Origin of the sequence: Lutispora thermophila DSM 19022, assembly GCF_900142105.1 — a bacterium.
Classification (GTDB): Bacteria; Bacillota; Clostridia; order Lutisporales; family Lutisporaceae; genus Lutispora; species Lutispora thermophila.
Genome location: NZ_FQZS01000013.1, coordinates 57672 through 115342, shown reverse-complemented (window position 1 = coordinate 115342; position 57671 = coordinate 57672). Strand labels below are relative to the sequence as shown.

At 35.3% G+C, this 57671-nt stretch carries 59 protein-coding genes, 1 tRNA gene, 2 pseudogenes and 3 riboswitches (2 of these 65 cut by a window edge); of the genes and pseudogenes, 19 read left to right on the top strand and 43 right to left on the bottom strand.

Annotation, left to right across the window (positions count from 1 at the left end):
- The 5 genes from BUB48_RS10590 to BUB48_RS10570 form a co-directional block, all read right to left on the bottom strand.
- A protein-coding gene (locus BUB48_RS10590; protein WP_073026200.1) for a DUF58 domain-containing protein crosses the window boundary here: on the bottom strand, window positions 1-1074 show its 5' portion. The gene continues 114 nt to the left of window position 1, outside the view; only the first 1074 of its 1188 coding nucleotides appear in the window; the start codon lies at window positions 1072-1074; the stop codon falls past the left edge of the window.
- A complete protein-coding gene (locus BUB48_RS10585; protein WP_408631047.1) occupies window positions 1067-2020 on the bottom strand; it encodes an AAA family ATPase in 954 nt (317 codons plus the stop codon). The genes BUB48_RS10590 and BUB48_RS10585 overlap by 8 nt, the downstream gene beginning before the upstream one ends.
- A 71-nt stretch (window positions 2021-2091) precedes the next feature.
- Entirely contained in the window at window positions 2092-2769 is a 678-nt protein-coding gene (locus tag BUB48_RS10580) for a DUF2225 domain-containing protein (protein WP_073026216.1), read from the bottom strand.
- 31 nt (window positions 2770-2800) lie between these two features.
- The gene (locus tag BUB48_RS10575; protein WP_073026198.1) at window positions 2801-4177 is read right to left on the bottom strand and encodes a VanW family protein; all 1377 of its coding nucleotides are present in this window, start codon (window positions 4175-4177) and stop codon (window positions 2801-2803) included.
- Between the two features lie 70 nt (window positions 4178-4247).
- A complete protein-coding gene (locus BUB48_RS10570) occupies window positions 4248-5987 on the bottom strand; it encodes a cell division protein FtsA (protein ID WP_073026197.1) in 1740 nt (579 codons plus the stop codon).
- Between the two features lie 316 nt (window positions 5988-6303).
- On the opposite strand from BUB48_RS10570, the gene BUB48_RS17790 reads away from it, so the two are divergent.
- Window positions 6304-6477 (top strand): YtxH domain-containing protein, encoded by a 174-nt coding sequence (locus BUB48_RS17790; RefSeq protein ID WP_139249967.1) that lies wholly within the window; start codon window positions 6304-6306, stop codon window positions 6475-6477.
- Between the two features lie 38 nt (window positions 6478-6515).
- On the opposite strand, the gene BUB48_RS17565 is transcribed toward BUB48_RS17790, so the two are convergent.
- The 17 genes and pseudogenes from BUB48_RS17565 to BUB48_RS10485 all read right to left on the bottom strand — a co-directional run bounded on the left by BUB48_RS17565 (window position 6516) and on the right by BUB48_RS10485 (window position 20517).
- Window positions 6516-7436, bottom strand: a complete 921-nt coding sequence (locus BUB48_RS17565; protein ID WP_084524506.1) for a GNAT family N-acetyltransferase — start codon at window positions 7434-7436, stop codon at window positions 6516-6518.
- A 70-nt stretch (window positions 7437-7506) separates the two neighbouring features.
- Window positions 7507-8259, bottom strand: a complete 753-nt coding sequence (locus BUB48_RS10560) for a fumarylacetoacetate hydrolase family protein (RefSeq protein WP_073026196.1) — start codon at window positions 8257-8259, stop codon at window positions 7507-7509.
- Window positions 8260-8273: 14 nt separating this feature from the next.
- Window positions 8274-9047, bottom strand: coding sequence for a phosphorylase family protein (locus BUB48_RS10555; protein WP_073026195.1), 774 nt, complete (start codon window positions 9045-9047; stop codon window positions 8274-8276).
- A gap of 72 nt (window positions 9048-9119) precedes the next feature.
- Window positions 9120-10358: an MFS transporter gene (locus BUB48_RS10550; RefSeq protein WP_073026194.1), complete on the bottom strand. Its 1239-nt coding sequence runs from the start codon at window positions 10356-10358 to the stop codon at window positions 9120-9122.
- Window positions 10359-10375: 17 nt separating this feature from the next.
- Entirely contained in the window at window positions 10376-10909 is a 534-nt protein-coding gene (locus BUB48_RS10545; RefSeq protein WP_073026193.1) for a winged helix-turn-helix domain-containing protein, read from the bottom strand.
- Between the two features lie 178 nt (window positions 10910-11087).
- Window positions 11088-11756 carry a TlpA disulfide reductase family protein gene (locus BUB48_RS10540; RefSeq protein WP_073026192.1) on the bottom strand — a complete coding sequence of 223 codons (669 nt, stop codon included), beginning with the start codon at window positions 11754-11756 and terminating at the stop codon, window positions 11088-11090.
- Window positions 11710-12600 carry a 4Fe-4S binding protein gene (locus tag BUB48_RS10535; protein WP_207648335.1) on the bottom strand — a complete coding sequence of 297 codons (891 nt, stop codon included), beginning with the start codon at window positions 12598-12600 and terminating at the stop codon, window positions 11710-11712. Before BUB48_RS10535 ends, BUB48_RS10540 begins: the two co-directional genes overlap by 47 nt.
- Window positions 12593-12727 (bottom strand): CD1871A family CXXC motif-containing protein, encoded by a 135-nt coding sequence (locus tag BUB48_RS18865; RefSeq protein WP_278308955.1) that lies wholly within the window; start codon window positions 12725-12727, stop codon window positions 12593-12595. The genes BUB48_RS10535 and BUB48_RS18865 overlap by 8 nt, the downstream gene beginning before the upstream one ends.
- Before the next feature lie 162 nt (window positions 12728-12889).
- Window positions 12890-13528 (bottom strand): energy-coupled thiamine transporter ThiT, encoded by a 639-nt coding sequence (thiT, locus tag BUB48_RS10530; RefSeq protein WP_073026191.1) that lies wholly within the window; start codon window positions 13526-13528, stop codon window positions 12890-12892.
- An 83-nt stretch (window positions 13529-13611) separates the two neighbouring features.
- Window positions 13612-13712, bottom strand: a riboswitch (TPP riboswitch).
- Between the two features lie 63 nt (window positions 13713-13775).
- On the bottom strand, window positions 13776-14264 hold the full coding sequence (locus BUB48_RS10525) for a methylated-DNA--[protein]-cysteine S-methyltransferase (RefSeq protein WP_073026190.1): 489 nt from the start codon (window positions 14262-14264) through the stop codon (window positions 13776-13778).
- Between the two features lie 234 nt (window positions 14265-14498).
- The gene (locus tag BUB48_RS10520) at window positions 14499-15719 is read right to left on the bottom strand and encodes an MFS transporter (protein ID WP_084524502.1); all 1221 of its coding nucleotides are present in this window, start codon (window positions 15717-15719) and stop codon (window positions 14499-14501) included.
- Between the two features lie 284 nt (window positions 15720-16003).
- A complete protein-coding gene (locus BUB48_RS10510; RefSeq protein ID WP_073026187.1) occupies window positions 16004-16783 on the bottom strand; it encodes an NAD-dependent epimerase/dehydratase family protein in 780 nt (259 codons plus the stop codon).
- Window positions 16780-17544: a hypothetical protein gene (locus tag BUB48_RS10505; RefSeq protein ID WP_139249966.1), complete on the bottom strand. Its 765-nt coding sequence runs from the start codon at window positions 17542-17544 to the stop codon at window positions 16780-16782. Before BUB48_RS10505 ends, BUB48_RS10510 begins: the two co-directional genes overlap by 4 nt.
- An 81-nt stretch (window positions 17545-17625) precedes the next feature.
- Complete coding sequence (locus BUB48_RS10500) at window positions 17626-17937, bottom strand: hypothetical protein (protein WP_073026185.1); 312 nt, start codon at window positions 17935-17937, stop codon at window positions 17626-17628.
- 206 nt (window positions 17938-18143) lie between these two features.
- Window positions 18144-18356 (bottom strand): radical SAM protein, encoded by a 213-nt coding sequence (locus tag BUB48_RS19135; protein ID WP_073026184.1) that lies wholly within the window; start codon window positions 18354-18356, stop codon window positions 18144-18146.
- 284 nt (window positions 18357-18640) lie between these two features.
- Entirely contained in the window at window positions 18641-19270 is a 630-nt protein-coding gene (locus tag BUB48_RS10490; RefSeq protein WP_073026183.1) for a B12-binding domain-containing radical SAM protein, read from the bottom strand.
- A 103-nt stretch (window positions 19271-19373) separates the two neighbouring features.
- Window positions 19374-20517: pseudogene (locus BUB48_RS10485) on the bottom strand (IS3 family transposase).
- A 461-nt stretch (window positions 20518-20978) separates the two neighbouring features.
- On the opposite strand from BUB48_RS10485, the gene BUB48_RS17555 reads away from it, so the two are divergent.
- On the top strand, window positions 20979-21272 hold the full coding sequence (locus BUB48_RS17555) for an IS3 family transposase (protein ID WP_333782591.1): 294 nt from the start codon (window positions 20979-20981) through the stop codon (window positions 21270-21272).
- A gap of 67 nt (window positions 21273-21339) precedes the next feature.
- Here BUB48_RS17555 and BUB48_RS10470 read toward each other — a convergent pair.
- Window positions 21340-21744, bottom strand: a pseudogene (locus BUB48_RS10470) (IS982 family transposase); the annotation flags it as partial.
- A 53-nt stretch (window positions 21745-21797) separates the two neighbouring features.
- The gene (locus BUB48_RS10465; RefSeq protein WP_073026182.1) at window positions 21798-22112 is read right to left on the bottom strand and encodes a radical SAM protein; all 315 of its coding nucleotides are present in this window, start codon (window positions 22110-22112) and stop codon (window positions 21798-21800) included.
- A 573-nt stretch (window positions 22113-22685) separates the two neighbouring features.
- Here BUB48_RS10465 and BUB48_RS10460 point away from each other — a divergent pair.
- The gene (locus tag BUB48_RS10460; protein ID WP_073026181.1) at window positions 22686-23258 is read left to right on the top strand and encodes a phosphotransferase-like protein; all 573 of its coding nucleotides are present in this window, start codon (window positions 22686-22688) and stop codon (window positions 23256-23258) included.
- 148 nt (window positions 23259-23406) lie between these two features.
- Here the strand turns inward: BUB48_RS10460 and BUB48_RS10455 are convergent, their stop codons facing one another.
- From BUB48_RS10455 to BUB48_RS10440, 4 genes are all read right to left on the bottom strand, one after another.
- Window positions 23407-26637 carry an NAD(P)-binding protein gene (locus BUB48_RS10455; RefSeq protein WP_073026180.1) on the bottom strand — a complete coding sequence of 1077 codons (3231 nt, stop codon included), beginning with the start codon at window positions 26635-26637 and terminating at the stop codon, window positions 23407-23409.
- Between the two features lie 26 nt (window positions 26638-26663).
- The gene (gene nuoF / locus BUB48_RS10450) at window positions 26664-28445 is read right to left on the bottom strand and encodes an NADH-quinone oxidoreductase subunit NuoF (RefSeq protein ID WP_073026179.1); all 1782 of its coding nucleotides are present in this window, start codon (window positions 28443-28445) and stop codon (window positions 26664-26666) included.
- A gap of 1 nt (window position 28446) precedes the next feature.
- Complete coding sequence (nuoE, locus tag BUB48_RS10445) at window positions 28447-28947, bottom strand: NADH-quinone oxidoreductase subunit NuoE (protein ID WP_073026213.1); 501 nt, start codon at window positions 28945-28947, stop codon at window positions 28447-28449.
- Between the two features lie 294 nt (window positions 28948-29241).
- Entirely contained in the window at window positions 29242-29883 is a 642-nt protein-coding gene (locus tag BUB48_RS10440; protein ID WP_084524494.1) for a hypothetical protein, read from the bottom strand.
- 176 nt (window positions 29884-30059) lie between these two features.
- Here BUB48_RS10440 and BUB48_RS10435 point away from each other — a divergent pair, with 176 nt between their 5' ends.
- Window positions 30060-30239, top strand: a complete 180-nt coding sequence (locus BUB48_RS10435) for a hypothetical protein (RefSeq protein ID WP_073026177.1) — start codon at window positions 30060-30062, stop codon at window positions 30237-30239.
- A 14-nt stretch (window positions 30240-30253) separates the two neighbouring features.
- On the top strand, window positions 30254-31405 hold the full coding sequence (locus tag BUB48_RS10430; protein WP_073026176.1) for a THUMP domain-containing class I SAM-dependent RNA methyltransferase: 1152 nt from the start codon (window positions 30254-30256) through the stop codon (window positions 31403-31405).
- A 4-nt stretch (window positions 31406-31409) separates the two neighbouring features.
- Here BUB48_RS10430 and BUB48_RS10425 read toward each other — a convergent pair whose 3' ends face one another.
- Together BUB48_RS10425 and BUB48_RS10420 are read right to left on the bottom strand one after the other, a co-directional pair.
- A complete protein-coding gene (locus BUB48_RS10425) occupies window positions 31410-31622 on the bottom strand; it encodes a DUF3006 domain-containing protein (RefSeq protein ID WP_073026175.1) in 213 nt (70 codons plus the stop codon).
- Window positions 31623-31654: 32 nt separating this feature from the next.
- The gene (locus BUB48_RS10420) at window positions 31655-32611 is read right to left on the bottom strand and encodes a ComEC/Rec2 family competence protein (RefSeq protein ID WP_073026174.1); all 957 of its coding nucleotides are present in this window, start codon (window positions 32609-32611) and stop codon (window positions 31655-31657) included.
- 361 nt (window positions 32612-32972) lie between these two features.
- Here BUB48_RS10420 and BUB48_RS10415 point away from each other — a divergent pair.
- Window positions 32973-33048: transfer RNA gene (locus BUB48_RS10415), tRNA-Thr, on the top strand.
- 87 nt (window positions 33049-33135) lie between these two features.
- Here BUB48_RS10415 and BUB48_RS10410 read toward each other — a convergent pair.
- The 5 genes from BUB48_RS10410 to BUB48_RS10390 all read right to left on the bottom strand — a co-directional run bounded on the left by BUB48_RS10410 (window position 33136) and on the right by BUB48_RS10390 (window position 37882).
- Window positions 33136-33849 (bottom strand): alpha/beta fold hydrolase, encoded by a 714-nt coding sequence (locus tag BUB48_RS10410; protein WP_073026173.1) that lies wholly within the window; start codon window positions 33847-33849, stop codon window positions 33136-33138.
- Window positions 33850-33861: 12 nt separating this feature from the next.
- Window positions 33862-34200 (bottom strand): hypothetical protein, encoded by a 339-nt coding sequence (locus BUB48_RS10405; protein ID WP_073026172.1) that lies wholly within the window; start codon window positions 34198-34200, stop codon window positions 33862-33864.
- 145 nt (window positions 34201-34345) lie between these two features.
- On the bottom strand, window positions 34346-35938 hold the full coding sequence (locus BUB48_RS10400; RefSeq protein ID WP_242944200.1) for a sigma-54 interaction domain-containing protein: 1593 nt from the start codon (window positions 35936-35938) through the stop codon (window positions 34346-34348).
- A 142-nt stretch (window positions 35939-36080) separates the two neighbouring features.
- Window positions 36081-36563 (bottom strand): NUDIX domain-containing protein, encoded by a 483-nt coding sequence (locus tag BUB48_RS10395; RefSeq protein WP_073026171.1) that lies wholly within the window; start codon window positions 36561-36563, stop codon window positions 36081-36083.
- 188 nt (window positions 36564-36751) lie between these two features.
- Window positions 36752-37882 carry a zinc-dependent alcohol dehydrogenase gene (locus BUB48_RS10390; RefSeq protein WP_073026170.1) on the bottom strand — a complete coding sequence of 377 codons (1131 nt, stop codon included), beginning with the start codon at window positions 37880-37882 and terminating at the stop codon, window positions 36752-36754.
- A gap of 194 nt (window positions 37883-38076) precedes the next feature.
- On the opposite strand from BUB48_RS10390, the gene BUB48_RS10385 reads away from it, so the two are divergent.
- Window positions 38077-38766: a manganese catalase family protein gene (locus BUB48_RS10385; RefSeq protein ID WP_073026169.1), complete on the top strand. Its 690-nt coding sequence runs from the start codon at window positions 38077-38079 to the stop codon at window positions 38764-38766.
- A 45-nt stretch (window positions 38767-38811) separates the two neighbouring features.
- Here BUB48_RS10385 and BUB48_RS10380 read toward each other — a convergent pair whose 3' ends face one another.
- Window positions 38812-40107 carry a serpin family protein gene (locus BUB48_RS10380; protein ID WP_175548408.1) on the bottom strand — a complete coding sequence of 432 codons (1296 nt, stop codon included), beginning with the start codon at window positions 40105-40107 and terminating at the stop codon, window positions 38812-38814.
- A gap of 154 nt (window positions 40108-40261) precedes the next feature.
- On the opposite strand from BUB48_RS10380, the gene BUB48_RS10375 reads away from it, so the two are divergent.
- From BUB48_RS10375 to BUB48_RS10360, 4 genes are all read left to right on the top strand, one after another.
- Window positions 40262-41572 carry a putative DNA modification/repair radical SAM protein gene (locus BUB48_RS10375; protein WP_073026168.1) on the top strand — a complete coding sequence of 437 codons (1311 nt, stop codon included), beginning with the start codon at window positions 40262-40264 and terminating at the stop codon, window positions 41570-41572.
- Window positions 41572-42312, top strand: coding sequence for a TIGR03915 family putative DNA repair protein (locus BUB48_RS10370; RefSeq protein ID WP_242944199.1), 741 nt, complete (start codon window positions 41572-41574; stop codon window positions 42310-42312). The genes BUB48_RS10375 and BUB48_RS10370 overlap by 1 nt, the downstream gene beginning before the upstream one ends.
- A 123-nt stretch (window positions 42313-42435) precedes the next feature.
- Entirely contained in the window at window positions 42436-42927 is a 492-nt protein-coding gene (locus tag BUB48_RS10365) for a C-GCAxxG-C-C family protein (protein WP_073026167.1), read from the top strand.
- A 3-nt stretch (window positions 42928-42930) separates the two neighbouring features.
- Window positions 42931-43875 (top strand): TDT family transporter, encoded by a 945-nt coding sequence (locus tag BUB48_RS10360; protein ID WP_073026166.1) that lies wholly within the window; start codon window positions 42931-42933, stop codon window positions 43873-43875.
- Between the two features lie 175 nt (window positions 43876-44050).
- Here the strand turns inward: BUB48_RS10360 and BUB48_RS10355 are convergent, their stop codons facing one another.
- The gene (locus BUB48_RS10355; RefSeq protein ID WP_073026165.1) at window positions 44051-44569 is read right to left on the bottom strand and encodes a GNAT family N-acetyltransferase; all 519 of its coding nucleotides are present in this window, start codon (window positions 44567-44569) and stop codon (window positions 44051-44053) included.
- 459 nt (window positions 44570-45028) lie between these two features.
- Window positions 45029-45130, top strand: a riboswitch (purine riboswitch).
- A 107-nt stretch (window positions 45131-45237) separates the two neighbouring features.
- Here BUB48_RS10355 and BUB48_RS10350 point away from each other — a divergent pair.
- The 4 genes from BUB48_RS10350 (at window position 45238) to BUB48_RS10335 (ending at window position 48477) form a co-directional block, all read left to right on the top strand.
- Window positions 45238-46656 carry an NCS2 family permease gene (locus tag BUB48_RS10350; protein WP_073026164.1) on the top strand — a complete coding sequence of 473 codons (1419 nt, stop codon included), beginning with the start codon at window positions 45238-45240 and terminating at the stop codon, window positions 46654-46656.
- A gap of 153 nt (window positions 46657-46809) precedes the next feature.
- Window positions 46810-47571: a threonine/serine exporter family protein gene (locus BUB48_RS10345; RefSeq protein ID WP_073026163.1), complete on the top strand. Its 762-nt coding sequence runs from the start codon at window positions 46810-46812 to the stop codon at window positions 47569-47571.
- A gap of 4 nt (window positions 47572-47575) precedes the next feature.
- Window positions 47576-48010 (top strand): threonine/serine exporter family protein, encoded by a 435-nt coding sequence (locus tag BUB48_RS10340; protein WP_073026162.1) that lies wholly within the window; start codon window positions 47576-47578, stop codon window positions 48008-48010.
- Window positions 48007-48477 (top strand): GNAT family N-acetyltransferase, encoded by a 471-nt coding sequence (locus BUB48_RS10335; protein WP_073026161.1) that lies wholly within the window; start codon window positions 48007-48009, stop codon window positions 48475-48477. The genes BUB48_RS10340 and BUB48_RS10335 overlap by 4 nt, the downstream gene beginning before the upstream one ends.
- Here the strand turns inward: BUB48_RS10335 and BUB48_RS10330 are convergent.
- Both BUB48_RS10330 and BUB48_RS10325 read right to left on the bottom strand, forming a co-directional pair.
- Window positions 48472-49341 carry a radical SAM protein gene (locus BUB48_RS10330; RefSeq protein ID WP_073026160.1) on the bottom strand — a complete coding sequence of 290 codons (870 nt, stop codon included), beginning with the start codon at window positions 49339-49341 and terminating at the stop codon, window positions 48472-48474. The two genes, BUB48_RS10335 and BUB48_RS10330, sit on opposite strands and share 6 nt — an antisense overlap.
- A gap of 262 nt (window positions 49342-49603) precedes the next feature.
- Window positions 49604-50026, bottom strand: a complete 423-nt coding sequence (locus BUB48_RS10325) for a carboxymuconolactone decarboxylase family protein (RefSeq protein ID WP_073026159.1) — start codon at window positions 50024-50026, stop codon at window positions 49604-49606.
- A gap of 140 nt (window positions 50027-50166) precedes the next feature.
- Between BUB48_RS10325 and BUB48_RS10320 the strand changes: the two genes are divergently transcribed.
- Complete coding sequence (locus BUB48_RS10320) at window positions 50167-50601, top strand: Lrp/AsnC family transcriptional regulator (protein WP_073026158.1); 435 nt, start codon at window positions 50167-50169, stop codon at window positions 50599-50601.
- 86 nt (window positions 50602-50687) lie between these two features.
- Here the strand turns inward: BUB48_RS10320 and BUB48_RS10315 are convergent, their stop codons facing one another.
- Window positions 50688-51284, bottom strand: a complete 597-nt coding sequence (locus tag BUB48_RS10315) for a hypothetical protein (protein ID WP_073026157.1) — start codon at window positions 51282-51284, stop codon at window positions 50688-50690.
- A 102-nt stretch (window positions 51285-51386) separates the two neighbouring features.
- Between BUB48_RS10315 and ltaE the strand changes: the two genes are divergently transcribed.
- Window positions 51387-52412, top strand: coding sequence for a low-specificity L-threonine aldolase (gene ltaE / locus BUB48_RS10310; protein WP_073026156.1), 1026 nt, complete (start codon window positions 51387-51389; stop codon window positions 52410-52412).
- 46 nt (window positions 52413-52458) lie between these two features.
- On the opposite strand, the gene BUB48_RS10305 is transcribed toward ltaE, so the two are convergent.
- The 3 genes from BUB48_RS10305 to BUB48_RS10295 are packed head-to-tail and all read right to left on the bottom strand — an operon-like array spanning window position 52459 to window position 55670.
- The gene (locus tag BUB48_RS10305; RefSeq protein ID WP_175548407.1) at window positions 52459-53463 is read right to left on the bottom strand and encodes a FecCD family ABC transporter permease; all 1005 of its coding nucleotides are present in this window, start codon (window positions 53461-53463) and stop codon (window positions 52459-52461) included.
- A complete protein-coding gene (locus BUB48_RS10300; RefSeq protein WP_073026155.1) occupies window positions 53453-54721 on the bottom strand; it encodes an ABC transporter ATP-binding protein in 1269 nt (422 codons plus the stop codon). Before BUB48_RS10300 ends, BUB48_RS10305 begins: the two co-directional genes overlap by 11 nt.
- Window positions 54722-54740: 19 nt before the next feature.
- A complete protein-coding gene (locus BUB48_RS10295; protein WP_084524482.1) occupies window positions 54741-55670 on the bottom strand; it encodes an ABC transporter substrate-binding protein in 930 nt (309 codons plus the stop codon).
- A gap of 97 nt (window positions 55671-55767) precedes the next feature.
- A riboswitch (cobalamin riboswitch) is annotated at window positions 55768-55941 on the bottom strand.
- A gap of 194 nt (window positions 55942-56135) precedes the next feature.
- Here BUB48_RS10295 and BUB48_RS10290 point away from each other — a divergent pair.
- Together BUB48_RS10290 and fba are read left to right on the top strand one after the other, a co-directional pair.
- Entirely contained in the window at window positions 56136-57173 is a 1038-nt protein-coding gene (locus BUB48_RS10290) for an HD-GYP domain-containing protein (RefSeq protein ID WP_073026154.1), read from the top strand.
- Between the two features lie 83 nt (window positions 57174-57256).
- Window positions 57257-57671, top strand: partial view of a class II fructose-1,6-bisphosphate aldolase gene (gene fba, locus BUB48_RS10285; RefSeq protein WP_073026153.1) — the 5' end (the start) only. 515 nt of this gene lie beyond the right edge of the window; 415 of the gene's 930 nt are visible here — the first part of the coding sequence; the start codon lies at window positions 57257-57259; the stop codon falls past the right edge of the window.

Genomic DNA, 57671 nt, shown 5'->3' with positions numbered 1-57671 from the left:
TTTTATTTCAAATATTACAAACTTGAATCCCTTTAACTTCATTTGGGAGGCCGTACTTATCAAATCTGTATCTACCTTTGGTGTAATAATTATTATTGTGACACCTGAATTCAACTTCTGAGATTCTTTATATATAATTTGTGATATATTTATGGTTCCTTCCGAATTAAGATTTGCCAATACATCCAAGTAGGTTTCCAATGTACCTGCTTCTTTATGAGATAGATTTATATATTCCTTTGCAGCAGCATAGAGATTTACACCAATAGCTTTTGACATGGCAAAGTTTATAAGAGAAGCAGCACATTCAGATGCTCTTTCCTCAATATCTTCCCTTCGGTCGCATAAATATTTGTCCTCATAGAGATCTAAAAAAAGATGCATATGAGTAGAAGCATTCATATCCAGGTTCTTAACATATAAATCTCCCTTATGTGCTGAAACCTTCCAGTGAATTTTCTTAAAGCTGTCTCCCTTTTGATATTTTCTGATGTCCTTTATGCTAGTAAAATCTTCAAAAGCGTTGTTTTTTTGCGATATGGTTCCAAAAATCTGATTGGCAGGTATGAACACATTTTCTATGGGATAGATTTTTGGATGTACTATCAAGGATATATCATATTTAATCTGCTTTCTCCAACTGAATATAAAGAATGGATCCCCATATATTACATCAATGGAACCTAAATCATATATGCCCTTATGCTTGCACGTAAAGCTTTTTGACAGCTTTATCTTTCCACCGGGAGATAAAGATATTACATTAAACTTTTCTTGCTCCCCTGTGAGCCTTTCAGGTATATTTGCATAAACCTCCATATATGGTATGGGAAACATGGAAGAATTATAAATTTCTATACTGTAATCTATATAATCCCCTGAAGTTACACTATCGCTCACTTTCCAGACAAGGCATTCCATAGACTTATATACCTTTTTCCCCATATAACTGCATAGCAACAATAGAAATAATATGAAGAAGAATATGCCGTAGAAAAAGGTACCTCCTATGAAAAGAGCAGAAAAAAATACCGATCCGAGAATTATGAATGCTCCCTTGTTTACCTTAAACATTTCTGCTCACCAGAGGTACTCGTATCGAGCTGATTATGGAGTAAATCACATCTTCAACGGTTCTCCCCTTCATTTTGGCTTCTGGCTTTAATATAATTCTGTGATTCAATATAACATCGGCCAGTTCCTTTACATCATCCGGCAACACATAGTTTCTATCTCTTATATAAGCCAAACCACGACATGCATTTAGCAAGGCAAGGCTTCCCCTGGGACTGCATCCCAGATAAACATCTTGATGTTTTCTTGTAGCTTGAACTATAGAAATGATATAATCCTTAACCGAATCTTCAACATATATTTTTTTTATTTCTTCCCTGATTTTTAACACGTCTTTATCTGTGATAATGCTTTCTATTTCATCTATTGGTTTGCCCTGAAGTTTAAGTATGCTTTTTTCTTCATTAAAATCCGGATATCCTATTTTGATGCGCATTGCAAAACGATCTAACTGGGCTTCAGGTAATGGAAATGTTCCTTCATATTCGATGGGGTTTTGAGTTGCCAGCACAACAAAGGGCTTCGGAAGATCGTAGGTGACTCCGTCAACAGTTATTTGGCCCTCTTGCATAGCTTCCAAAAGACTGGACTGGGTTTTTGGTGAACTTCGGTTTATTTCATCAGCTAGAATAATATTGGCCATTATGGGACCTTCTTTGAATTCAAATTCTCCCGTTCTGTTATTATAGACAGTTATGCCTGTTATATCAGAAGGGAGGAGGTCAGGAGTAAATTGGATCCTTTTGAAGCTGCAACCCAGAGACTTGGCCACAGCTTGAACTAAGGTCGTCTTTCCAACTCCTGGAACATCTTCTATAAGCACATGTCCTCCACTTAATACAGCTATGATTATTTTTTCAATAACTGTCTTTTTTCCGATAAAAGCTTTTTTTATATTTTCAACTAATTCTAAAGGAATGTTTTTGCAATAGTCCAAAAATTTCACCTCCAGTTTTATATAGCTACATAATAACTGGAATTTTCATAATATTCAATGAAATTTTTGTGAAATTCTGTTTAATTTTTCTTCACTAATTCCCTAACAGCATGCCATTGTTCCCTAGCTAGACCTTGTATTCTCATGTTTGAGTTTCGATCAGGATGACTCGTAACTCTGCTGAACCAATATACTGCTTCTTCATAGTTTCCCAATCTCCTTGATAGTTCTCCTATGAGATAAATCACAGTAAGCTCGTCCATGTTATTTGCAGGAAATCTTTCCTTATTGAAAGCTTCTATATAATTATCCAAAGCCATATTAAGAAAAGCCTTTTCGTTTTCCTCATTATTTATGTATCTGTACATCCAAGCAGTCTTTAAGGCCAAACCTGCAATATAACTGTTTTTAGCCTTAATCAAATTGGCAGTATATATGGCAATTTTATAACTGTCCAAAGCATCCTTGTGAGTCCTTATACCGCAAAAATTCCTCCCTATTTGCCTACCTACAAATGCTTCAGCCAATACTAACTTCTCTTTATTGTTTAGATTATCGAAGGCATTCTCTGTAGAAGCATAACCACAACTAGGACAAACAATTACTTCATAATAAATTGGGTTATAATTCTCATAATGCACACAAAAATCTTCATCTCTGTGTTCTACCCTTAAAGCACTTGTTTTAATTTTCGTTGTATTGAAGTTTATCATGCATATAGGGCAGGTGACTTCTTTTGTATAGTAAGCATTATTCATCTTATCATACTCCTTATCTTTCTCCATTATGTCAATTTTCTACTGTCTTAGCTTCCTCTTCGACACTTCTTGAAACAGGTTTTGTACCTACTCTGGTTACTCCATCCGAAGCTCGATATGTGTCTGTATAAAGAGGTTCAACTAAAACCTCCTTACCATTTTCCACAATTACTCTGTAGCTGCGCACAACATAACCAGGTATGGCTTTCTTTTCAACTATTCTTGTACCTACAGGAAGGCTGCTGTCTTCTATAATTTTAATCTTAGGCTCAATTTTCTTTAATATTTCTGTCTTTATCTTGATTTGCCTTCCTTTATTCTCATTCTTACCATAAATGCTGAATCTTACCTGGTTGCCCTTTACCTCACCATATATATATATAGGATACGGGGTGTTATTCATAAATTTAAAATCTATGTAATCACCAGATATGGTGGCATCCCTACCCATAGCTATATAACTGGAAGGCAAAGAATGGTTCTTCCTCTCCACAATCTTAAGATTAGCCAACAAAGCAGCATTATATAGGGTTGAGGATACCTGACATACACCTCCCCCTATGCCGTCTACATATTCATTGTTTATTATAACTTTTGCTGTTCTGTATCCATATTTGGCCAGCCTTGGACCTATAGTTTTGTTCAAAGAAAAAGTCTCTCCCGGACGAACCAAGACATCAGTGACACTTTTGGTTGCAAGCTTTATGTTATAGGTTCTTGACTCATTGGCCGAATTGAAACTGGTTGCATATTCTCCAAGCTTATCTGTTATGTTTGATAAATCTTCCCTTGTTATTTCTGCATTTATCACTTCCACTGGCAGTTCAATATCAGCTATGCTTTTCTTTTCAATGGCCTCAGAAACCATTTCAACAGCCTTTTCTTGATTCAGTTTGCTTCCAAGTTTTTCATCGGTGATTTGAAACTTCCCGGAAATAAGCCTTATTGTGGCATCAATGGGTTCCGAATCTATTTCTTTTGATATATCGCTTATGAGTTTAGCTATTTTTTGCTCATTATAGCTGAATCCAATGGGTATGTCTACTTTATTCATTCTTACCAATATTGAGTCAACATATCTTTTAAATATATTCCCTTGCCTAGTTATGCTGTATGCTTTAGCCAAAGCCTTTTCATAGTCATAGCTATAATCTATATCCTTATAATTTAATTGCCATGTTTTTTCACCATATTTTAATATCATATAGGCTTCGCTGAGATTATCATCAAAGGCATTTTTCAGCTCTATCGCTGCTTCTTCCATCGTTATTCTTCCCACATCATAACCATCTATGAAAACATTGGGGGCAATTTTATCTCCTGATAAGAATAGAACTGCAGAACCGACTATAAGTGCTATGACAAAAGAAATTAATCCGATTATGATTCCTTTGTAACCTTTAGCCATATACAAGCACCCCTTAAAACATTTCAAACTCTGCAATATATATATTCTATTCTCAATAAAAAAATTATACCTACTTAACTTTCATTTCTATCTTGTCCCCATTTTCAATTTTCTCATTTATTGAGGCAGCTCTGCCGTTAACAGTTATGTAAAATGAATCTTTTGATACTCTAAGATCTTCAAGTATTTCGCCTATAGTGTCAGAATAAGTTATGCTTATACTGTCCCCATCCATTATTTCATATCCATCCTGAATAGCTTCTCCGTTTACTTTTATATGCATTTTTAATTCATATTCCTTCCCATTTATGGTTACAACCTTTTTGGATATCCCTGCCATTGCCTCTTTTAAGGATATTTTAGGCATTTCTCCTCCATCTGCGCTTATTATCCTTATGATATCCCCATTTGACAATACTGAATTTATATTGCTCTGCACATCGTTAATAAATATTACGGCAGGTTCTCCCCCTTTTCCTTTCACTACTTGCTGCTTTCCATTTATGGTGAAATGCAGATCCTTCCCTTTAGAACCTATTAACAACCTTGGATTAAATCCAATGAATACAAGCACATCAGCAACGGTAATCCTACCTGTATTTAAAAGCTTTACAGGTCTATCATTGATAACTACATGTATAAAGTCGTTCTTCTTTATTTTATTGGCAGATACTCCAATACCAATGGGTGTTATAAATTCAGGGCCCCATATCTTTTTGGAATCAAAAATAACTCCCTTTATTATATCGGTTTTTCTTACACCCACCCTGTCCTTTTGAAGTCCTAAATTTTCTGCAATATAATCTGCCAGCTTTGGGGTACAACTCCCTCCTCCGATAAGGAAAACAGCGCTAGGTGCCTTGCCATTATATTCAATTATTTTACTGCATATTTGCTCTGACAAATCTCTTACAGCAGGTTCTATAGCTTTAATTATCTCTTCCGCCTCAACTTGATGCTTAATGCCCATTATATCCTTAAACTTTATACTTTTCTTTTTTGATAAGCTAAGCTTTACCTTCTCTGCGGTATTGAAATCCAGCAAAAAGCTTTCAGCTATTTTCTCTGTAATCTCATCTCCCGCAATAGGAACCATTGCAAATGCAAATATGGTTCCATCCTTCGTCAAGGCAATATCCGATGTTCCGGCTCCTATATCTACCAAAGCTATGTTAAGAAGCCTGATATTATCCTGTATGGCAACATCCATAGCAGCTATAGGCTCCAGAGTCATATTATATACAGTCAGACCAGCCTGCTTTATAACTGTCTGGAGACTGTCTACTACAGTTTTGGGCAAGAAGGTGGCTATAACTTCCACACCCATACTCTTCCCTCGTTGTCCTTCCAGATTTCCTATAACAGAGTGATTTAGAAAATAATTTGTGACAGCATAACCTACGCAATAATATTCTTCATTTTCAACGCTATCCAACTCTTTCATCTCTTTTTGAGCCTTTTGAATTGCTTCGATTTCAAGACTTGCTATCATATCCCCATCGATGTATGCAAGGGAATCAATATCTCGTTCAACCCCTACTTTACATGTTCTAAGGCTTCTTCCTGCAGCGGCTATAGAAACCTTCTCCAGCTTAGCACCCAATCTTGCTTCCAGCTTTTTCTTGACATTTTTCACTGCTTCAGTTACAAGACTGATATCATGCACTTGTCCATCTAACATAGCCCTTTTTTTATGTTCTTCAACCTCAAAATCAAGTATTTCAAATACATCACCGTGAAAAACTCCAACTATTGCTACCACTGTCCTTGTACCAATATCCAGAGAAAAAAACAATTCTTCTTTTCCCATACAATCACCTTAATTATATTAAAATTGATGCTGTCTTTTTTTAACGTCAGTGGAAGTCCCCCCTGCATGTTCATTGTGTAAAAAAACATGCTCTATTATATAATAAATCATAATTAAACTATATTTCTATAAAAAATTTCATAATCCTTCTATTTTCGACTAATGCTATTGAAATCAATACATATCTCTATCAACCAAATAAATGGCATTTCAAAGCTTAAAATAAATTCTACAATTTGCATGTTTTAATTACATAAAAAAAACGCAAGCTAAATATTGAACAAATCAGATTTAAATCTGAAAGGAAGTGATTTTTATGCTCCAAAAAAGACGCAACACAATGCGAATGGGTGCCATGGGAGCCATCGGCGGCTTAGTATTGCTGCCCATGTTTAATGGAAGAATAAGAAAAAAACTATCCAGAACCGGTAGAAATGCCTTCTTTAGAATCAAAGATACAATACAAGACATGATAGACATGAGAAAGTAATATACAAAACTCAGGCGCCCAATAGGCCTGAGTTTTCTTCAGTCTTTATCAAATTGGCTTATAAATTCGCTTTTTAATGCTCCCATAAGGATCTCATCATAGAATTTTCCATCAATATACGCTGATTTTCTAGTCCTTCCTTCATATTTAAATCCGCATTTCAAATAACATCTTGAAGCTCTCTCATTATACTCATAAAGCTTCAATGATACTCTGAATATGTCCAGCTCATAAAATGCATACCTCAGCAAGGCTTTTATTGCATCCTCACCATAGCCCTTTCCCCAATAATCCCTGTCTCCTATTCGTATGCCAAGTTTACAGCTTTGGTCTGTTTCATTGAAATCATATAACTGTATAGTGCCTATAGGTTTCCCTCCATCTATTGTTTCAATAATGAGGTTCATAGGATCATATCCAAAACCTTTCAAAAGATTCATCCTCAATTGAGCTGTTCCAATCTTCCCTTCTGTCCATCCTGCCAATTTATTAAGTTCTTTATCATTGTACCAATTATGAAGATAAAATAAATCCTTCTCACAGCCTTGCCTTAGTATTACTTTGTTTCCCCTTAGATACTTCTCCACCGAACGCTTCTTAACTATCTGAACAGAAGATAAAAGGGCAGGCACAAACTTGAGAAGCTTATATGGTTTAGATGCATATAGGCTTTTATTATTCATTACATCATCAAAGATAGATTTTTGCACTTTAAATCTCACGCTTACCTTGTTGTCTAAGCCTTCTTTTACTATGTTTCCCTCATTGGTATTATAAATGGTATAGTTTCCTATAATTACATCGTTTTCAACAATGGACAGCCCGAAGTTACCAGAAGAATGAAACAGTATATTGGAAATGAACAGCTTAAAAACCGGATAGCGTTTAAAAAAAATATAGTATAGATGAGAAATTTCATCTGCAAAGGTTTTAATATAATTTGACCTCAAGGCACTCATTATAATACGCTCCCTTAAAAATACGATTAATTAAGCATAATTATATCACATTTTAAATTTTTTTACATTACTAGCGTACATAATTCTTCAGTGTCCCTACTTTCTCTATTCTCACCTCTACTATATCACCACTATTGAGTCGACCTACGCCTGAAGGAGTGCCTGTAGCAATTACATCTCCAGGATATAGTGTCATTATTTTGCTTATAAAGCTTACCATCTCACCTACATTGAATATGAAATCCGATGTGTTGGATTTTTGCCTGGCTTCTCCGTTCAACAACAGCTCTATATCCAGATTATCATAATTCAAATCAGTAACAATGCTTGGACCAAAGGGTGCAAAGGTATCAAAGGATTTTGCCCTAGTCCATTGTCCATCTTTTTTTTGCAGATCTCTGGCAGTCACATCATTGAAACATGTTGCACCTAATATATAATTATATGCTTCTTCAGGTTTAATGTTCTTACCCGTTTTTCCTATTACCAGGCCTAACTCAGCCTCAAATTCAACTTGTTTTGACATTTCAGGCCTAATTATTTCTCCTCCATGGGCCAATGCAGACGTAGGTGGTTTTAGGAACAATACAGGTTCTTCAGGGAGCGGCATGTTCATTTCCTTGGCATGGGATCTGTAGTTTAAACCTACACATATTATTTTGGAAGGCATGCAAGGGGTCAGAAAATCTATCTCAGAAACATCATAGAAAGAATCTGTCACCTCAAAACTCTCGAATATATCACCATGTATGACATTTACTGTGTTCCCCTCCAATGAACCATATGACACAAAATCATCTTTCATGAATCTTATAAAGTTCATAATGCATTTCCTCCCTATATACTTGTTGCTGTCTCCAACAATATTTCCGGCAACATCAGTGCAGTATCCTTATATTGCTTATGATCATCTTCTCCTATTCCTTCAAAAAGGCTTCTCTGCCTCAATGGCAAATCGCTTATGGTAATAAGTGCAGCAGCGTTGCGCCCAATGGCTTGAGATGCTGTAAATACTGCCGATACTTCCATTTCAACGGCATCGCAGCCTCTTTTTATCATAAAATCAAAGCTTCTCTTATTTTCTCCCAGTATGGAGTCGATTGAAAAAACTCTGCCTCTATGTGCTGATACTCCCAAAGAATGAGCTGCTATTACAGCTTTTTGGAATATAACATTGGCCAAATCACTGCTCCCTGATACTACATTGCCAAAACAATCTCTGCATATGTCATCAGAATGATATCTGGAAAAGCCTTCGCCTATGACCGCATCATTGCATACTAAAATATCGCCAAAGTTCAACTTATCGTTTATCGCTCCTGCAGAGCCTGAGAAAAGTATATTCTGGCACTCTGAATATCCTAATGCCATTACACAATCTCCGGTCATGGGAGCACCTATACCGCTGCTAATAGCAGTTACTGATTTTCCCTTATATAACATAGTTACTCCCTTGTACCATCCTTTGAACTCTTTGATTATTCTTTCTGCCCTCTCCATAAAACCGGATAAAGGCCATATGGGACTAATGATTACACTCTTTGCGATATCATTTATAGAACATCCAAAGTGCTTTTCTATCATTACTTCTTTTTTTATGCTCTCATACATGAGCATCCCCCCCCCGCTTCTAATTATAGCAGAGATTCGCATAATACACTATAAATGATTAATCCCTGGCAATTAGTCCTTCCTAAACTCTCTTATAAACAGCGGAGGAATTGCTACAAGAACAATTAAAATACCAACAAACTTAAAAGTGGTAAGCACATTTATACCGTATGACATTATACCTGATACGGCATAACCTAAGGGCAGTCCTAGTAATGATAAAGTTGAGGCTGTGGAAGATACTCTTCCCATTTTATCTAAAGGTGTTGATTCCTGCATAAGAGTCATTGCACTGCCACTTATGACAGGTATAAAAGCTCCTGCAACAACTGCTGCAACACAAGCCAACTGCAAATTGTCAATAAATCCAAATAACATCATTCCTGCACCTAGTCCTATAAAACCAGTTATCACTAACGTACTCTTTTTAAACTTATGTCCGATTTGTCCTATAATAAGGGAACCTGCTACCATTCCAATGGTAAATGACATCAGTATTAAGCTCATGCCCCTCTCTCCTGCCATGAGTATTTTATCTGAATATTCGGGCATAAGCACATTAAAGGGAGCCAACACCAGATTAACCAGACATACCATTGTCAAAGATACCAATAACACCACATTGCTCTTTATGACAGTTAATCCCTCAGTAAATTCACAATAAAATTGCTTAACATTTAAAGGAGTATTCCTATTGCTTGATACTTCTAATTTGGCAATTATTGCTGTAAATGAGGATATGAAAAATGTTACAGAATCTATCAATATTGCTACTCCTATGCCTAAATAGCCCATAACAATAGCTGCAACGGCGGTACCAGCTATTTCTGCCACCGATGATGAAGCTTGCCTCAAGGAGTTAGCAGTAAGATAATGTTTTTTATCAACCAAAATCTGCATAGCTGATGCTTTGGCAGGACTTGAGAAAATCTCACAACATGAATTTACAAATGTGAATACATACAAATGCCATAGCCTAATCATGCCACTTATATAGAGGAATGCCATCATAGCTGTGCTAATACCTCTCAGTAAGTCAGTTATAATCATAACTTTTTTCTTATCCATCCTGTCAACTAAAACTCCTGCCATCATGCCAAAAATCACTGCAGGTGTTGCATTAACCGCCATAACGGTGCCCATCATTAAAGTAGAACCAGTCATCTCATAAACCATCCAAAGAAATGCTATACTGTCTATAGCATCACCAAATCTGGATATTGTATTGCCCACCCATATTTTAATAAAATCTTTGTACTTCAGCAGCGCTTTATATCCCTTTTCTTCTGCCTTAACCACATTCAATTCCATAATATAACCTCCATATCTCAATCATATTTCTTATACAATCCGATTATGTAGGTATAAGCTTCTGTATTCTTTCTCTTACAGCTCCTTTCTATTAGCTCTTCTAATTTTTTCTTCAGTTCATCAACCTCTTCAGAAGTCAGATAAAGTATTCCATAATTTAATATCTCTTTGTCGTCATCACGCCTTTTGCTAATATACTTTTTAAAATCCTCTGATGCATTTGTAAACATAGTTTCCTTTAAGTTTTCTATATGATCCTTCCAACCATCTTCTTTGGCAACTATCTTCTCCACCCTGAATCTTTCTGCAGTGGGATAATAGTATTTTTCAACTATGCCTGCTTTTTCTTTTCTGTCTACTATTTCCAAAACACCTATTCTCTCTAACTCCTTAACGTGATAATGCACCTTAGAAGGAACTTCTCCAAGTCTATCTGCAAGCTGTTTAACGGTTAAAGGCTCTTCGTCCAATGCAAAAAGTATTTTCATCCTAAAAGGATCTGTAAATACCTTTATGTCTTCCAATGAAGTAAGTACTTTTTCCTTTTCCATAGCTTCCTCCAAACTAAATTTAATGTTTCATGCATTTTTATCATTAAAATTTATTTTATCGTTAAATCTAATTATATTATATATCAAGGGATAATTTTGTCAATAAGAAAGGCTTATGCGGAAAATGTAAATTAAAAATTTATACATTCCTAGCATTATAAGAAAAGGCTTGTAACAATTACAAGCCTTTCAATGCATCATCTATCAGTTTTGAAAATTCTTCTGTTGAGCGAGCCCCTGCTATAACTTCCCCTATCAACTCCCCTTTGCTGTTGACTAACAATGTAGTAGGTACATACATAATCTGCTCCAGGAAACCTTCTATTAAACTCTCTGTAGTTATTATGTTCCTATATTTACCTCCCTTTAACTCCAGTATTTTCTTAGCAGCATCAACTTCATTATCTGCCAGAATAGCTAAAACTCTGACGCCTTTATCTTTATACTTTTCTTCTATTTCCTGCAACACAGGAATTTCTTCTATACACGAGGGACATGTTGTAGTCCATACATTAACAACTGTTAACATATTATCAGCAAAAAACTTGTTTGTTATTTCATTGCCGTCAAAATCCATGGATTGAAAATCAGGTATCCTGTATGCAGCATCTTTCGAAGAAGTGCTTTCATCAATACTTCCTTTGTTATCATTGTTAGAGTCTTCTTGAGATTCCGGCTTTGAAGTTTCCACACCTTCTTCAGCCGTTTCATTACTTTCTTGGAGATTTTCTTCCGGCTTTTGTGTTTCTTGCGTTTGCTTTGGCTCCTCTAGTTGTGCTTTACTTCCACATGCTGAGATACTAATGGCAATTATCAGCACCAGAGCCAGCATCCAAAACTTTTTCATGATTAAATCTTCCTTTCTTATGAGTTATAAAACATGACTTGACAGCATTTGTAGGACACTTTCCTATACATTTGCCGCATCTTATACACTCAGGGCTGTTAGCATTCTCATAAACTTTGATGCCAACTGGACAGTTTTTGTTGCACTCATTGCATTTTGTACACTTAGTTTTATCAACATTCATCCTATAAAAGCTTACAGAGTTAAATAGTGAGTACATGGCACCTAAAGGACATACAGCCCGACAAAATGGTCTGGACATCAGCATTGAAAATATTATGGTCGCTATTAAAAGTCCAAGCTTCCAGTAAAACAATATGCCTATAGCCTCTCGCAAAGCAGCATTTTTAATTACAAGAGGTATGCCTGCCTCCAATGTACCTGCAGGACATATATATTTGCAAAAATAGGGCAGCCCTACTCCTACTTCATTTGTTAAAAATGCTGGAAGCAACAACACAAACACCAAAAGGAAAAAGTATTTAAATTTACTTAGGAGTTTTGGCAACTTAAACTTCTTAGAAGGAATCTTATATAAAATCTCCTGAAAGAATCCAAAGGGGCATAACCATCCACATACAAGCCTTCCCCCTAGTGTGCCTATAAGCATTAAGAATCCTATTACATAAAGAGAAACCTGATGCTTAAATCCTGCTGCCACAGACTGGAGCGAACCTATTGGACAAGAAGTATAGGCACCTGGACAGGAATAGCAATTAAGGCCGGGAAAACAAACAGATTTCAACTTTCCTCTATATATAGTTCCTTTTGCAAAACCTTCTATGTACCCATTGCCAATAATGGTGGATGCTAATTGAACAACTCTTCTATTTATACTAGCCAATTCCCATGCACTCCAAACAGATATTTATTGCCTTCTGCAGGACTTCTGCCACTTCTCCCCTGTAAACCCCCATTGCGATTAATGCAAATGACATGAGCAATAACAAGTACTTAACCTTTTCATTCATAATGTTAACCTCCGAAATAAAGGATACTAAATATTATTAACATTATACCAAATATATACGGAATGCCAATGATTTTTAAGATGTATAAACAAAGGCTGAAGCTTATAAAATACAGACTTCAGCCTTTCAGATCACTATGAATAAATTTTGTCTCTTATTCTTCTATGCAACAGCACTGCTTTTTAGTTTATCAATGGCAACCTTAAACTGAGGAATAAGTGATATAACTAAGCAAATTGCTGTTTCCACACCAATGAGCAAAAAGTTTACGGTAAATGAATACCATATGGGGTTCATACCCTCCGGTGCATATACTCCAAAGAATATGAAACCGGATATAAAATGTGCCAGAAATCTCCCAAAGCCACCTAAAACAACACTGATGGGAAAGTGCTTTCTGTCCAAGCCGGCCAATCCCATAGCTGCAAAGGCTATAGGATAATCAAGAAGCACTTGCGCCCAATGAACCACATAAGGATCTTGAATAAACTGAAGAAATCCATAGGCTATGCCTGCAATAATACCTGCCTTAACTCCAAATATATAGGCAAATATAAACATAGGCAACATGCTTCCAGGGGTTATAGACCCACCTTGAGGCCAACGATAAAGCCTGATATAGGATAGTACAAAGGACATGGCTATACATAACCCACCGTACACAAGAATTTTAGTGTTGGTTTTTTTCTTTTTTGACGTATAAGCTAAAAAAAGTGAGATTACAACAATAGCCATTAAAATGAGAATTGTAGTTTCTTTCAACTCTTTAAGCTTACCAAACATTTGGGTAAAATAATCCATTATAATACCTCCTTAATTAGTATGCCCTAGGAGGAGACGATTAAATATAAAAACCGCAACAAGCGTTGCGGTCATGATAAATCACTTAACCGAAACCGCTTCCCTTCGTTAGGATTAACTACACAGGTTCCAAGGGTCTGTGGCTTAAACCACACTCTCAGCAAAAGCTCCCCTAGCGGACATAGTCTATTAAATTTCAAATATAATATACTATTTATTTATATAAGTGTCAAGGTTATTTCGAATATTACCTCAAGTACTTTATATCCCTATACTCTATTCCCTCTATCTCAAACAATTTTCTCTGAACATCAAGTCCTCCTGAATAGTTGGATATCATTCTTCCCGTCCTGATTACCCTGTGACATGGAACAATTATTGGAACTGGATTAGCTTTGTTTGCTGTTCCTACAGCACGGCTGTATTTCTTTCCTCCTAAAGATTCTGCAATCTCAGCATAGGTGCGAAGCTCACCATAAGGTATTTTCAAAAGCTCATTCCATACCTTTTTCTGAAACTCGGTACCCTGCAAATCCAATTTAACAGTAAATGTCTTCAGCCTGCCTTCAAAATACTCTTCAAGTTCCTTTTTGGCCTGGATTATATATTCATCTTCTTTTTCTTCACATTCACATGGAGACTCTTCATCTTTATTAAAATTCATTGCCATTAAACCTTTTCCCGATGATTTCAAACATATTCTTCCTATAGGAGAATCCATGCAGGATGTATACATAAACAAAACCTCCCTATACGTAAGTGCCGACATCCTCATGATGTCGGCACTTATTCGATTGATACTATAAAGATTTTATCACATAAAATCTTGTTTTGCCAGTATGCCGGTTTTAAAGCTTAAATTGCTGCTTTATTCAATATATAAATTATAGAAAAACCCTTTTTATTAACCTCACTTACGCCTAATTATAACCAAATAATCACAATCTATCATATATCTTCTCCTCTTTACCTAAACACTATCATCACTGGCTATGTTTTTATGTAAATTCTTCCTTAAAAGAACAACGAAATTAAGGATAACGGATATGACAGAGACTATAGTAAATGACATTCCTGGGCCAAAATATTCATAAAAAATAGGTGAAATAGCTATTCCTAATAATGCACCAAATACAATTAATATTTTATAAAACGAAAATATCCTACCTAACAACTCCTTTGGTATATTTTCCTGTATAACAGTATTTGAGTAAACACCTTGAATACTTTGCAAAAGTCCGTATAAAACTAAAATTACCAGTGTAATTATAGGTGAACCGGAAAATCCGAAAACAATATATGAAATGCTGATTAGTGTTGATGAAATAATAAATATGTTTACTTTTTCATATTTTTTTAAAACTTTAAGAGAGATAGGAACGGCTAAGCTCCCTATTGCCAAAGCATAATCAAAATATATAATCCCTTCCGGTCCAAGCTTAAGCAAGTTATCTGAAACAGCTACTTTAAACACTTCGTAAAATCTTCCCAGCATGCCGTAGAAGAACATTATAATAAAAATTATTTTAACATTTGAACACTCGGACAATAATTTAAATCCTTCTATACCGGACTTTATTAGTCCTGTTCTCTTCTCCGTACTGTTATATGATTTTTCATAGTTTATAAGTAAAAACAATATGCTTGCAATTAGAAAACTTACAGCGTTTATTATAAATAGGACATTTGCTCCATAATATGTATATATTATTCCGGATAATGCCGGAGATAAGAATAATATGATAGTCTGCAAAACTGAAAAAATTGAATTAGCATTAGCTAAATCATCTTTTTCTACAATTTCCGGTAACATTGCATTTTCAGCGCATTGATCTACATCATTAAGTGATTGCAATAAGAAGGCCAAAAAATAGCTTAACCAAAGATTATCTTTATTTGTTAATACAAACAAAAATGCAATGGGAATACTCAATGCATTTGTAAACACAATAATTTTCTTTCTATCATACTTATCCGTAATTATTCCGCCTAAATATTGCATTGGTATTCTTAAAATACCTCTAAATAACCACATAATGGCCACAGAACCTACTGAGTTTGTTTGGCTATAAAGATAAATGGTTATAGCTATGTTATATAAATAATCACCAATTCCCGAAATAAACCCCCCCATACATAGCAAGGATAGATTTCTGTTTCTTATCAAGTCTCTATACATTTTTACCTCCATATAATATTAAATAATTTCAAATCTGTTAACTTTTATATAAGCTTGGTTTAGAATAGCCTTATATTTTTGAACAAAATTTTTCTCCGAATCACTGATAAGAATATTAGTGTTATTTATCGAAAGACCTGCTTTACATACTTTCAATATCCAATTATCAATAGATGTACTTCGATAGCTATAATCATTTTCAATATTATTAATATCTAAGATAATATTATCAGGTATAGGAATTTTATATTTATACTTATTATTTGCATTTGATAATAACTGTTTAGGAACAATCATTAAATCCAATTTTTACCAAGTATTTCACTTATTTTAACAAGAAAACTAGTGAAAGTTAATATTTCAGATTGTGCAACATTATATGTCTTATTAAATGCTTTTTCGTTTAGTAAAATCTGAGAACATAAATCTGCAATATCATCATTATATACGCATCTTACAAGAAAATTTTCCATTATATGCTCATCAGATATTACTATAGAAAATCCATTTTTAATTCTGCTAATATACCAATTAAAATGACCATGTTTATCATTTTCTGAATATACTTTTGAAGGTCTAATTATTGTATAATAAAATGCATTTTCTTGATACAATTCTGTCATAATCATATATTCACATTTCATTTTTTCTATAGCATATATTTCATTCTTACTTGCTGAAAGTAAATCAAATTCCTTTATCTTATTTTCTATGTATTTCTTATCAACAAAATCTTCCTTTAGCAATAATCCTTTTTGAAAAAAGCTATATACCTGAAAACTACTAAAAAATACGTATTGTTTTATTTTCCCCTTAAAACATCTTTTAATTGATTTAATATCCTCAATTGTAAATGCTACTAAATCAATAACTACGTCATAATTTTTATCTTTAAACGTATCATAAAATTTAATATGATCATGTCTATCTATTTTAATATGTTTAATTTTGTTGCTACTGGTCATAACTTTTGATATTCCTCTACTAGCAATGTCTATATCCCACCCATTAGATAATAATTTATTCGCAATTACTGATCCAATTGTGCCTGTTCCTCCCAAAATTAAAGCCTTCACATAACCACTTCTATACTCTTTTCTATATCACTAATATTAAATAAACATCCTAGAACAATAACCCATAATCTAAAAATACTTAAATCATAATTTGATGTATCTAAATATTCTGATGCTGTATGAGTTCTTCCACCTATACCTATTCCAATTGCAATTGCATCAATATTACAGCTTAATAAGTAATCAAGCTCAGAATTAACTACTACACTTTTGCAAGTTAAGCCAAGTCCATTGTTAACTTTATGTACTAACTTTAGTAAAGTAATTGATTCTGATAATAAATACTTTTTCCTTTCATCTATAATCTTAAAAAAAATAATATAATTTAAATCTATGCTAAAATAATTATTAATTTTTTCAATTTCTTCCTTTATAATCTTTAAACTATTGTTAGTTCTAATTTCAAATTGAGTATATGAAAATTCAGGTATAACATTTATCGGTGAATTAACATATAATCTATTTACATTCAATGAAATATTCTTTTCTAATTCTAATAATTTACTTTTTAGCAATACAATATATTGGCAAAGATGCACACTTACATCTCTTTCTATTATATTGTTTTTACTATGACCACTTTCATCTGATACTAATAGACAACACCTGAGTAAATTTAAATTTTCATAACATATATATGGATACTCTCCATCTACTACTATTGCTATGTCTGGGTGAATTTGCTTTACAACATTTTTTATACCCTTCAAACATCCTAAGCCTTCCTCTTTAGTTGTAATTGCAAAATATACTTCTCCCACAAAACTTACTTGTAAGTTTATCATTAAGTTACTAATATAAATTAATGCTATTATTCCAGAACAGTTATCAAAAATACCAGTTCAAAATATAAAATTAAATCCTCTTCTTATATTTTTATTAATGCATATTTCATCCGCATGTGCAGAAAGTAGAACTTTCACACCATTTTCTCTACCTTCAATTTTCCATAATAAGTTTCCCTCTCCATCTATATATGCATTTTTAATTCCAATTTCATTTATTATTCTTTTAATATACATACATCTTTTATTCTCTAAAAACGTTAGTGCAGGAATCTTACATACTTCAATTAAATCATTTATCATGTTATCCTTATTATTCTTTAAAAAAAGAAGTGAATTTTTTAATATATCAATTATATTTGAACTCATATTACATAATCCTCATTAAAAAATCTATTATATATAAGAAACTGTTCAAGCATCTTCTTATAGTTAACTAATATTTCCTTATTATGCTCAAAAGTATAATAAGGTGTATCCTTATAATTTATCCAGTAATCATCGCTTATTAGTCCATCATTCAACAATTTCTCATACATATCTGTTTTAGGATATATCTTTGCTATGTTTACACTTCAAGCATGTGGTCTTATAATTGATAATAATTCAATTGTCTCCTTAATTGATAACTCATTTTCACCTGGATTCCCGACCATAAGTGATACTCTAGTTTTAATTCCACATTTCTTTGTAATTTCAAATGTTTTTATGATTTGATCATAATCTATATTTTTATTTATATTCTTAAGAATAGTTTTACTTCCAGATTCTACTCCATAACTTATCAATACGCATCATGCAGCACTCATAAATCGCAATAATTCTTTATCTACCAGATCTACTCTTGTTATGCATCCCTACTTTATATCAACCTTATTATTTATTAATAAAGTACAAAACTTAATTATTCTTTGTCTATTTATAGTAAAAATATCATCCCAGATAAAAATAAAGTTTCTTTTTTTTCATTTTTGAAAAATATTATTTCATTAACTACATCATTGATGTTTCTACTTCTATATCTCCTATTCCAAAATTTTTGTATTGAACAATAGCTACAGGAAAATGAACATCATCTAGAAGTAATAATACTTGCACCTCTAATTTCTTCATCAGCTTCGATAGGGTATATACCAAATGAGTTAAAATATTTTTTATAAAAGTCATATTGATCAAAATCAACCACATTCCATTCTGGCCAAGGAATACTATCTAAATCAGAAATGAGTTCTCTCGAAGCTGTCTTAATAATATTACTGCAATGCTTAAATACAATACCGTTTACCTTATTCAAATCTTCATTATCCTTTAATGCTTTAACAACTTCACAAATAGTTATCTCACCTTCACCATCAATGATTATATCAACTTTATAGTTTTTTAATATTTGAGTAGCCATAAATGAAACATGAACTCCTCCTAAAATTATCTTTGATTCTGGAATTAACTCTTTTATTTTATCCACTATTCCTATAGTTGAATTTCGCTGCTCTGTAAAACAGCTTATACCAAAAATATTAGCTTCTTTTTTTATTAAAATATCATTAAATCTCTCATAACAGCTATTAATATTTAAGTCTAAAAACTCAACATCTATCTTCTTACTCTTTAAAGCAGATACTAAATATAGTAATCCTAATGGTGGCAAAATTCCTAAGTTATTATTCTCCTCATTTGGTGGATTAATTAAAACTATGTCCATATTTATATCTCCTTATAAAATTATTAAATTACCTTACCCCGATAAAATAGACACAAAGAATGGCTAGATTTCTCTTTTTTCTTTGTATCTATTCAATTTTCAATTAAACTATAACAAACGACCTTTCAAAATCTGCTGGAGATTTGTATCCAAGTCTTGAGTGAAGTCGTATGCGGTTATAAAAAACTTATATATAATCAAATACTGCTAAACGAGCTTCTGCTCTTGTTTTAAACCTTGTTAAGTAAATAAGTTCAGTCTTTAATGTGCCAAAGAAGGATTCCATACAAGCGTTGTCATAACAGTTTACTTTGCGGCTCATGCTCGATATAAAACCATGCTTCTTTAGAAGTTCTTGATATTCATAGCTTGCATACTGAGTACCTCGATCAGAATGATGGATTATTCCTACAGGAGGATTATATCTTCCAATAGCCTGTTTTAAAGCATTTATAACAAGTTCTTTAGTCATTGTGCTATCCATAGCCCAGCCAACAACCTTACGATTAAATAGGTCAACAACTGCAGCAAGATAAAGCCAGCCTTCATCTGTTGGTATATATGTTATATCTGCTACCCAAGCCTGGTTAGGTGATGTCGGATTAAAGTTTCTATTTAGAATGTTATCATCAACTGGATAATTATGCTTTGAGTTAGTAGTAGCCTTGAACTTTCTCTTTGTCTTTGGACTTATATTATTTTCTTTCATCAAACGGGCTACGCGGTTTTTGATGCATGAGATACCTTGACTCTTAAGAGCATAAGTAATCCTTGGGCTTCCATAAGTTTGGCGAGATTGGTTGAATACTTTCTTGATTCTCTCTACCAACTCCTCGTTTAATTGCTTACGGTTGCTCTTTGGACGTTTAAGCCATGCATAATAGCCGCTCCTTGAAACTTCAAGCACTTGGCACATCTTCTCCACCCGAAACATGGAGCGGTATTTGTAGATAAAGGAATAGGCTACTTCTGGTGTTTTGCGAAGATGGCCGTGGCTTTTTTTAGTATGGCATTTTCCTCCTCAAGGTCAGCAATGCGTTTTTTAAGTTGTCTTATTTCCTCATCTTGAGGTTTTAAGTTACCACTGCCAGGGAAGGCATCGTCACTATGTATTTTGTATTCTTTTATCCATTTGCGAACTGTATTCTCATGAATATCAAGTTCTTTTGCTACACTTGAAGCACTCCGTCTTGTTCTAAAACTAGACGAACAGCTTCAATCTTAAAATTTTTATCAAAGCGTTTCATTGATGGACACCTCCATATATTATGGTTTTATTATACCAACCATTCTCTGTGTCCATCAAATCGGGGTAACTTCAAAGCTTACTATTGCACTAAAAAAGTACAAGAACCTCATCATAAACAAAAAAAAGGTATATCGTCTCTGTAAAGAACTCGACATATTAAGGTCACAACGAATAATAAAACCAAAGCATCCTAAAAAGACAGCAAGAAACAAAACAGTAACAGGTTCTAATCAGTTATGGCAGCTAAATATTAAATATGGATGCATTGTTGGAGAGGATAGATTTTTCTTCGTATTATCGTATATAGATGTATTTGATCGCAGTATAGTATATTACCATATGGGTTTTCCTGTACTGCTGATGATGCCGTTAACACATTGAAAAGATCTCTATGTCACAGGAATTTATATGATAAGGACAAAAATCTAGTAATACGTTCAAGACAATGGTTCTCAGTTTATCAGTAATATATTCCATGATGCTTGTATAGAGTATAAAGTAGAACATAAGAAGATACCATTTAAGAGTCCTAATATGACAGCTTATATAGAATCGTATGAAAGCATCCTTGAAAGAGAATGTTTCTATGTTTATGAATTTCGCACATATGCTGAAACATATGAGGAGGTAGCTAGGTTTTTAAAATTCTATAACAGCAAAAGGATCAATGGAAGTATTCATTGGTTATCACCAGAGGAATATCATCAAAGAGTTTTAAATAGAACAATTAAAGGTATAGAGATAACTGCATAATGTTTGGCGAAGCGTACCATTTACATGGAGGGGCGGCCATGATAGAATACTCCACTGGTCAGGCCAATGTTTTATGAAAATGTGCTCTTCCAAATTTGCATACTGATATAGGAATACTGTCACTAATCCTGCATGGCTGGTTTACATGTTCTGTAAGAACAGAAATCTTCTTTCGTATTTCTTCTATTACAGCATGAAGATTTCTTCTGATTTTATTAAACCTAGACCTGCTACAGAGTCTTGGAAACAAGTCTGTAATATTCTTTTTACAAAAACCAAACCAGGCATTTTCTGAATCAATAGTTAGTAATTCTGCAACAATACTTAAGGTAATTATTTTACTATCCCTCATCTTAGAAGTATTGATATTGCAACGATTTTTAATATGTGTTAGAGTAACTTTCTGGTAAATGTCGTCAATTATGACATAGGCGACAGTAATAAAGTTTTTTAAATCTCCAGTTTCTTTGATAGAATAGTTCCTATGAGACTACAGCATATATGTGATCCCTATCATATTTGGCATTAATGATAGGTTACATATAAATATGGTATAATTTTCTCATCAAATAAACCATTAGTAAAAATATTCACTTTAATACTATATTTCTTATGAATTTCTATTATTTCTATAATACTTGGGTGTATTAATGGTTCTCCTCCCTGCCAAGATACATTTTTTATATTATTTTTTACACATAGATCTAGTATAGTATTTATTTCCTCTAAACTCATATGATTTTGATTTTTTGCTCCAATTAGAAAATCATCAGCAAAGCAATATACACACTCCCTATTACAGTAATTTGTTAATCTTAATCTTGGTATTATATAATTCATTTTTTCCTCCTTATGATATAGTAAGATACCCTCTTTTGTGTACTTAAATCATCAACTTATCTGAAGTGTACCAATCTTATGCTAACAATTAATTTTATATTAATAGCTTAAGTAAACTTGAAAATTAATTACAAAGCAAGTTCGTGTTTGCTTTTAAAATGCCTTTTAATTTTTAAGACATAAAGCTATTTTATAAGTTCTAGCTTAAAAAAGCTTTCAATTTTTTATCTTTGTAGGATAATCCTTTTACTTAAAGAGTTATTTGTAATCAGAAAACAAGCTAATTTCATCACTATTCCTATGGATAATATGAATTTAGAATGTGAGAAATACCTCATAAAAAACATGTATCATTATGATTTGGCTCTGCTTTATGATGACTTGTTTGCGATAACCGGGGACAAGCTATTTCTAGAGAAAAAAGAAGCATCACTTTCAAGCAATGCTGTCAGACGCAATGTAGTTATTTATCCATCCTAATATTTGCTATATGTAAATCCCTTATAAATTTGAAGTATTCTTATTGATGTGCTATAATTAAGCAACATTTGCAGCTTTGAAGGAAGGGATAGAGTGAATAAAGGAAAAGTTATATTTTTAAGCGGTACATCAAGCTCTGGAAAAAGTTCATTAGCAAGAAAAATACAGGACATTTCAGAAGAGAAATTCTATCATGTTCAAATCGATACATTCTGCGATATGTTACATGAAAAATTTTTTGATAATGACTTTATAAATACGGAGAATTCAGTTGCCTCTATAATGCATAATTTTATTATGTATCTATGTAAAAATGGACAAAATGTAATAGTTGATACTGTCATTGAAAACCATCATGAGAATTGGTTAAGAGAATGTGTAGAATTATTACACGATATGCCAGTCACATTTGTAAAGGTAAATTGCCCTTTGCATGAACTTGAAAGAAGAGAGCTGGCCCGTGGAGATAGAGCTATAGGACAGGCAAAATCCCAGTTAACTAATATGGATTTTAATACTATTTATGATTTAGAAGTAGACACCCATGAAAACTCAACAGAAGAATGTGCAAAAATTATTATAAATAACACGAAATGTGAAAATGAGCAAAATGCATTTAAAAAGATATATGAAAAGTATAAATACAATCCTATAAGCTCAATATAAGGCAATAATATAATCATACAAAAATTAATATAAAACTAGGGAAAGTCTAAATCACTTCCCTTAAAAAATTATATGTTATCAATATTATGTTAAAACTTATTCTAATATTTTAATGCCGGCATCATTATGATGCCGGCATTGATTCATTTTATAGTGAAACTATCACATCAATATTTGATTTTCCAGTTTTAGGCTCTATAGCCTTATTAACTTTCTGTGTTCTTCCTTCGCTGTTTGTATATGTGCCTTCTGTTTCTGCAAAGCTGTTCAATGGAAGGACCACATTAGCTAACTTGGCTGTCTCAGTTAGGAACATATCGCATACTGCAAGGAAGCCTGCTTCTTTAAGTTGCTTTTCTGCTTCTGCATTTTCTAATCCTACTGGATCTTCACCAAATACCAATACAGTCTTATCCTTTAAGCTGCAACCATCGGCTTTGAAGGCTTTAACACCTGCATTAATTAAGCCTAGGCTGTTTGGCTTATTTTGCATAACAAGTATGCTTTCTGCACCTTTGCCAAGGGCTTTTACAAGTTCTGCAGCAGCTTTTGCTTCTTCATAGCCTGCAGCTCCGCCTATGATAACCAATAGGTTTGCATCAGCCTTAAGCTCATCCTTCAATGTAGCAGCAGCTTCGCATACTGCCTCGCCCTTAACTGCCTTAGTCAAAGCTTCAGTAAACTCTTTGACTTTGCTATCATCTACTCTTACAACTTTATTTGCATACTTGTCAAGTTTTGATACTGTCTGGCTTACCATTATAAGTTCAGCACCCTTTTCTGCTGCCGCCTTAACCATAAGGGCTGCTACAGGGTTTTCTTCCTTTATGTCAAAACCTAAGCACAATATAACGTCTGCTTTATTGATGGCTTCATAGGAAGCTTTTTCATAATCCTTGCCGAACACATCCTGCAAGCCATATACTGCATCTTTCAATTCAAAACTGTATAACTCATTGAAGTGCTTCTTCAACTCAGCAACTTCTTCATTGGTAGCTTTTTGAGTTACAAATCCAACAGCTTCTTTTGCTTTAATGTTTTCTGCCACTAATTTCATGGCTTCTTCCCATGTACCCTCAACCAATTGTCCGTCTTTTCTAACCATAGGCTTATTGATTCTATTTGGTGAATTGATGAAGCTGTTTTGGAATCTTCCCTTTTCGCAAAGATTTCCGTTGTTTACTCCCAATCCTGCTTCTGAAGTAGCTCTTACAAATACATCACCTGCTGTATGAAGTTTAACTGTACATCCAGTTCCACAGTGGTTGCATATGGTTTCTGTAATCTTCTCTGCAAAAGGTCCTGGCTTTGGAAGCTGAACCTTTTCTGTCAAAGCTCCTACAGGGCATGTAGATACGCACTGACCACAGGATTCGCATCTGCTATCCTCACCAAAAGGTCTAACAAAGGATGGTTCAATGGTAGCATTGTATCCTCTGGAGATAAAGCCCAAAGCTCCTGCACCTTGAACTTCAAGGCATATCCTTATGCATCTTCCGCACATGATACATTTGTTTTTGTCTCTGCTTATGAATGGATGGCTTTCATCTATAGGATGCTTTGTGATTGCTCCTGCCAATCTGTCTTGTTTTGCTCCATACATTGTAGCAAATTCTCTCAGCTTGCATTCGTGTACATCCTTGCAACCACAAGACAAGCATCTCTGTGCCTCTGCCTTTGCCTGCTCTTCACTGAAGCCCAGCTCAACTTCTTTGAAGTTGTGCTTTCTTTCTTCCTTGCTGAGCATTGGCATTCTCATTTTTTCTTTCTTTTCATATTGTTCAAATTCTTTCTTATCCATATCTTCAAGCTTCTTAGCTTTCACATGGTTGTACATCTCAGGAAGCTTCTCGATCTTCTTGCCCCTTAGATATTGATTCATGGAATAAGCAGCTCTTCTTCCTGCAGCTATAGCTTTGATGGCAGTCTGAGGACCTGTTACCACATCACCGCCGGCAAACACACCTTCTATGTTTGTCGTTAATAAGTCTTCATCAACAACTAATCTGTTTCTATCTACCTGAAGCTTGAAGTTATCATTTACAAAGCTCAAATCCTGAGTCTGGCCTATAGCACCTATTACAAAATCTGCAGGCTTCTGGAATTCTGAACCAGGTATTTCTATAGGTCTTCTTCTGCCTGATGCATCTGGTTCACCCAGTTCCATTCTTACAAATTCTATATATATTGGTTTTCCTGCTTCACTGACAATCTTCTTAGGAGCTACCAGGAATTCAAATTCCACTCCTTCATATTCAGCTTCTTCTATTTCCATTTCATGAGCAGGCATTTCCTTCTTGGTTCTTCTGTAAGCAATTGTAACCTTTTCTGCTTTAAGCCTCAAGGCTGTTCTTGCAGCGTCTATGGCAGTATTACCACCGCCTATAACCACTACATGCTTGCCAGATAGGTCGATATTATGACCTAATCCTACTCTGCCTAAAAAGTCTACACCGGAGTATACTCCCATAGGACAAGCTTCGCCTTCGCAGCCTATTGGCTGTCCTATTTGTGACCCTACACCTAAGAATATGGCTTCATATCCATCTCTCTTTAGGCTTTCATAGGTTATATCCACGCCAAAGGTTTTTTCATATTGTATCTCTACGCCTAATTCCTTTATAGTTTCTATTTCCTTGTCCAAAATAGCCTTAGGCATTCTATATTCCGGTATACCATATCTCAACATTCCGCCGCCTTTAGGCCATCTTTCAAATATGGTAACCTGATGTCCTTCTTTCGCAAGATAAAATGCACAGGAAAGACCGGCAGGCCCTGCCCCTATAACTGCTGCTTTCTTGCCTGTTGAAGGCTTCTTCTTTGGCACATAGTGATTACCGCTGTTCAAATCATAATCAGCAGCGAATCTCTTAAGATAGTCTATTCCTACCCTCTCATCAACCAAGTTTCTTCTGCATTGGTCTTCACAAGGTCTTGTACATACTCTTCCGCATACAACCGGTAGGGGATTCTTTTCCTTAATGAGTTTTACAGCTTCTTGATATTGACCGTTAGCAATGTGTGCTATATAACCTTGTATATCTATACCAGCAGGACATGTCATGCTGCATGGAGCCATGCAATCTCCATAGTGTTGAGAAAGAAGAAGCTCTAAGCACATTTTCCTAGCATCGTTTACAGCTTCTGTCTCAGTCCTTACTACCATTCCCTCTGTAACCTGGGTTCCACAGGCCAGCATATTTCCTCTTGCGCCTTCTACTTCAACCCTGCAAAGTAAACAAGATCCGAAGGGTTTCAATCTGTCATCGTGACAAAGAGTAGGTATCAATATATTGTTTTCTCTTGCCACATCCAATATAGTCTGACCAGGGTTGGCAGTAACTGCTATTCCATTTATGGTTAAGTTAATTTTTCCCATAATTCTCTACCTCATCCCTTTACTAATTATTCAACAATTATTGCATCAAACTTGCAGGTTGCCATGCAGGCTCCGCATTTTGTGCATATGCTGCTATCTATCTTGTGGGGTTTCTTTACCTCACCGGAAATAGCCTTAACTGGGCAAACCCTGCTGCAAGCAGTACAACCCTTACATTTGTCTTCAACAACTTTATATTCTATCAACGCCTTGCATTGTTTAGCAGGGCACTTTTTATCTCTTATGTGAGCCTCATATTCATGTCTGAAATATTTTAGAGTAGTCAGCACCGGATTTGGCGCAGTTTGTCCCAATCCGCAAAGGGAATTCTTCTTTATATTTTCACATAATTCTTCAAGCAGCTCTATATCTCCCTCTTTGCCTTCTCCCTTTGTGATTCTTTCCAATATTTCAAGCATTCTCTTTGTTCCAATTCTGCAGAATGTGCACTTTCCGCAGGATTCTTTCTGAGTAAATGTGAGGAAGAATCTTGCTATGTCAACCATACAGTTGTCTTCATCCATTACTACCATACCGCCGGAACCCATGATTGCACCTGTCTGATTTACAGAATCATAATCAATTATTGTATCGATAAGATCTGCAGGTATACATCCTCCGGATGGTCCACCCATCTGAACAGCCTTGAATTTCTTTCCTGAAGATGTTCCTCCACCGATATCATATATGATTTCCTTTAGCGGAATTCCCATTGGAACTTCAACCAAACCGCCTTTTGCAATTTTTCCTGCCAAAGCAAACACCTTTGTACCTTTGCTCTTTTCCGTACCGTATTTTGCAAACTCTGATGCACCGTTCAAAATTATATAAGGCACGTTGGCATAGGTTTCAACATTGTTGATGTTTGTAGGCTTATCAAAAAGTCCTTTTACAGCAGGGAATGGAGGTCTCATTCTTGGCATGCCTCTCTTACCTTCGATGGAAGCCAATAGAGCTGTCTCTTCACCGCACACAAAGGCTCCTGCTCCTTCTTTGATCTTTATCTTAAAGTTAAAATCTGTACCCAATATGTTCTTGCCAAGTAATCCTCTTTCTTCCGCAGCTTTTATGGCTATCTTCAATCTCTTAATAGCCAAAGGATATTCGGCTCTTGCATATATATATCCTTCATCCGCTCCAATGGCATAGCCTGCAATCATCATTCCTTCTATTACAGCATGAGGGTCTCCTTCAAGAACGCTTCTGTCCATGAATGCTCCTGGGTCACCTTCGTCAGCATTACAAACAATATATTTCTTTGTACCTTCAGAAGCCCTGGCAAATTTCCATTTCATTCCCGTCGGGAAGCCGGCACCTCCCCTTCCTCTTAGGCCTGAATTAAGCACTTCCTCAATTACCTGTTCCGGTGTCATTGTCTTTATTGCTTTTTCAATGGCCTTATATGCATCCATAGCTATTGCTTCATCTATGGACTCAGGGTTAATAGCACCGCATCTCCTTAGTACTATCCTCATTTGCTTATTAAAGAATGAGTCCTCGGATGTTTGCATATCATCTGCTTTAACAATCCATTCAACAACAGGTTTTCCTTCAATAACATGTGATTCAAATATTTTATTAGCTTTTTCTGGAGTAACTTCTCCATAGATCATGCTTTTGCCATCAGGATCTATTACTTCTACCAGCACTTCTTTATAGCACATACCCATACAGCCTGTTTCATCAAGAGTTACCGGTACATCTGACTTTCCAACAACTTCTTTGAAAGCTTCATAGACTTTATTGCCGCCTGCAGCAATGCCGCAGCTTCCAAGGCCTACAATAATCTTATATTCGCCTTTTCCCATATTACTCACCCCTATTCTCATAGAATCCTCTTATAATTTTCCTTGCCTTATCAGGAGTAAGTCTCCCATACGTTTCATCTCCTATCATCATAACGGGAGCAAGACTGCAGCATCCCAAGCATGCAACAGTTTCTAAAGTGAACCTGCCATCCTCTGTGGTGCCTCCAACTTCTATCTTTAATTCATCAGCCAGAGCTTCAGCCACCTTTTCTGCCCCATTAACATGGCAAGCAGTACCAAAACAAAGCTTTATTAGATTTTCGCCTGTAGGTTTCAATCTGAATTGAGAATAGAAAGTTGCTACACCCATAACCTGAGAAGGATGCAGGCCTGTCCTATTGCAAAGCTCATCAAGAATGTCCTGTGGCAGATAACCATAAGCTTCCTGAATATTTTGCAGTATAGGGATTAAGTCTGCTTCTTTTCCTTCATACTTAGCCATTATCTCGTCAAACTTGTCAAAATAATGGCTGCGTTCATTACAACAGCATTTGTTGCTCATCAACAAATGCACCTCCCTTTTAAAATATTCAACCCATATGCTACTTGCTTTTATATATAAGAAAGGCTTCTATTGAATTATTATAAACATGGAAGCCGCTCTTTCATCTAATAAATCAAGCAAATATAAGGAATTTTATGCTTTCCCGTGAATTCATAAAAAAACAACAATTATATTATATGTTATAAAATTATCAGTGTCAATTTTTCGACCTATATAAAAAACATGGCTGAAGGCTACCAAACTCAGGCTTTGGAGTCTCTTTGCCATGTTTTTTCAAATGTCATAATAGCTTTACTTTTCAGATAACTTGTAATTCTTTAAAAGGGACGATACCTGAAAGTCTCCATCAATATATTCTGATTTTACAAGACCTACGCCTTTGCAATAATAATAATTTGTAAAAGCACCGGTTTCATTGTATGTCTCTTTTATAACTATGCAATTTTCAAAGGTACCTGCAGGAACAGTGACTGTAGCATTGATATCCGTTATTTCACATTGGTCACCTTGGCTTTCCCACTTCGTTCCTATTTCTATAGGTGCTTTTATCATAATATTATTCATATTCTCTTTTTCATCCAATATATTTTTGTCATCATATACCTCTGCTTCTGAATAAGTACGAATCAAACTTTCGTCACTTAATACATAAATATTTGCTGATACGGTTCCTCCGTTATCAACCATTACCTGATATTTGTCATCTTTAGAATAAACAACCTTTTGAGTGTATGACGCATATTCATTTCCTATCCCTTCATACTCCCACTGATTTCCAACTGCAAGAGGATAGTAGGCTCCAACAGCCACTTTATCTTCTTTATTTTGAGGTTTTTCAGTATCAGGCTTATTCTCTTCTTGAGAGCAAGCCGTTAATAACATTACAGAAATCGCAATTACGACGGTATAAAAAACAGTTTTTTTGTAATTCAAAATAAACACCTCATTTATCTTTGTTTCTATTCTTTTATTATTGTCAAATGAACTTAATTATTTGACGAAGGAATCCACAATTAGTTTCAACTTACTCATATTTTTAAAATTATGTGATTTTTTATGTATTATTTTGGTATAATATAGATAAGTACAGACAAGGAGGTATTGATGTTATGAATAAGGGTATTAATAACTATCTGGTGTGGATAATAGTAATATTCCTGGAATGGTTCATTTTGACAATTGGCAAAAGCGCTCATTTATGGATCTTTGTCATCATACCAATAATTGCTGCATTAATATATACCGAATATAATAGCAAACCAGCAAAGAAAAGAAGAAACTTAAGATAACAAGGAGAGATGAAATGTCGTACATAGAATTATGCGCACCCTGCGGATTTGCTCTGGAAGCTGTACTGTCAAGGGAGATAAAAGAATTGGGATTTGATGTAACCAGAGTGGAAGATGGCAGGGTATACTTTTTGTCAGATGAATACGGCATAGCTAAAGCAAATCTTTGGCTTCGTACTGCTGATAGAATTCTAGTAAAAATAGGAGAATTCTATGCAACTTCTTTTGAAGAGCTTTTTGAAAACACTAAGCGCTTACCATGGCACGAATGGATACCCAAAGAAGGTTCTTTTCCTGCTGCAAAAGCCTCCTCAGTGAGATCCAAACTATTCAGTACCTCTGATATCCAGTCCATAGTAAAAAAGGCTGTGGTAGAAAGTCTTAAGAAAAAATATAAGATTAATTGGTTTAGCGAAACCGGTCCATCTTATCCCATACATATATTGATTTTTAAAGATAAGGTTACAATATATCTAGATACATCAGGGGTAGCATTGCATAAAAGAGGTTATAGAGAGATAGGCAGTACAGCACCAATAAGAGAAACACTTGCTGCAGCATTGGTATCCCTGACCCCGTGGAAAGAAGGTCGCTTATTGGTAGATCCTTTTTGCGGTTCAGGCACCATATTGATAGAAGCGGCTCTTAAGGGTCTGAATATAGCTCCCGGTCTTAGTAGGGATTTTGTATCTGAAAAATGGTTCAGAACACCTGAAAAATTATGGAACAGGGCACGGCAAGAAGCTCAAGACAGCATAAAGCCTCATAATGACATCCATATACAAGGCTATGATATAGATGAGAAAGTCATAAAAATTGCAAGAAGCAATGCCAAAAAAGCAGGCGTTGAAGAATATATACACTTTCAACAAAGAGATGTGAGGGATTTTTCAAGCAAAGAAAAATACGGTTTTATAGTAACAAACCCTCCCTATGGTGAAAGACTGGAAGACATTAAAACCGTGGAACAGCTTTACAGGGATATGGGTAAGGTGTTCTCAACCCTTGATACATGGTCTTTTTACATATTGACTGCCCATGATGGTTTTGAAAGATATTTCGGCAGAAAAGCGGATAAAAAAAGGAAGCTTTATAACGGTATGTTGAAAACTGATTTATATCAGTATTTCGGTCCAAAGCCTCCTAAAACAATTACTGTAGAATAGCATGTTATGTCCAGAGATCATCCATAAGTCTCTGGATTTTTTCTTTTCTCCTATTGGTCTCATCTAAGTCAATAAAATACTCATCGCCTTGCTGAATCAGAACATGACCTTCCTCCGCCTCTGCAGGTATCTTATCCCTCTCTATACTTACCATATTTCTGTTTTCGTCCTCACAAACGGCATAATTACCTTCAAACCTATCAATAATATATTTCATAGACTATCTCCTTCTTTGAAATATCTTTGGTTTTACTTTAAGGTTTCTTCAAAGGTTATAGCTTCTCCGTCAGAAACAGCTATTATGGTTCCGCTCTCATCGGTTCTGTAAATTTTAATGCTCTTTTTATTCAGCAACTCCATGGTTTCCCTGTGGGGATGTCCATATTTGTTATCCTTACCAACACATATAACTGCATATTTTGGATTGACTTTTGTCAAAAATTCCTGTGTAGTGGATGAGCTGCTTCCATGGTGTCCCACCTTCAAAACATCTGCAGTTAAATCATAGCCTCTTTCAATCATTTCTTTTTCTGAAACATCTTCTGCATCACCAGTGAACAGGAAAGAGTTATTTCCATGCTCCAGCTTGATAACTATTGAATAATTGTTTGTTTCCTTATAGTTATCACTATTGGGTGCAAGTATGGTAAAGCTGGCTTCACCAAAATTAACTGTTGTTCCAGGTATCGGAGTTGTAACCTTCATGCTTTTTTTCGCTATGGCATGTAATACATCTTCAAAGGTCTTTGTGGTACTGGTAGCTTTGGGCATATATATGACGCCTATATCAAAGCTTTCTATCACCGCATCCAATCCACCTATGTGATCCTCATGGGGATGGGTGCCTACAACATAGTCCAGCTTCTCTATGTTCTGAGATTTTATATATGTTACCACATCATCCGAGTCAGCGTTATTTCCTGCATCTATAAGCATGGTTTTTTCATTATTCTGTATGAGGATGCTATCGGCCTGTCCTACATCTATAAAATGTACCTTTAGTTGTCCAAGTTCAACATAATTATTTTTTTGTCCTGATTCTTTACTTGTACTTTCTATAGGATTAGCATTGCCTGTATTGTTTTGTTCCTCAATTGAAGCAGAATCATTTCCGATATCTATGCCTATATCATTGCCGTGACTTATAAAGGATAGGGCTACAGTTATTATCAAGAGTATTACATAGTATATAGGTTTCCGTCTCACATCAACACCTCCTGTCAAATAGGTTTATTATATCATATAGCAAGATGTATTATAAGTATTAATAACTTAAGTATTTATATTTTCATCAAATATAAGAAAGGCTTCTTTTAGAAACATTTTTAACAATCAAAGAAGCCTTTCGTCCGCGTTTGTACTGCATCTAACCTCCAAAGGGTTCAAGGTTCAGCAGAAATCCGATTGACAATTCCATAATTCAGAGAGCGCCTTCGCTTTCCTTGATTAAATTGTTAAAGAAATCCATTAGGTCAAGTTTATATTGAGATATATTTATATTTTTCTATGAGCTTTAAAAATTATTTGAAAGAATCACTAAAAGCTGCTAAAATTAATTAATAATGATGCTATTGTAGCTCAGTCGGTAGAGCAGCTGATTCGTAATCAGCAGGTCACGGGTTCGAGTCCCGTCAGTAGCTCCATAGAAAAAATAACTATCCGCTTCACGGGTAGTTATTTTTAATGGTTATGCATTTGCATTAGGTACTTCATCAATACCTAATGCTCATTTACAGCCTTATACACTCCAGCAGTCCCTTTGTATAGGCCTCTGGATTTGTAAGCAATCCCTCATGATCACATTCTACTTCTACAATAGGATGATCCCCCAAGGATTTGAACATTTCCAAAAACGCATTTGGAGGCACGGACATATCATTGGTGCAATAGAGTAGAACCATTGGTATATCCAACTTCTCAAAAGATTTTGCATCAACTGGGGTCTCCATGATCACAAGAGGCTGGGTAACAAGAATTTTCATTAATGCATCAAACTGCTCATCATTAGCCTGTGTAGCAAGCATTCCCCTTACAAACTTAGGATCAATGGGAATTGCTCCATCACCTCTTTGGGCAGCCATTTCACGCATAACATACTTAATATCATCAGGAACAAAATCAAACTGAGATTTTCCATGAGGTAATATCCAGGCATTGTTAAAAATGATCTTCTCCACCTTATCCTTAGCCAGTGGAATTGCCATCTGTATAATATGTCCGGCACTGGAGTGTCCAACAACAATGACCTTCTCCTTTTGATCATTCAGTGACTTTGTGACATAATCTACATAATCTTTATAAGTTACGTCCTTGCTATCCTCTGGTCCATTGCCCGGCAGAGTTAATGCTTCTACCTCATATCCTTCCTTTTCCAACAATTTAGAAACCGCATTCCAACACTGCCCATTGTGCCAGGCTCCGTGGATCAATACAATTTTACTCATAATTCAATCCTCCTATCTAAATTGATTATTTAAAAGCATATAACCTTCTTTTATCAAGTTGCATATGACAGCTGTACTGTTTGCCTCTTTTCCAAAATACTTTTCTGCTGATGCAGCTATTGATTGTGCTAAAAATCTTATAAAACTTTGGTCGTTGGTCTCTGAAATCCATAAAGTTATGATCAAATGATCTTTGTTGCTGCCTATGAAAGCTTCAGATATATCAAAGTAGTCCACAATAATATTGATCCTCTCTATACTGATTCGTGTCTTTTCTGAAAGCTCGCGGGTCAAGCCGCTGATATCAGCCTGGGTGTTTGTTTTTCTTGCTCTGATGACTATACAAGGCATTCAATCACCTCCGTCTTTTTACATTGCAAATTCTCTGCCAAGCTTAATTGGCAAAACTAAACTTAGATAACTGTATCTTTATAGAATCCAATAAAACAAAAAGAACTGTAAATTTTTTTTACAGTTCCATGTTTGTAATATATTTTTACAACCTAATATTAAGTTCCTTAATTTTCTTATATAGTGTTGGTCTTGATATTCCTAATCTTTTCGCAGTTCTCGTTATATTACAGTTTTCTTCTTTATAGACCCTCTTTATGACAATATCTCCTGCAATTTGCAGCAAACGTATTCCTTCTGGCAGCTTCCCACCAAAAGCCCTATTAAAATCCTCTTCCAATTTGGCTGCCATATAACATTCCTTTATACTGGTGGGAAGCACTGAATCATCAATAACTCCGTTTTCTGACAAAACCAGAGATCGCTCTATAATATTAATGAGCTCTCTTACATTCCCAGGCCAATGGTATGCTTCAAGATATTCCATTAATTTATCATCTATTGATATGATTTCTATACCGGTTTTATCTGAAAACTCTCTGATGTAATAGTTAAAAATAAGCCTTATATCTTGCTTCCTTGCCCTAAGTGGAGGTATATTCAACTGAATAACATTTATACGATAGTATAAGTCTTCTCTAAAGCTGCCTTTTCTGATTTCCTCTTGCAAATCCTTTTTTGAAGCTGCGATGACCCTTATATTTATAGGGATAGGTTTGTTTCCACCGATTCTATTTATAGTAGATGATGATAGGGCTCTTAATATCTTTACCTGAGCCTGCAAAGGCATGTTTTCGATTTCATCCAGAAAGAGAGTTCCTCCCGAAGCATATTCCAGCAATCCCTGCTTTCCGGCTTTAGCAGCTCCTGTGAAAGCACCTGCTTCATAACCAAAAAGCTCGCTTTCAATCAAGTCTTTTGGAATTGCACCACAATTGATAGCCACAAAGGGCTTGTCACGTCTAGTACTTTCGTTATGAATAGCCTGTGCGAATACCTCTTTTCCACTTCCGCTTTCTCCATAAATCAATATGGAGGAGTCTACCTTTGCTGCTCTTTTTGCTATTTTTATTGACTCAATAATAGCTTCAGACTTTCCTAAAATACTGCTAAAGGTGTAAAAATCTCTATACTGATTGATGCTTTTTACCTGTGAGTTCCGTTTTGCTGCCCTTGTTGCCTTTTTTAAAATCAGAGCTTCATAGAGCCTTGCCAGACTGTAGATAATGTTTAATGTATCCCTATTGACGGATGTGTTTAGAAAGGAAGCGTTTATTGTTCCTGCAATGTCATTATTTTCATTATAAAAAGGTGCTGCAGCACAACTGAATTGATGAAAAATATATTTATAGTGGTCAGGACCGATAACCATGAAAGGTTTGTTTTCTAGAATAGCCAAACAAGTAGAATTTGTTCCTATGCTTTTTTCTGAAGCATCTAAAAAATAACCTACCCTTGGGTATAGCTCATCATATATATCATCGTAATTTACTATATATTTAAGTTTTGCCATGTTGTCATATATGCTGATGCTTATATCTAAATCTTCCACTATTTTGCAAAACTCCTGATACTGAGGTTCTGCATACTCCGGTTGGTATTTCATAATATACTTTTCCTTATCCTCTGGTCTCATCAAAAGCTTTTCATCAAAATTATACAATGAAACCCCATGTTTCTTACAGCGCATCCATGAGTTCAAAATGTCCTGCTTTATGTGCTTATCATTAAAATCCATATCATTAACAAAGCACTCCCAGATTTATTTATAATTTGCCATAAATGCGCCCTCTCTCTCATCCTGTATAGTTTAATTATACAGATAAAAGAACATAAATGTAAAATTTCTTTACATTTACTTGAAGCTTTTTATTTCTCTATTATTTCTCTTCCTGCAATCCTAGATATGGATTGTATCCTATAAACCCTGACTCCAGGTCATCCCAAAACTTATCTCTTAAAATTTCAGGATATACATTGATAGATGTGTTTTCAATTTCTCTCCTGCTCAAGAAGCAACATTGTACTATATATTGCTTTTCCAACTCTGGATCAATGCCGGTTATTATATCATAACTATCAGCTTCTGCGCTAAAGTATAACTCCACATGATGTACATTCGTATCAGAATTCATTATAAACTCCCTTACATATGCAAGTTTTCCCGGCTTGCAATTAATACCACATTCTTCCTTTACTTCTCTTATAACAGCTTCAATGGCGCTTTCTTTCCCTTCCAAGCCTCCTCCGGGCAAAGTCCACCACTCTTCACCGGTGTATGGATCTTTGTGAAGAACAAGGAGTATTTCATTATTTTTGTTTAATATTATTGCTGCTGCTCTTACTCTGAATCTATACGTCATAAAAGTATCCTCCTGATTTATATTTGGTCATACTCTGGTCAATATATATTTTACAACAAAAAGAGAATCCTTTTTGATTTTTGGATTCTCAGGATATCTGTGATTTTTAGAATAATGTTTTAAATATTGGTCTTTTCAGGTATAATCTTCAAGACACAATAGGGTAAAGTCTCAATACTAGAGCTAGATCATGGTTTCAAAACAACCTTTATGCAATTATCCTTTTTCTCATCAAATATTTCATAGGCATATTCTCCCTTTTCCAATGGAAGTCTGTGGGTTATTATATCTGTGGCATCAAACTTTCCTTCCATTATTAGCTTTAAAATTTCATCTATATAGGAGTGAGCTGGGCATTGACCCATTTTTAGCGTAACATTCCTGGAGAAAAAATCTCCTAATGGAAAAGCATTATATCTACCCCCATATACGCCTACCATGGATACTGTGCCCCCTTTTCTTACAGCTTGTGTGGCTATTTCTATGGCTGATTTCGATCCACCCTGGAGCTTTAATGCTGATTCAATCATTTCAAAAACCGTCATCTTCCCGTCCATACCTACGCAATCGATTACCACATCGGCACCTCCATGGGTAATTTCTTTTATATATTCTCCCGTATTGTCATATTCATCAAAATTGATTACTTCTCCCAACTTATAACTCTTGGCATGTTCCAGACGATAATCGATATAATCCACAGCAATCACCCTCTCAGCTCCATGGAAAGCTGCCCATTTCATAGTCATGAGACCTATTGGTCCACAGCCCAGCACTACAACAGTATCTCCCTTTTTTACCCCGCTATTTACCACTCCCCAATAGGATGTAGGCAGGACATCTGTGAGAAACAGAACCTGCTCATCATCCAGTTCTTCAGGCACTACTCTAGGTCCAACATTGGCATAAGGAACCCTCAGATACTCTGCCTGACCTCCGTCGTATCCACCAAAGGTTTTGCTGTAACCAAAGTATCCTCCCACCTCTCCGTTGGTATTGGAATTGTCACACTGGCTCCACAGATCATGCTCACAGTACCAGCAATGGCCGCAGGCCACCGGAAAAGGCACTATAACTCTGTCACCCTTTTTTACCTTATATACATCCTTGCCTACTTCTTCTACTATACCCATAGTCTCATGGCCTAATATATATCCCTTGGTCATGTTGGGTACCATTCCGTGAATAAGGTGCAAGTCGGATCCACATATAGCTGTTGATGTTACTTTTACAATTATATCATCAGGATTCTTTATCTCCGGATCTCCTACATTTTTTACTTTTACATCCTTTATGCCTTCATATACTATGGCCTTCATATCATTCCTCCAATCATCATTTGCAATATTATATATTCAGAATCAATTAGCCGTCTTTAGTCTTAGTTGCAATTAATCTCCTGAATATTATTCTTTACTAATACAAAAATTATAACAGAGCTTATTTTTCTCAAGTTTTTCATATAGGCAAGATATTTTTATTTACATAATAATATCAAAAGGAGGTGCAATCGATGTTCAAACATGAAAAACAACTTCTCAATCCAGTAAGGGTAGATAGGCCTAACCCAAACTATGCGGCAATGCTTCAGGAACAACTTGGTGGACCTCAGGGTGAGTTGAAAGCTGCTATGCAGTACCTTTCTCAAAGTTTTAGAATCAAAGATCAGGAAATCAAAGATTTATTCCTCGATATTGCTTCAGAAGAATTGAGCCATATGGAAATGATAGCTACTACCATTAATCTTCTTAACGGACATAATCTAAATGGAAATAATGCAACAATAGGAAATATTGAAGCCCATGTGCTTACAGGCTTATCTCCCATGCTGTCCAATGCTTCAGGTTACTTATGGACTGCTGCTTATATAAATGAGACAGGAGATCTGGCAGCGGATATTCTTTCAAACATTGCCGCGGAACAAAGAGCAAAGGTAGTTTATGAGTATCTTTATAGGCAGATAAACGACAAAGGTGTCAGGGAAACTATCGACTTTCTCCTTAATCGTGAAGAAGCTCATAACACAATGTTCAGAGAAGCATTCAATAAGATACAGGATACAGGTTCATTGAAGGATTGGGGTATAACAAAGGATTCTAAGCTTTACTTCAACCTTTCCACACCGGGAGGACAATATTTCAATTTGGATAATCCTCAGCCACCAAGTTTTGAAAACCCAAGCCCCAGCTCTAGGAAAATGTGACTTCATTAAAAACGGCAGTGTTTTATACACTGCCGTTTCATATTTCTAATCAGCTTTTGGATTATTGATTACTCCTAAAAATAATGGACATTCATCCTCCCCTATAATGACGAATATAAAAGGTCTATCCAGAATCATTTCTGCCATGCCTTCTGGTCGTGCTGATCCTGCATAATCAATCTGGGTAAATGCGGTAGCTTCACAACCCCTTTCATCAATGGATATAGCTGCTGATTGCTTTACTTCTGAAACAAACAAGGGTTTAGTTTTTGATAAAGGTGTAAAGTCTGCAGTATTTATATCAAAAGCGCTCTTAATGCCTAACCTATCCATATGTTCTCTTAAATCTAATTGTACTTTATAGCTGAATTTTGGAATCTTGAAAATTACTTTTCCAAATTGGCTTTTCTCTGAAGATATGGCATCAATAGCTTCTGACAGCCATTTTGAATCTGATATTATGTCTGTAGGAGATATGCCTTCATCAGGCAAAATAAACACCATTCTACCTCCATTTTTAAAGGAAAGATAAGATGATGTATAACCATCGGCCTTTACATATCCATGACTTTCATGGATCATGTTCATAAAATCACATTTTATGGTACTGCCATCACCAAGATAGAAAACATCCTCTTCAGTTTTATCAGCATTGAATCTGTCCACCCACTCATCATAAAAGTATATGGTATTTAAAAAAACCATAACCTGTTCCGGGTTTGCCATAAAATCTTTTGGACTATTGCCTAGCTTTCCTCCTGTATTTTCTGATATCCAATCACTGATTTTTTTTGATGTATCCTTATCATCAAAATCTACATGAAAAGAATAGGAATAATAATCTGTAGCCATTCTATCCAAAAACTCCTTATTAAATTGGATGTCCTTATTAAGCCATAAAGAGTTTGCCAAATTCAACTTCCCGATTTCATTATGGAAATACAGTTTTCTAAATAGCTTTCCTGTCTCTTTACCTATTATACCTGAATCATTCATATGAATTGCATCTAGTATTTCCTGCCGCGTATCTCCCTTAGAACTTTCAGCCATCATCGCGAAAGCCATATACAAACTTATGGGAGAATAAAGGCTATTTGATTTTATATCCTGTTCTTTTAAGATAACTGATGCAGATTCATAGGAAAACTTTTTCACATTAGTGAGAAATGCCTCGTCTATGTCCTCCATACGATTGCGTTTCTCTTCAAAATCATCAAACCTTATTTTGCTGGGATATTCAGGTGCTGCGACTATATAGCTTGAAGATGTGCTAATAGTCATATTTAAAATTAATACAAAGATGATCAATAAGATGCCTAAAGCAAATGATCGTTTATTCACTATTGTCACTTCCTTAATATATTTTAAAATATTTAATTTGATCATATAGACGATATTAAATGTAAATTGTTCCCGTAAAATACCGAACATACGTTTGATTTACTGGGGTTTTTCTGATAAAATAATAGCATAAAGTAGTAATGGAGTGGATTAAATGGAACTCATTGATAAGATAAAAATATTAGCAGATTCTGCTAAATATGATGTATCCTGCTCTTCCAGTGGAAGCGACAGAAAAAATAAAAAAGGTGGATTAGGCAATGCGGCTCCCTCCGGCATTTGTCACAGCTGGACTCCTGATGGAAGATGCATATCATTGTTAAAAGTATTATTTACAAATCATTGCATATATGATTGTAAGTACTGCGTCAACAGAAGTTCCAACGATATTCCCCGAGCTTCCTTCACTCCCGAAGAGTTGGTAAACCTCACGATTAACTTTTATAGAAGAAATTATATAGAAGGTCTTTTTCTCAGCTCGGCAGTATGGGTTAGCCCGGATTATACCATGGAGCTGCTTTTGAAATCTGTTAAAAAACTTCGTGAAGAAGTAAACTTCAATGGATATATCCATCTAAAAGCCATTCCCGGTGCCAACAGCGCTTTGATAGAAGAAGCAGGTAAATATGTTGATAGAATGAGTGTAAATATTGAACTCCCTTCCAGTGAAAGCCTTAAGCTTCTTGCTCCACAGAAAACAAAAAAATCCATCACAGAACCCATGGGCTTGATAAAATCCAAAATAATTGAAAATCAGGAAGAGAGACACAGGTTTAAAAATGCGCCCTACTTCGTTCCCGGAGGACAGTCCACACAGTTGATTATAGGTGCTTCAAGAGACAATGACTTGAAGATATTGAGGCTTTCTGAATCCTTGTATAAAAACTACAACCTCAAGAGAGTATATTATTCTGCATATATACCGGTATCAGACCACCCAAGCCTTCCTTCTATAAGCAACCCTCCATTGCTACGCGAGCATAGACTCTATCAGGCAGATTGGCTACTTAGGTACTACGGTTTTAACTCTAATGAGATTTTGGATGAAAAGAACCCAAATTTTGATGAACTTTTGGACCCTAAAAGTGACTGGGCATTAAGAAACATCGACAAATTTCCTGTAGAAGTAAACAAGGCTGACTATTATATGCTGCTAAGGGTCCCCGGTATTGGTGTAAAATCAGCCCAGAGGATATTACAGGCAAGGAAAGTTTCTATTCTTGATTTTGATGATTTAAAAAAGCTAGGCGTAGTATTGAAGAGAGCCAAATACTTCATCACTTGCAAAGGCAGGTATTTTCAAGACAGGAATTTTGTAAACAATCCGCCTATGATAAGAAATCACCTTCTTTTGGAAGATAAAATAAAGATAAATGAAGATGCAGAGCAATTGTCGTTTTTTCAGCTTTATCCTCAGATCATGAATCCCATTGAGAAAATATCTAGAATTACAGGTGAGTTATAATGATGCTTTATTATATTTATGATGGAACCTTTGAAGGCCTTTTGACAGCTATATATGATGCTTATTATGAAAGGGAAAACCCGGAACTGATCGTGGCTATGGATAACTTTACTGACAACTTTCTGATTCAAAGGCGCTATATTGATACCGATGAAAAAAAGGCTACAAAGGTTCATAATGGTATAATCAACAAAATTTCTGAAGATGCTTTGACCAATATTATGTATGCTTATTTATCAGAACATGAAAATGCAGGCAAGTATATTTTGGAATATTTGCGCTTTGGATTTAAGGTCGGCAGACTTGTTGACTCCTATCTATCAGATGATAGGGTACATAATATACATAAACTGGCGAGAAAAGTGAGCAGAGAAAGGCATCTGTTATTAGGCATAATCAGGTTCAGGCTTCTCAGCAACAATATTTATTATGCTCCCATAGATACCCAGTATAATACAGCCTGTCTATTGGGAGATCACTTTGCTGCCAGGATGGCTGACCAAATATTCGTTATCCACGACGTAAAAAGAAACTACGGTGTATTCTATGACAAATCCAAATGGTTCATAAGTGACATAGATACCAAGGGAAACCTTGATTTGCATGAAAAAGAGCTGTTTTATCAGGAACTATGGAAGAAATATTTTGAAAGTACAACCATTAAAGATAGATTAAATCCAAAGCTCCAGTCCCATTTTATGCCCAAAAGATACTGGAAATACCTTGTGGAAATGAAGTAAAATATTGTCTATAGATTTTCGCTATTAATAAATAATACTATATAGAATATAACTATTTGTATTGTTAAGGCCTGTCTAATATACTTATCAATGGGATTATTATATTATACAGGAGGATATAAAATGAACAAGAAGGAATTTGTTGAATCCATTCGCAATGAAGCAGAAGGTTATTTCAAAAGAGGCGAGTTTTTCTGCTCAGAATCTGTAGTCTATACAATCAATAAACTTTTAGGTAGCCCTTACAATGAAGATGTTGTAAGATTAGCATCTGCATTTCCTATTGGTCTTGGCAAATCTGGCTGCTTATGCGGTGCAGTAAGCGGAGGTGCTATGGCTTTAGGTATGGCCTATGGCAGAAAGCTTGGCGAACCTATGAATGAAAAAATGTTCCCTGCCTCAGCACAACTTCATGATCATATAAAGGATATTTATAAAAGCACATGCTGTAGAGTACTTGTAAAGAATTACGACTTTGGAAGCCCTGAAAGAAAAGCCCATTGTGTTAAGATTACAGGTGAAGTTGCTGCATGGATAGCAGAGAAATTACTGGAAGATCCTGAGATTGGCAGCAGGATAGCAACTATCAATAACATAAAAGAGGAGAATGAATAATCTATGATGATCAAGAAGTTACCCATTCCCATTTCTGGTCTGATGCTGGCATGTGCTGCCGCCGGGAATCTGGTTGGGTCTTATGGAAGCCTTTACAAAAACCTCTTTGGTATTATTGCGACCATCATAATGATTAAGCTGTTGATAAAAGCAATTACCATGCCTAATTCTATAAAAGAAGGCTTTGACAATCCAGTTGTAGCCAGCGTAATTCCCACATTTTCAATGGGAGTCATGTTATTGTCAACATATATTAAACCCTATGCTTCATCAGCAGCATACTTTATATGGTTGGCAGGTCTGATCCTGCATTGCCTGCTTATTATACTATTTACTATAAAGTATATTGCCAATTTTAATATTAAAAAAGTATTTCCGAGCTACTTCATTGTTTATGTTGGAATAGTCTGTGCCAGCGTGACCGCACCGGCATTTGGCATCACTCAGCTTGGACAATATATATTCTGGTTTGGTCTAGTAACCTATATTATACTTTTGCCTGTAGTTATATATAGAGTTTTATCCATAAAGGAAATACCAGAACCAGCAATGCCAACATTAGCCATATTCACTGCTCCGGCAAGCCTTTGCCTTGCTGGATACCTAAACTCATTTCAGAGCAAGAATACGGCGATGGTAGGATTTTTAGCCATACTGGCCCTATTGATGTTTATAGCTGTAATGGCTACTATGCCTAAATTGCTGAAACTAAAGTTCTATCCCAGTTATTCTGCCTTCACCTTTCCATTTGTAATAACAGCTACAGCTATGAAAGGTACCAATGCTTATTTCATGAATATTGGCAGTGGTATACCCGTCCTAAAGTATTTAGTACCTATACTTGAAATATGGGCGATTATTATGGTGATTTATGTTCTAATAAGGTATATGATTTTCATGTTCTCAAATACAGAAGCTTCCAAGGGCACACCAGCCGTAAAAGCATAAAAACAGAAATGACAAGGGATGTAATGTTCCTTGTCATTTCTGTTTTTTGAATAATGTATGGATTCCACTTACATAATAAGGGACTACTACGCATTTTAAAAAACATGTTACATATTAATTTATTGATAACCTAATTTTATCTTTATATTTAAAAGCTTATATACTCCTTTGCTTTTTACTTACATTTTGATTCATAATAGGCACAACTCATACCAAAGATCTCTATGTCCTTTATATACTTCAATCCTATCTTTTCTATAACCCTTCTGGAAGCTATGTTCTCTATCTTGGCAAAGGCTACAATCCTGTTTAATCCAATTTTGTCAAAACCAAATACTAATGCAGCCCCTGCGGCCTCAGTAGCATAACCTAAGCCCCAATGCTCCTTACCAAAACCATAAAGAACTTCTACTTCATCATTTTGCTTTACATAGTTAAGTCCACAATGTCCAATTATCTTCCCACTGTTTTTTTCTATTACAGCCCAAATTCCATATTCCTTTTCCTCCCAATGTTTTGATATGCTATCTAGAAACTTTTTAACTTCTTCTTCAGTATAGCCTCTTCCTCTTGGAAGCCATTGCCCTACTTCATCCTGCCCCATTATTTTTGAATATTCATCTAAGTCCTCAGCTTTAAAATGACGCAAATAAAGCCTGTTCGTTTCCAGTTCATTATTTTTCAGATTTATCATTACAATCTCCATCCTCTCGCAATACTTATCACTTCCGAATGTTTAAGTCTATAAATATGTTTTAATTTTGACAAGTTTTCTAAGCATAACAAGCAATGCTCAGTTTATTAAGCTGGTTTTGAAATGTATTACTATTGTATCATAATGTTGTTACATGTAAATATTTATCCATATTCTCAATATAAAATGGTCTTCATTGAATTTTATATTGCATCATTATTCAAGTTATTTCCTTTTATTGTATTATTGCTTTAGCAAAACAACATATCTAATCACTTCCTAATAGTATAAATACTTGCAAAAGTATTCAATATAAATAGTACCAATTCTTTTAAAACGAAATATGACAAATTCATCAGATAATGCATATAAGCATAATTTATGGTTCGCATATAACATTTTTATATGAAATGTTACAAAACACACTTGCCATACATAGTACATGTATGATAAAATACGAACATAAATGAGAAAATCACCAATATAATTTGGGCGATATGGGCCTAAAGTTTCTACCGAACAACCGTAAATTGTTCGACTATTGGGAATATATTTCACTCCATTGTATAATGTGGTGATTGTATTCTCTGATGAATTTGCGGCGATTGGTTTAACCAATTGCTATTCTATTGGTGAAATCTACATTAAAATAATGGAGGGAATTATACGTGGAGAAATTTTTCAAGCTTAAAGAACATGGCACTACTGTTTCTACAGAAATTGTAGCCGGTCTTACTACATTCTTTGCTATGTCCTACATCATTTTTGTTAACCCCAGTATGCTATCACAGACTGGTATGCCATGGGGTGCTGTATTCCTTGCAACAATCATCGCTTCAATAGCTGGAACATTAGTAATGGGGTTATTCGCAAATGTTCCATACGCCCAAGCACCTGGTATGGGATTGAATGCTTTCTTCACCTATACAGTATGCTTTGGTCTAGGATTTACTTGGCAGCAAGCTCTTGCTATGGTTTTCATTTGCGGCTTGGTAAACATTTTTATTACAGTAACTAAAATCCGTAAATCAATTATAAAAGCTATACCTGTAAGCCTTCAGAATGCAATTGGTGGCGGTATCGGTATTTTCATCGCTTATATAGGAGTTAAAAACGCTGGACTTATTAACTTTACTTCCGATCCAGGCAAAAACATTATTTTAGATAGTGGAACAGTAATAGCTGATGCAAGCGCAGTTCCTGCTCTTGTAACTTTGAACACTCCTTCTGTTTTGTTAGCTATAATCGGTCTTGTATTAACTATTGTGTTATTAGTACTTAAGGTAAAAGGCGCAATATTGATTGGAATCATAGGAACTACAATAATCGGTATACCTATGGGTGTTGTTGATATATCTTCTTTAGGTACAACAGCCGGAGTAGGCTCTGCCTTTGTGGAGCTGGGCACTACATTTGGTGCAGCCTTTGGCAAAGAAGGATTGCTATCACTGTTTGCTGATGCTTCAAAAATTCCATTAGTTCTTATGACCATATTCGCATTCAGTTTGTCAGATACATTCGATACAATAGGTACTTTCATAGGTACAGGGCGTAGAAGCGGCATTTTCAGCGAAGAAGATGAAAAAGCTATGGAATCTAATCCAGGCTTCAAATCCAAAATGGATAAAGCTCTCTTTGCAGATGCCATTGCAACATCCATCGGTGCATTGTTCGGAACTTCAAATACAACTACTTATGTTGAAAGTGCAGCAGGTATTGGCGCCGGCGGAAGAACAGGATTAACCAGTGTTGTTACTGCAGCCCTCTTCGCTATCTGCATATTCTTGGCTCCTATTGCAGGCATAGTACCTTCTGCTGCTACAGCTCCGGCTCTTATAGTTGTCGGTATAATGATGATGTCATCATTTAAGGAAATAAAATGGGATGATTTGGATGAAGCCATACCAGCTTTCTTCGCAGGTGTATTCATGGCTCTATGCTATAGTATTTCCTATGGTATTGCAACAAGCTTCATATTCTACTGCATAGTAAAAATATGCAAGAAAGAAACCAAAGACTTACATCCTATATTAATAGCATCCACTTTTCTATTTATATTAAACTTCATATTGCTGGCTTTCATTTAGCAGTAATGTTTAAGCGCCTGATTCCAAATAATCAGGCGCTTTTTAATTATCTGAATATTGCTTTTTAGATTGTTATTGATATTTTTGTGGATTATACTATATATGATTTCTAAATACACATTGTAACTAGTTTTAATTAGAGCGGTGATTGATATGGATGTAAAAGAAGTCTTAGATATTGCAATGCTCAGCGGTGAGATTCTTCTTACCAACGGCTCAGAAACATACAGAGTAGAAGAAACTATTGAGCGGATATGCAGTGCATATGATATCGAAAGTGAATGTTTCGTTGTTCCTACTGGTATTTTTCTATCCGGTTGTTCTAAAAACGATACAAAAGACTCAATATCATTAGTGAAGAGAATAAAAGAAAGAACTATAAATCTGCATAAGATCGAGATGATAAATTCTTTTTCAAGAAGTCTGAAAGACAGGAGAATCTCTTATGATGAAGCAATGAAGTTTTTAAAGGGACTGGATTCGGCTCCGTCTTTTCCTTACTATAAAAGTCTCCTAGCGGCAGGCGTTACTTCCTTCGCCTATGCCATGTTGTTTGGCAGTTCTGCCATAAACGGAATAGTTGCTGCTTTCATTAGTATACTCATATATTACGCAGAAGACAAAATAACTGTCATCAACCTGTTGCCTTTCTTTTCAGAGTTTATTTGGAGCTTTATTACAGGAATACTGGCTGTGTTTATCAATAAATATATATTGCCCATAAATATTGATTCGGTAATAATAGGTTCAATTATAGTGCTGTTCCCAGGCATTGCCATAACCAATGGCATAAGGGATGCATTGTATGGTGATATCCTATCCAGCCAAGTTAGATTGGCAGAGGCTTTATATACTGTTACTGCCATAGGTGCAGGTGTAGGTATTTCTTTATTACTTATGAAGTATTGGATGTGATAACATGAAAGGAATAATTCTTGCGTTTTTGGGCAGTTTCTGCCCTGCATTACTGTTCAATATTGAAAAAAATAAATTAATATGGGCTGGAATATGCGGTGCCACTGGTTGGACAGTTTATAACAGTATTTATTCCTATTCTGGCAATAAGATTTATGCTGCTTTCATTGCATCTGTAGTAATCAGCCTTATCAGTGAAATTATGGCTAAATTGCTGAAAACTCCAGCTACCGTATTCAATGTCCCTAGTTTATTTCCTATTGTACCAGGCGTCTCTGCATATTATACCATATTATATATAATCGAGAATGATTTGACTGCTGCCGCATATAAAGGAATTGAGACTCTTGGCATAGCAGGCGCTATAGCTTTTGGAATAATACTGGTTTCAACGATTTTCAGATATATAAATACCAGGAAAAGGAGGAAGGCTATATGAGAATAAGATCCATGGAATCAAAAGACATAGCTGCCGTAAGAGAACTCATAGATTACTGCAAACCACTAGATTTGCATACACCTTTTACATATTGGATATTATCGGAGTATTTCAACAATACCTGTTTCGTGTTGGAAGATGAAGATGAAATCGTAGGCTATACTGGAGGTATGAAAAGCTCTTCCATGGATAGGACTTTCTATCTGTGGCAAATAGGTTTGATGCCTGATTATAGAGGCAAAGGATATTTCAATATGCTGATGGACCAGATTATTAATGAGGTAAAAGCTATAGGTTGCAAATTTCTGGAGTTCTCTGTTCTCTCAGATAATTATCAGAGCATCAATGCTTTTTCAAATTATGCAAAAAAGAAAGGCCTACCTATAGAAAAAAGAGGTAGCCTCAGTTTTTATGATAAGCTTACAGATGAAGAATGCAAAGAGGATATTTATAGGATTAGCCTATAATCCTCTTAGATACTCATCCTTAAAGTTAACTTGACCTTCTATGGCCTCATTGAGTTGCTTGATAAGGATCTCTTTATCTTTGTTCAACGTACCTTTTAAGGACAAATAGTTTGACGCATGGTTGCTTCTGAAAACACAACCTTCTGCATCTAAGTTTTTCAACAGTTCAAGAGTCTCTATTGCAACCTCCTGGGGAGTCAACAGCTCAAATTCACCCTTTTCCACTTCATCATACAACTTTGTACCTGGTTCTATCATAAGGGTTAGCAATCCTAAATAATCTGGCTTCATCTTGCTTATAGCTTTAGCTGATTCTAACGCATGCTCTTTCCATAGCTTTGTTCCCCCTAATCCAGAAATCAAAGTTACAGAAAGAAGTATACCCGCATCCTTTATCTTTAATACTGCTTTTACTATATCTTCAGAATCAGCACCCTTGTTTATGTGAGCCAATATTTTATCACTGCCTGATTCCAAACCCAGGTAAGCAATTCCTAGTCCTGCTTCTTTAAGAAGCTTTAGTTCCTCTTGTGTTTTAATCATTATACTTTTGGGAGAAGCATAAATACCTACCCTCTCGCACTCAGGAATCCATTTCTTAATAAACTGAAGTATCCTCAGCAATTCTGCTGTTTTTATCATTAGTGCATCCCCATCGGCAAGAAACACTCTTTTTATGCTCTTATAGTACATCCTTGATTCTCTAATATCTTCTAAAATCTCTTCTGTCTTCCTTATTCTAAACTCTTTGTCCTTATACATGCTGCAAAAACTGCATTTATTGTGGGAACAGCCTATAGTGGCTTGTATAATTAGGCTCCATGCCTCACTAGGTGGTCGATATATACTGCCTTCGTATCGCATAGTTTCACTTCCTTTAATGCTTATTGTAACTGCTTCAGGATTGACAATTAAAATCTTTATTCTGTAATCAAGAGCAATACAATTATATCACAAATCTGTACTTGTCAATCAGTCTTTTTGCATCATCTTCTGCTATCATCATTCGTTATACCCAAGCAGGAAGTGAACTTCACCGATATTGAAATTTAATTTACTCTTCCATATAAGATAGCCATGTATCAATAAAGTATTGATTTTCAAGATGGCGTTATTGAGGTTTTGTCTAATTTCCTGTATTCTGTGGTTTTAACTTCATCATTGCACCAAAATACTGTTGGGCAGTAATAAAAGTAATAAAGGCACAAAGCTCACTTATTTCTCCTTCAGAAAAATATCCCTTCAATATTTCAAAAGTAGAATCTGAGATATCTCCTTTTTGCTTTAAGAATACTTCTGCAAAGCCTATTGCAACAGATATTTTTTCATTGAATGTATCAGGATCGGGTTTTCCTTTTGCTTTACAATATTCACAACCATTGCCTTGTGCTAATGTTCTTCTAACTTGCTCCTTCAATTCCGATGATAGAAGCCCGTCTTTTTCTAATACTTCACCTAAATGTGACCACGCTTCCATCACCTCTTTGTTATGCCCTAAAAGCTTTTGAAAAGGTGTACTTCCATAAACTGATTCACCAATTCTTGCCATATTATTTTACCTCCTTGCAATATTAACAATCTTGTAGTATTAATAATAAAGAATAAAATCATCTAATTCCATTAAATTTATAATCAAAATATTATACTTTACTTAAAAAAATAAACAAAATAGGAGGATTTGCTTTAAAAATGAAAATAGATGATATTGATAAAAAAATTTTAGAAGAGTTAAGTGAGAATAGCCGTTTATCCATGAGTGAACTTGGGAGAAGAATTAATCTTTCTTCCCCATCTGTAACTGAAAGAGTAAGGCAAATGGAATCATTTGGTATAATTAAAAAATACACCTTAGAAATTGATTATGAAAAACTAAGATTTCCTATTCAATGTATAGTAGAAGCAACAGTTAAAAATGGAGACTATAAATCCTTTAAAGATTTTATAGAAAGTCTTCCAAATGTAGAGTTTTGTTACCGTATATCCGGAAAAGCATGTTATATGCTTAAACTGCAATTTGAGAGCTTTACAAAAGCAGAAGAGTTCATCAATTCTGTAAGTCCATATGCATCTACAGTAACGCATTTCATTTTTTCTAAAGTTGAGACAAAGTTAAAATTTAACTAATCTGAGACATTGGGGACGGTTCTCCGTGTCTCAATAGGAATCGTCCCCTATATTTTATTGAGACATCGAGAACAGTCCCCGATGTCTCATTTGATGTTGAAGGATTGAATAATCCTGTTGAACATAAGAGGATAATATCTCCTCCAATCCTCTTCGTCTGTAAAAAAACTGGCTCTGTATATCCTTCCATTGCCTCCATCCAGAAATGCTTCATAAGCTTTTATGTAGCCTTCATTGTCTTTTGCTCTTGAATATCTTATCAAAAAACCTTTCTTTCTGTTAACCGTTATCTCTCTTTCATCGTACTCCTTAAATTCTACAGCTCCTACCGCTGCTTTCTTAGATTCTTCCAAGAATTCCGCTAAGGGCTTTTCCATCTGCCATACTTGTATGAAACCATGTATTTTCTTATTGGGGGTCATAAAATTCAGATTATAAATTATTTCTCCTCCAATAAACTTCTGTTCCCAAGAGTTCCAGGATGATGGTATTGAAAATCTGAAACTCCCATCCAGAACTTCATAGCTTTTATATCCTTGCTTTTCTATCTTTTGCATTTCAATATTTGCCTTAAATACTTCCACTGTGTTGTATATCTTGTTGAAAAAAGTCATTGTGAAAACAAAAATGAAAGCAATAACAGCTACATATAAAACATATCGTTTGCTGATATAACTTTTCATTTATATCCCCCCTTTTTACTATTTGGTTTCTACATAATAAATATGACAGATTCAAATGGATAATGTATAATATAGCCATAATTTGATTGGAGGTGTGATTCCTTGAGGTATATAGATTTGAGAAGCGACACGGTAACCATGCCCACTGAGGAAATGAGAAAAGCAATGTTTGAAGCAGAAGTTGGCGATGATGTGTATGGTGATGATCCTACTGTAAATGCATTGGAAAAAATGGCAGCTGAAATAGTAGGCAAGGAAGCTGCCCTATTTGTTGCCAGCGGCACCATGGGCAATCAACTGGGTGTCATGACTCATACTATCAGAGGAGATGAAATAATTTTAGGTGAAAATGCACATATAGCAGTCCACGAAGTAGGTGCTACAGCAGTGCTATCCGGAGTACAACTTCGAACCATAAAAAGCAAAGACGATATACTTTATCCGGAAGCTGTAGAAGGAGCTATAAGAGTTGATGATATACATGAACCCAGAACAGGTCTCATCTGCCTTGAAAACGCTCTTGCCAACGGAACTGTTGTTCCTCTGGATGTAATGAAAGGTGTATATGATGTGGCTAGACTTCACAACATACCTGTCCATCTGGACGGTGCCAGATTGTTTAACGCAGCCACAGCACTAGGATGTACTGCGAAGGATATAACACAGTATACAGACTCAGTTCAGTTTTGTCTCTCAAAAGGCTTATGCGCTCCTGTAGGCTCCATACTTGCAGGTACAAAAGAGTTCATAAACAAGGCAAGAAAGAACAGAAAGCTTCTTGGCGGAGGTATGAGGCAAGCAGGTTTTCTGGCTGCAGCAGGCATAGTAGCCCTTGAGAAAATGACCAAGCGTTTGGGTGAAGACCACGAAAATGCTAAATATATGGGTAAAAGGCTTTTGGAAATACATGGCATAGAACTGGACCTAGATAAAATTCAGATAAACATGGTGTTTTTCAAACTGAACCGTCCAGATTTTGATTCCAATAGTCTCGCATCTAAACTCTTTGAAAGAGGCATTAAAATAAATGGCCCTGAAGGTGGTTTTTTCAGATTTGTAACAAACAATGATGTCAGCAAAAAGGACATAGATTTTGTAATCGATACCATGAAAGAAATCTTATCATAAATGAAGGCAAAAAAGAACTCCTTGCGAGTTCTTTTTTTAATGACCATTATGCACCCTTTGATTTTTGTTTTCTCAATAAAAATACGAAGAAAGGGCCTCCCATTATTGAAGTCATAACTCCCACAGGAATTTCTGCCGGTTGTATGATAACCCTGCCTATAGCATCTGACAGCATCAGCAATGACGCCCCTAATATAGCACTATATGGTATAAGCCTTCTGTAATCTGCACCCCATATGAGCCTTACTATGTGGGGTGCTACCAAACCCAGGAACCCTATGGTTCCACCTGTTGATACCACAGCTCCTACTATAATGGAACACACAGTAAGCAATATATATTTGAGCCTTTCAACATCAACTCCTATATAATGGGCAGACTCTTCACCTAGAGACATGATATTCAGCTCTCTAGCAAAAATATTGAGTATTAAAACTCCCGGCACAATTAAGCAACTTGAAAATATAAACTTCTGCCATGTTGCTGAGGATAAACTGCCCATTGTCCAGAAAACTATGTGTTCTACTTTATTACTGAACAATAACATAATAAATGATATAAGAGATGATATGAAGTAACTCACAGCAACTCCAGATAGAAGCAGTGAATTTATGGATACCTTATTCTTGGTTTTTGACAGATAATACACAAAAAACAGGGTTGATATGGCTCCTAAGAAGGCAAATGCACCTGTTGTGGCATAACCAAATACTCCAACACCTGTAACTATTGAAATGACTGCTCCTAAAGCAGCTCCTGAAGACATACCCAACGTATACGAATCCACCAAAGGATTCTTGAATATGCCTTGCATTACTCCTCCCACAGCAGACAATCCTGCGCCTAATACCGCTGCAATCATAACCCTGGGCAATCTGATATCCATAAGAATAATTTGATTATCTGTGCTCTCTCCTAGGAAAATGATTTTTAATATCTCCTCTAATGGTATATCAACAGCACCAATCCTTACTGAAATAATAAAACAGATGAAAAACACCATTAACAATATATTAAAGGATATTAATCTGTTTATAATTTTATTTGTCATGATTCTCATCTGCCTTTATAAGTATTTCTTTCAATTGTTCTTCTTTAATCTGTATAACATTAGGCCTGTCAATGAGTTTGTTATAAATGCTCAAAGCCTCTCCATTGGTATAATCCCTTTGTTCAAAACTTCCATTCTCCACAATATATATTGTTTTATCCTTAAGTCTATCCTCAATAAGCATTTTAAGATTTCTGATGTTTGCCTTGCTGAAATATACGGGTAAAAGAACAAGAACATTGGCAGACAAGGCTAATTCCAAATTTTTATCATAAGCTTCCTGTGAAATAGCCATAAACGGAGTTTCTTCAGCCACATCCAATTCATATTCTTTTGATATGGTCCAGTCAGAATCTCCTATGTTCAGTACTCCTGTCGATATGGTGAAACCTGCTGCTGCCAGCTCCTGAATAAGTTTGACTCCAGTTCCTCCACCGCATATAATATGAACTGCGAAATCTCTTTTCTTTTTCGGTATTGTGGATATGGGATATATATAAGTTTTTCCCGTAGCCGGATTTATGCTTATGGAAACATTGGTATTAAAAACACGGGCAATATTTTCTATTGTTAGAACTTCTGCCGGCTCTCCTTTGAAAAAAACTTCTCCGCCTTTCAGCATAACAATATAGTCACTATAGGCAGATGCCATATTAAGGTCATGAAGCACTGCAATAGAAGTCAGCCCTTCCTCCAATGTCATTTTCTTCACCAGATCAAGTATCTCCACTTGATACTGCAAGTCCAAATGCGATATAGGCTCATCCATAAGCAGCACTTTTGGCTGTTGGGCCAATGCTTGGGCAAGTATGACCCGTTGCTTTTCCCCGCCGCTTAATTCATTGAAATTCCTATTGGAGAACTCCATTATATTGGTATATTTCATGGCTCTCTCTGCAATTTTAATGTCCTCTGGCGTTTCACCTTTCAGCCTTTTAACATAAGGATGTCTGCCCATAAGCACTATATCTTTCACCTTATAGTCAAACTCAACAAGTATATTCTGTGGCACTACTGAAAGCCTTTTGCTTATTTCCTTTTGAGATAACTTTGTAATATCATCGTTTCCCAGCATAACTATACCCTTCTGAGGTTTTAAATATCTGGATAGATTTTTCAAAAAAGTGCTTTTGCCTGAGCCATTAGGACCTACGATACTGACAAAGCTTCCTTCCTTTATGCTGAGGTTTATATTCTTCAATATATAGTTGTTTTCATAACTAAAATCTAAGCCTTCTACTCTTACTTCATATTCCATATTAATACCCATCCACTGTTTAGAATGAATCACTGTGCAAAGCTTTTGCCATTTCTCTGATTGCCTCAACTACTCTTGGACCTGGTCTTGAGACAATATTGTCATCGGACATTACATGGATGTTTCCTTCCCTAATACATGGAAGTTTGCTAAATAGTTCATCTTTCATTATATCTTCTTTTCTCATGCCTTCGTCAGTAGAATGAAAAGCAGCAATTAATATATCAGGATTTTGCTTAAGCAACTCCTCAAAACTATATTGGCCCCAACCTGTTATTTCCGTTGCGACATTTTGTCCTCCTGCTATTTGTATTATCTCATTGATATATGTTCCTTGGCCTGCAGTATATAACGGATCTTTCCATACCAAATAAAATACTTTTTTCCTTTCTTTGCCCATAACCTTGTTTTCTATTTCCTCTATATCTTTGTGTATATTGTTTATTATCTCTTCTGCTTCTGTTTCTTTTCCTACAAGTTTACCTACCATCGCTATAGAATCATATATTGACTCTACATCAGCGGCCTCCGTTGAGGCAACAGGAATGTTCAATCCCTCAAGAGCCGCCATCAAATCCTCTTGTATGTATCCTCCTGCTAAAACCAAATCAGGATTCATCTTCTTAATCAATTCAATGCTTGGATTATCAAAATCACCAATTTTATCTATCTTTTTTGCTTCTTCTGGATAATCACAAAAACTGGTTACTCCCACTAATTTATCTCCTGCTCCAAGGGCAAACATAATTTCTGTATTGGTAGGTGATAAGGATACTATCCTCTCCGGTATCTTATTCAATACCACTGTTTTACCTTTAATGTCCGTTATCTCTATTTTAGCTGTTTCTTTATCATTATAACCGCTTTGCCTTGACTGGCAAGAAGTAAAAGTAAGAAGCAATATTAGTGTAAGTGTTATTATGGCAATTTTTTTTATTTTATTCATCATTGGCACTCCTCCATTATATATTCAAATAAAACAAAAACCCTTCTCACATGAGAAAGGAGCAATATAAACAATTCACCTCCCCATCACTCGTAGGCAAGCTTAAATAATAGATCAGGCAGGTTTCCTGGCTATGGTTCACAGCTGCCTAGGCCTTCCCGATTAAATCAGTGGCATTTCTAGACCGCTCCCCCTCACAGTGGCGGGACCGCATGGGATTCTCACCCATTTCCCTTTTAACTGCATATGCAGCACCTGAACTTTTATATTCTTTTTACATCGTTATTCTAGCATATCATTAGACTATTTACAACAAATTAGATTTGAAACCTATGCAATTATAGGCTAAACTATATTTTTATTATCTATAATAAGAGTTTTTGAAAAATTTGTATTATTTAGTTGCATATGCTATAATATTGTTAATATATGTCTGACTGATGTAATTATTATGATTGGGGTGAATCTATGTCAAATGTGGTTACTATTGATGTAAAATCTTGTAAGCCAGGAATGAAAATTTCAGAAGAAATCATAAATAACTATGGAGCTATCTTAGTGCATAAAGAAACCATATTGGATAATTACACTGTTCATAAACTGAAGAGCCTTGGCATAGACAAAATTAAAGTATATGAAGATTATGAACTAAAACCCAATGAACTTAAGGATAACTCAATTGTATACGAAGAAAAAATGAATGAATTCAAGACTATAATAAAGGATTTAGGCATTGGAAAAAAATTGGATACATTAAAGGTGCAAAAAATTGTTTCTGATCTAAATGAAAACTTTACATCCATTAATGATATAATTACAAATCTAAAAACCAATAGATCAATTGACGAGTATACATATTCTCATAGTTTAAATGTTTCTCTTCTCTGCTCCCTTATAGGAAACTGGTTAGGCTTAAGCCCAGTACAAAGAAGAACCTTATCTTATTGTGGGCTTCTTCATGATATAGGAAAATCTAAAATACCTAATGAAATTTTGTATAAGCCTGGTCCATTAACCTCCAGCGAATTTGAAGAAGTCAAAAAGCATTCAGTTTATGGTTATAAGATACTAGAAGGCAACATAGCAATAAGTAAAGATGTTTTGTTGGCTGTACTAATGCATCATGAAAGAGAAGACGGCAGCGGTTATCCCCTTGGATTAAAAGGTGATAAAATAAGCTTTTATGCAAAAGTTACTGCAATAGCTGATATGTTTGACGCCATGACTTCAGACAGGGTATACAAAAAACGTCAAACTTGTTTTGATGTATTTGAGTTGTTTGAAAGGGAGTATTTGACGAAGTTCGATACAAATATACTCCTCACTTTCCTCAACAGAATTTCAAGCTATTATGTTGGAAGCAATGTAATGCTTAGCAACGGCTCATATGGTGAAGTTGTATTTATAGACCAGAAAGCCATATCAAGGCCCATTATTAAATTGGAAGACTCATCAATAGTAGATTTGAGAATAGAAAAAGGACTGCGAGTTGAAGAGGTATTCTAATATAAGTACAAGCGTATATAACTAAATATCAGAATATCTGATATAATAGTATTGTATATGTATTTATATGAGGAGGTAATGTAATGCCTTTAGTTACATCAAAGGAAATGTTTAGAAAAGCATATGAGGGGCAGTATGCTGTAGGAGCATTTAATGTAAATAACATGGAGATTATTCAAGGTATTGTGGATGCTGCCAAAGAGGAACAGGCTCCACTAATACTTCAAGTATCAGCAGGTGCCAGGAAGTATGCAAAACATATTTATCTTATGAAGTTAGTTGAAGCTGCTGTGGAAGACAGTGGATTATCCATTTGTCTTCATCTGGACCACGGAGAAGATTTCGAGATATGTAAAGCTTGCATAGACGGTGGTTTTACATCAGTTATGATCGACGGTTCCAAATATCCCTTTGAGGAAAACATTGCTTTAACCAAAAAGGTTGTAGAGTATGCACATGATAAAGGTGTTGTAGTAGAAGCAGAGCTTGGAAGACTTG

Bases quoted from the DNA above. Each gene is read 5' to 3' on its own strand.
- BUB48_RS10335 (WP_073026161.1), top strand. From the start codon at position 48,007: ATGAGAATAAGATCCATGGAATCAAAAGACATAGCTGCCGTAAGAGAA.
- BUB48_RS10325 (WP_073026159.1), bottom strand. From the start codon at position 50,026: ATGGCAAGAATTGGTGAATCAGTTTATGGAAGTACACCTTTTCAAAAG.
- BUB48_RS10455 (WP_073026180.1), bottom strand. From the start codon at position 26,637: ATGGGAAAAATTAACTTAACCATAAATGGAATAGCAGTTACTGCCAAC.
- BUB48_RS10300 (WP_073026155.1), bottom strand. From the start codon at position 54,721: ATGGAATATGAAGTAAGAGTAGAAGGCTTAGATTTTAGTTATGAAAAC.
- BUB48_RS10545 (WP_073026193.1), bottom strand. From the start codon at position 10,909: ATGGAAAAGGAAAAAGTACTTACTTCATTGGAAGACATAAAGGTATTT.
- BUB48_RS10430 (WP_073026176.1), top strand. From the start codon at position 30,254: ATGTCGTACATAGAATTATGCGCACCCTGCGGATTTGCTCTGGAAGCT.
- nuoF (WP_073026179.1), bottom strand. From the start codon at position 28,445: ATGGGAAAAGGCGAATATAAGATTATTGTAGGCCTTGGAAGCTGCGGC.
- BUB48_RS10490 (WP_073026183.1), bottom strand. From the start codon at position 19,270: ATGGACATAGTTTTAATTAATCCACCAAATGAGGAGAATAATAACTTA.
- BUB48_RS10305 (WP_175548407.1), bottom strand. From the start codon at position 53,463: ATGACAAATAAAATTATAAACAGATTAATATCCTTTAATATATTGTTA.
- BUB48_RS10405 (WP_073026172.1), bottom strand. From the start codon at position 34,200: ATGCCTTGTATAGTCATCAGAGCAAGAAAAACAAACACCCAGGCTGAT.
- BUB48_RS10360 (WP_073026166.1), top strand. From the start codon at position 42,931: ATGATGATCAAGAAGTTACCCATTCCCATTTCTGGTCTGATGCTGGCA.
- BUB48_RS10465 (WP_073026182.1), bottom strand. From the start codon at position 22,112: ATGAATTATATAATACCAAGATTAAGATTAACAAATTACTGTAATAGG.
- BUB48_RS10570 (WP_073026197.1), bottom strand. From the start codon at position 5,987: ATGGGAAAAGAAGAATTGTTTTTTTCTCTGGATATTGGTACAAGGACA.
- BUB48_RS10290 (WP_073026154.1), top strand. From the start codon at position 56,136: ATGTCAAATGTGGTTACTATTGATGTAAAATCTTGTAAGCCAGGAATG.
- BUB48_RS10540 (WP_073026192.1), bottom strand. From the start codon at position 11,756: ATGAAAAAGTTTTGGATGCTGGCTCTGGTGCTGATAATTGCCATTAGT.
- BUB48_RS10550 (WP_073026194.1), bottom strand. From the start codon at position 10,358: ATGGAATTGAATGTGGTTAAGGCAGAAGAAAAGGGATATAAAGCGCTG.
- BUB48_RS10400 (WP_242944200.1), bottom strand. From the start codon at position 35,938: ATGGATTTTAATGATAAGCACATAAAGCAGGACATTTTGAACTCATGG.
- BUB48_RS10390 (WP_073026170.1), bottom strand. From the start codon at position 37,882: ATGAAGGCCATAGTATATGAAGGCATAAAGGATGTAAAAGTAAAAAAT.
- BUB48_RS10345 (WP_073026163.1), top strand. From the start codon at position 46,810: ATGGATGTAAAAGAAGTCTTAGATATTGCAATGCTCAGCGGTGAGATT.
- BUB48_RS10410 (WP_073026173.1), bottom strand. From the start codon at position 33,849: ATGAGTAAAATTGTATTGATCCACGGAGCCTGGCACAATGGGCAGTGT.
- BUB48_RS10315 (WP_073026157.1), bottom strand. From the start codon at position 51,284: ATGAAAAGTTATATCAGCAAACGATATGTTTTATATGTAGCTGTTATT.
- BUB48_RS10295 (WP_084524482.1), bottom strand. From the start codon at position 55,670: ATGATGAATAAAATAAAAAAAATTGCCATAATAACACTTACACTAATA.
- BUB48_RS10575 (WP_073026198.1), bottom strand. From the start codon at position 4,177: ATGGCTAAAGGTTACAAAGGAATCATAATCGGATTAATTTCTTTTGTC.
- BUB48_RS10500 (WP_073026185.1), bottom strand. From the start codon at position 17,937: ATGAGTTCAAATATAATTGATATATTAAAAAATTCACTTCTTTTTTTA.
- BUB48_RS10375 (WP_073026168.1), top strand. From the start codon at position 40,262: ATGGAACTCATTGATAAGATAAAAATATTAGCAGATTCTGCTAAATAT.
- BUB48_RS10385 (WP_073026169.1), top strand. From the start codon at position 38,077: ATGTTCAAACATGAAAAACAACTTCTCAATCCAGTAAGGGTAGATAGG.
- BUB48_RS10320 (WP_073026158.1), top strand. From the start codon at position 50,167: ATGAAAATAGATGATATTGATAAAAAAATTTTAGAAGAGTTAAGTGAG.
- BUB48_RS10425 (WP_073026175.1), bottom strand. From the start codon at position 31,622: ATGAAATATATTATTGATAGGTTTGAAGGTAATTATGCCGTTTGTGAG.
- BUB48_RS10330 (WP_073026160.1), bottom strand. From the start codon at position 49,341: ATGCGATACGAAGGCAGTATATATCGACCACCTAGTGAGGCATGGAGC.
- BUB48_RS17565 (WP_084524506.1), bottom strand. From the start codon at position 7,436: ATGAGTGCCTTGAGGTCAAATTATATTAAAACCTTTGCAGATGAAATT.
- BUB48_RS18865 (WP_278308955.1), bottom strand. From the start codon at position 12,727: ATGAATGAAAAGGTTAAGTACTTGTTATTGCTCATGTCATTTGCATTA.
- BUB48_RS10580 (WP_073026216.1), bottom strand. From the start codon at position 2,769: ATGAATAATGCTTACTATACAAAAGAAGTCACCTGCCCTATATGCATG.
- BUB48_RS10560 (WP_073026196.1), bottom strand. From the start codon at position 8,259: ATGAACTTTATAAGATTCATGAAAGATGATTTTGTGTCATATGGTTCA.
- BUB48_RS10555 (WP_073026195.1), bottom strand. From the start codon at position 9,047: ATGTATGAGAGCATAAAAAAAGAAGTAATGATAGAAAAGCACTTTGGA.
- BUB48_RS10435 (WP_073026177.1), top strand. From the start codon at position 30,060: ATGAATAAGGGTATTAATAACTATCTGGTGTGGATAATAGTAATATTC.
- BUB48_RS17790 (WP_139249967.1), top strand. From the start codon at position 6,304: ATGCTCCAAAAAAGACGCAACACAATGCGAATGGGTGCCATGGGAGCC.
- BUB48_RS10520 (WP_084524502.1), bottom strand. From the start codon at position 15,719: ATGGAGGTAAAAATGTATAGAGACTTGATAAGAAACAGAAATCTATCC.
- nuoE (WP_073026213.1), bottom strand. From the start codon at position 28,947: ATGAGCAACAAATGCTGTTGTAATGAACGCAGCCATTATTTTGACAAG.
- BUB48_RS10395 (WP_073026171.1), bottom strand. From the start codon at position 36,563: ATGACGTATAGATTCAGAGTAAGAGCAGCAGCAATAATATTAAACAAA.
- thiT (WP_073026191.1), bottom strand. From the start codon at position 13,528: ATGGATTATTTTACCCAAATGTTTGGTAAGCTTAAAGAGTTGAAAGAA.
- BUB48_RS10340 (WP_073026162.1), top strand. From the start codon at position 47,576: ATGAAAGGAATAATTCTTGCGTTTTTGGGCAGTTTCTGCCCTGCATTA.
- BUB48_RS10355 (WP_073026165.1), bottom strand. From the start codon at position 44,569: ATGATAAATCTGAAAAATAATGAACTGGAAACGAACAGGCTTTATTTG.
- BUB48_RS10525 (WP_073026190.1), bottom strand. From the start codon at position 14,264: ATGTATACATCCTGCATGGATTCTCCTATAGGAAGAATATGTTTGAAA.
- BUB48_RS10370 (WP_242944199.1), top strand. From the start codon at position 41,572: ATGATGCTTTATTATATTTATGATGGAACCTTTGAAGGCCTTTTGACA.
- BUB48_RS10365 (WP_073026167.1), top strand. From the start codon at position 42,436: ATGAACAAGAAGGAATTTGTTGAATCCATTCGCAATGAAGCAGAAGGT.